Genomic DNA, 47,110 nt, shown 5'->3' with positions numbered 1-47,110 from the left:
CGGTTGACGGGAATGAATCGACTCATCACAGGCTCCGTATATCTGATCTTTTGACCCTCCTTATTTTACCAAACCGATGTCGCGGTTAGATCTACTGCGCTAAAGTCCGACAGGCTCCTAGCAAAGTTCATCTTGCCGGCACAACAAACGACCGGGATGGAAAAACCCGATTAATGCCAACGTGCATCAAATAGCTTGCTTTCATCCCCTATCCGCGGACAAAAACGGATTGGCTATATGGAAAACCGCGCAGATGGTCAATCTGGCTCATTCAGACCTAAAACCCCGCTAAGCCTTGGCCCGCAAGGGTATTCAAGTTTGAATGGCCTAATAACTTATGAGTAGTAATCAAAATCCTCTTTTTTCTCTATCTTGAAGCCCGGCTCGACATTGATTTCAATATCCTTGAGTTTGGTTTTTTCCGGGGCCGGCGTAGCGCGTACCTCCTCCATAAACGCCTTGAACCAAGGGGCATTAATCACGCCGGCCATATCGTCGTCTTGCAATATATTTTGTTCGTCGGGCAAACTACCAAATTCCCTGGCGGTTTGCAGTGCGGCCAAGCAGGCGTCGTTATCGCCGCGCAACGCATAAACGCAGGCCAGATTGTAAGCCGCGCTGCCTTTTTGAATGGCGCAGGCCTTCTCGAAAAAATCTTCCGCCAAATCGTAAAGGTCGGGCTTCGCCGCCTCGGCACTGATGCGGGCCAATTCCATAAATGCTACGCCGCCGTCTATCGCCGCCCCCAAATAGTTAGGCGAAATCAATAAGCAAAAAGAAAACTTGGAAATGGCATCTTCGTAAATTTCAATAGCGGCTTTCGGTTCTTGAGTCCGGGCTTCGTGTAACAGCCCAAATCCCCAGTGATACAGCGCTTCGGAGACGATCAAATGGTCGGCAATGACATTAGCAAAGCCTTGATACGCACCCTTGTATAGTTGCTCGGCTTTGCTGCCTTCGCTTTTACGGGCCTGGGCAACTTGCTTGATCGCCGCGTCCAGGGTGGAACGCTTTTTAAATGAACTCAATAGCGACATTGATGAATCCTCACTTCTGTTTTATAAACCGGGTTACGATAAAATAGCTGGGCATACTACAACATCCCAACCGGAAAATGTTAATGAACGACTCTCTCCCCGATCTGGAAAAAGCCAAGGTGAATTTGGAAACCTCGTCCATTCCCTGGGCCGAGTTGCAACGATTTTTCGCGGCCGGTCTGGCAATCTCGGTTGCAAAGGATCTGGATCTGGTAGAAGTGGCTTATCAGTTCTCGCGCGACAACAAGGCGCAAGTTGAGCAATGGCTGGAAGCCGGCCTAATCGGTCATGTTTCGGATCGACAGGCCGGCGAATGGATCAGTGCCAACAGTTCGGTGTGGGCTGTAGTGGTCAGGCCCTGGCTGTTAGTTCAGGCAAATACTTGCGCGCCAGCCAATAATCCACACTGACAAACCGGCCGCCGCCCAGGAAAAACAAAGCCAACAACATGACGAAATAGGTGGCGGCAAACTCTATCCCGTTATTCAGTATCACCAAGGCGCCGTTCTCGGTCAGCCATTGATAGTCGCCCTGCACTTGTAAAATTTCCTTGGCCCGCTCCAGTCGCTCTATCGCGCCTATCGTGCGATCGGTGGCAAAAATGCCGCTACCGGCCGCAATGGCCAACCAGCCGTTTTGGAGATGCGCGCTGACCGCTGCGACCACCATGATGATCATCAATGGCAAAGTGATAGGCCGGGTGGCAAAACCTAACAGTAAAAACAAGGCGCCGACGATTTCAAATAGCGCGACCAGAAACACCAACACATATGGCGCCGGCAAACCCAAGCCCCATTCAGCATTACCAAACCACTCGGCCGTGTCGGAAAAATTGGCAAATTTTTTGGTACCCGCCATCCAAAATACCGGTGCCAAATACAGCCGCAGCAACAGCGGCGCCAAAAAATCCACGCATTTAGCAGTATCGCAACTGCGTTGCGACAGTTGCATAATCCCCGGTAGTTTATCGATAACCACCGCCATTAACGCAGTAAAAGACGTATTATTCATTTTAATTCCCCTCCCCCAATTTTTTATTATGTACCCGCTTTTATGAATATCAGCAGTTCTTGCATTTTTACAGACATTCCAGCTCAGTTGCCAATAGAATTATGCCAAACCTTGTTTAGCAAGCCTACTATTCGCATCGAGCGCATCGTTTCCAAGGGTCATTGCAGCCCCGAAAACGAGTGGTACGATCAAAATCAGGACGAATGGGTAATATTGTTACAAGGCGAAGCCAGACTGACATTTGCTCAATCCGCACCTGTCGATCTAAAGCCCGGCGACTATCTGCTGATTCCAGCGCATTGCCGGCATAGGGTGGATTGGACCCATCCGGACATTGAGTCGATATGGCTGGCAATCCATATTTTTGCGGAGCCGGTTGCGGAATAAACGGAGATTCGGCGAGAGACGACTGCCGTGCCCATGACCGGGCACGACACGTCAAACGGATTAGCGGGGCTTGGCCGTTTGCGCACGCGGTTTGCGCGAATTCGGCGCTCGTTTAGCCGACTCCCCCGGCCGGCCATTGTGCGGCCGTCTGGCCGCCGGCTTGTTCGGCTGAGCCGGTTTCGGCTGCGGCTTGCTATTGGTCACCGCCAAAGACACGCTCGGATAGCCGGTATCGTCGACTCGCGGAATCTGCCTTTTCAACAGTTTTTCGATGGCAGCCAACAAGTACGCCTCTTCCGGATCAACCAGCGAAATTGCCTGGCCTTCAGCGCCGGCGCGGCCGGTACGGCCGATACGATGCACATAATCTTCCGCTACTTGCGGCAAATCGAAGTTCACCACATGCGGTAATTGATCGATGTCCAGGCCGCGCGCGGCAATGTCGGTGGCAATCAACGCGGTAATGGAACCGCTTTTAAAATCTTCAAGCGCCCTCACCCTCGCCCCCTGGCTTTTATCACCGTGCAAGGCCGCGCAACGGATGCCATCCTTGATCAACTGCTTGGCCAAGCGATCCGCTCCGTGCTTGGTGCGGACGAACACCAACACCTGCTGCCAATGGCCGTTACCTATCAGGTAGGACAGCAATTCGCGTTTATATTCGCGCTGAATGCCGTAGACCAGTTGCGAGACGGTATCGGCGGCGGCATTGCGCTTTGCGACCGAGATTTCTACAGGGTCATTGAGGATTTGCTCTGCCAGCGCGCTAATTTCCGGGGCATAGGTCGCCGAGAACAGCAGGTTCTGGCGTTTATTGGGCAGCAAAGCGATGATTCGACGAATATCGCGGATAAAACCCATATCCAGCATTCGGTCCGCTTCATCGAGTACGAAATGCTCGACCTTCGACAAATCCAGATGTTGTTGCTGAATCAAATCCAGCAAACGGCCGGGCGTGGCAACGACAATATCGGTGCCGCGCTGGATCTTCTGAATCTGCGGGTTGATACTGACGCCGCCAAAAATCGCCTCGGCAAAAAAAGGTAAATGCTTGCCATAGGTTCTGACGCTTTCATAAACCTGCATCGCCAATTCGCGGGTCGGTGTCAAAATCAATACCCGAACCGGCCGCGGCTTTTGCGGAACCGGTTGTCCTTGCAACAACTGCAGCAAAGGCAAGGTAAATCCGGCGGTTTTACCTGTGCCGGTTTGCGCGCCGGCCAGCACATCGCGGCCTTGCAAAATGACCGGAATAGCCTGCGCCTGAATCGGTGTGGGAGTTTCATAGCCTTGTTCGGCAACCGCCTTAAGAAGCTGCTCGGACAAACCCAATTCTGAAAATAACATGCAAAAACCTTATTTTATGCCCGCAATTAACGGGTGTATGAATAGAAAAGATATGGCATGATGGGCACGCCACAGTAGCAAAAACTGACTTTGCACCTACACTAAATCCTCAATAGCATTACCGCGATTCTTCAGCAGAGGCCACAACACATGAGTTTCGAAAAACGAATTCACCGTAGAGTAAAACCTAGAGGCCTGCAGGCCGGCATTATTTTCAATAGCAGAACACCCCGGGAAATTTCGCTGAATGCGGAAATTCTGGACATCAGCTATAGCGGCATCCGGGTTAAGCTTCAAGACCCCATCAGTCCCGATGTTGCCGGCAAAGTTAAAATCACCATGGTATTGCCTGAATCCGGAACGCCGTTCAGTGTACACGGCATTCTGAAACATCAACATGTCGATTCGGAATGCGGCTTACACTACGTAGACCACGTCGAAGGTTCTATCGACGATCTGATGTTTGAATGCGTGGAACTGGACGACACCACCGTGCTGATCAAAACCGCTTAATCGTCATCCCGGCACCAAACGGCACCTGCTCGCCGTAAATCGCTGTCGGCAAGTTAGCTGGTAATCACAAACCGCACCGCATCCAGCCGCAACTGAGTTTCCTGTATGCTTTCGTGCGAGAGCATGGTCATTTCCTTGAGTTGCTCTATTTCCTGCTCCTTGATGCCGGGATTGATCTTTTTCAGCCGCACAAGACGTTTGATTTCCCCGGTTAGCGTGGCTATCATCAGATTACTGCTTTCCGCTATCAACTTCTGCATTTGCGCACCCGCCAACTGCTCCGCGACTTTGATCATATCCTGAATATGCTGGCGTTGGCTGTTCAAAAACTGGCTGATTTGCGCCTTATCGAAGCTATCGCCAGTCTCGACCAAGCTGTCGTGGCTAACAACAGCCGTTAGATCCTTTTTATTTTGATCGACCAAAACGCGCAGCGGCGTGTGCGGTAAAAATCGGCCGATTTGCAATTCGGCGGGCGCGCTGCATTCCGCAACAAACAACAGTTCCAGCAGGAATTGGCCGGCTTTCAGTTGCGGGTGTTTGACCACGCTGACGGCGGCATTGCCGGTCTCGCTGGATAGCACCAAATCCATGGCCGACAACACCATAGGATGTTCGGCGGTGAGAAATTGCATGTCTTCCCTGGCTAGCGCGATGTCGCGATTGATGGTTACCGTCAAGCCGTCGTCCTGCAGCATCGGAAAATGGGCGATGCGCAAATTTTCACTGGGCCACAGAATATGGCAATCGCGCGAATGGTCTTCCACATCGACACCATAGCAATCGAACATCGCTTCCATAAACGGCCACAAACTACCGTCGCGTTCGCCGGCACTGATCTCTTCCACCAAACGCGCGGCTTCTTGCGGACGGCAAGAATTTAACTCCAACAACAAATCGCGGCCTTTATGCAATTCCTCTTCAACCTGGCTGTTCAGGGCCTTGGTGTTGGCGATCAAGGCTTCTACTGCCGCCGCATCGCGGCTGAGCAAGGCGCTGTCACGCGCATCGCCGAGCAACTTCAAGACTTGCGCGGCGCCCGAACAGTTATGCCGGAATGCATCCAATCCTTCGTCGTACCAACGGAACAGCACATGCTGCGCACTGTCGAGCAGATAAGGGATATGAATTTGAATCACATGCTTTTGGCCGATTCGATCCAGACGACCGATGCGCTGCTGCAGCAAATCCGGATTTTCCGGCAGATCGAACAAAAACAGATGGCGCACGAATTGAAAATTGCGCCCTTCACTGCCGATCTCGGAACAAATCAACACTTGCGCCCGGCTCTCTTCGTCGGCAAAAAATGCCGCTGCCCTATCCCGCTCGACGATACTCATGCCTTCATGAAACACCGCGGCGGTATGCCCGACGTGCTGCCGCAACAATTGCTCCAGCTGGATCGCGGTCTCCGCACGTTTGCAGATTAATAAGGCCTTTTCGTCGCCCAAGGCTTTCAACTGCGCAACCAGCCAATGCAGATAAGGACTGTTGGCTAAGTCCGCCGTGTCTTCACCTTGCAGCGGATAAGCATGGCGTTGCCGATCCGGAAAGCCCTGCACGGTTTGCCGAGAGTTTCTGAACAAAATCCGGCCGGTGCCATGATGATCGAGCAACAATTTGATCAACTCTTCCCGGGCATTGGCTTCGCTGTCGTTAACCTGTTGCAGCAGTTTGTCGACATTGTCCTGTTTTAATAAAACTTTCAATTGCTCCTGCTGTTCGGCATCCAGCGCTTCGCCGGAAATCAGCAAATTGGCAAGTCTGGCTACCGGCTCAAACTGGCTTTCTTCGCGCAGGAATTCTTCAAAACGGTAAAAACGATCCGGATCGAGCAAGCGCAAACGCGCAAAATGGCTTTCCTTACCCAATTGCTCGGGCGTAGCGGTCAACAGAATCAGGCCGGGGGACGCCAAGGCTAATTGCTCGACAAATAGATAATCGGCACTGGGTGCGTCTTCGCTCCATTCCAGATGATGCGCTTCGTCGACCACCACCAGATCCCAACCGGCATCCAAGGCTTGTTGCTGGCGATGCGGAGAATCGGCAAAGAAGCGCTGGCTGCACAGCACTAATTGTTCGCTGAGAAACGGGTTCTCGTCGGGACTGGCAAAGCAGCGGCTTTCGTCGAAAATGCTGAAGCGCAGATTGAAGCGGCGCAGCATCTCCACCAACCATTGATGCAACAGGCTTTCCGGTACCAAAATCAACACCCGCTTGCTTAAGCCGTTAATCAAGCGATGCTGGATGATTAAACCGGCTTCGATGGTTTTACCCAAACCCACTTCATCGGCCAGCATAATCCGAGGCAACGCGCGACTGGCGGCTTGATGGGCGATATACAGCTGATGCGGAATCAGCGAAGCCCGTGCGCCCTGCAAACCTTTGGTCGCGGCTTGTTGGTGCTGTTGCTGGCGTCGCCAGGTTTCATAGCGTAATAAAAACCAGGCTGTCGGATCGAATTGACCGGTGAACAAACGGTCTTGCGGTTTGTTAAATTGAATATGATGGTTAAGTTCCATCTCATCAATTTGTTGCAGCTGACCGTCTTCATCGACTCCGATGTAAGTCAACAAGCCATTGTGTTGTTGCACCTGTTGCACGCTAATTTTCGCGTAATCCGCCGATTCGATCACGTCGCCTTCGTTGAACTGCACCCGGGTCAACGGCGCGTTATCTCTGGCGTAAACCCGGCGGTCGCCAGTCGCTAAAAATAGCACGGTGACACGGTTAAACTCGGTGTCTATGACCATACCCAAACCGAGTTCCGATTCGGTATTACTAATCCAGCGTTGGCCGGGAATAAACTCATTCATGTTTTGATTCTTGGAAATTTGATTCGACTTTAAAAGCGCCGTGTAAAGCGGCTGGGATGATATGAAAAGCCGATTAATTCATGATTAATTGGTCGAGGAAAAAGCATCGAGAATTTCAGCAAGGCTTGAAAACATGGTTAAATTTAGCAGAACACGCCTATTTTCAATGCACTAAAACTCATCATTTTCAGGAATGCCATGGCAAAGCCCGTCACCCCCTTGTTAGCCGCCGATATTTTGATCGAACTGATCGACCACCCCCAGCGTCCTTTCGTGTTGATAGAGCGGAAATATCCGCCCTATGGCTGGGCAGTTCCCGGCGGGTTTGTCGATGTCGGCGAAACGATTGAGCACGCGGCCATCCGCGAAGCCAAGGAAGAAACCTGTCTGGATGTACAACTAACCGTACTGCTGGGCCTTTACTCCAATCCGCAACGCGACCCACGCAACCACACCGTCACCGCTGTCTACCTGGCGCAAGCGCATGGCACACCGATGGCGGCCGACGATGCTAAAAACTTTGGTTTATTCAACTTCGACAATCTGCCCAGCCTGCTGGCTTTCGATCACGCTCAGGTTATTGCGGATTACCGGCATTATAAACTGACAGGCGAGGTAACGCCTCTACGAATATAAGTCTTAGCTGATTCAGCGATGTGCAGACAAAATTTAAGACCTGATCAGCCTTTCAGACCCAACACATCCTGCATATCGAACAGGCCGCTTTGTTTGTCCGCCAACCAAGCCGCGGCTCTTACCGCGCCATTGGCGAAGGTCATACGGCTGGTGGCTTTATGGGTAATTTCCACTCGTTCACCTTCATCGGCAAACATCACGGTATGCTCACCGACTATATCGCCGGCCCGGATAGTGGAAAAGCCGATGGTTTTGCGGTCGCGAGCGCCGGTATCGCCTTCGCGGCCATAGATGGCACAGTCTTTCAAATCGCGCCCCAAGGCTGCAGCAACTACCTCGCCCATCCGCAACGCGGTACCGGATGGCGCATCGACCTTGTGGCGGTGATGTGCCTCAATTACTTCGATGTCGGTGTAATCACCCATCACCTTGGCGGTCATTTCCAGCAACTTTAAGGACAGATTGACGCCGACGCTGAAATTGGGTGCGATGACTATTGCCACATCCTGGGCAGCCTCAGCAATCGCGGCTTTTTGCGCCTCGCTATAGCCGGTCGTCCCTATCACTATTTTTTTGCCGGCCTGCCGACAGATTTCGACGTAATCCATCGACGCATCGGGCCGGGTGAAGTCGATCAATACGTCAAATTTATTAGTCAGAGCAGCCAAGTCGTCGCAGACTTTAATACCTGCCGCTGACACACCAGCCAGTTCGCCGGCATCCTTGCCCAGTGCCAAGCTATCGGGGCGGGATACCGCTACCGTCAACTCAGCATTTTCCGCCGCCAGCGCGGCTTTGAGCAAGCACAGACCCATGCGCCCGGAAGCGCCTACTACCGCGATCCGTACCATGTCTTATCCTGTTAATTTATCGAAGAAGTTTTTAACGCCATCCATCCAGCCATGCTCTTGCGGGCTGTGATGTTTGCCGCCGCCGGACAAGGATTCGCCCAACTTCTCGATCATGGCTTTTTGATCTTTGGTCAGATGTACCGGGGTTTCCAATTGCACCTTGCACAACAGATCGCCGACTGCACCGCCCCGGACCGGTTTCACACCTTTGCCGCGCAAACGGAACATGCGTCCGGTTTGGGTTTCCGGCGGGATTTTCAACATGACCTTGCCGTCCAGCGTAGGTACCTCCAGTTCGCCGCCCAAGCAGGCCATGGGGAAACTGATCGGCACTTCGCAATACAAATTGGCACCATCACGGGTAAAGATCGGATGATCCTTGACCTGCACTTGTACATATAAGTCCCCAGCCGGACCGCCGTTCGCACCGGCTTCGCCTTCGCCGGCCAAACGAATCCGATCGCCAGTATCCACGCCGGCCGGCACTTTGACGTTGAGGGTTTTGGTTTCCTGCACGCGGCCTTGACCGTAGCACTTCGGACAAGGATCTTTGATCTGCTTGCCCGTGCCGCGACAGGTGGGACAGGTTTGTTGCACAGAGAAGAAGCCTTGCTGCATCCTGACCTGGCCGTGCCCATGACAGGTATTACAGGTGACCGGGCTGCTACCTTTTTTGGCGCCGCTGCCGTTACACTCAACGCAAGCCACCAGAACCGGCACCTTGACGGTCGCTTCGGTGCCACCAACGGCTTCTTCCAGGGTTAATTCCAGGTTGTAGCGTAAATCAGCACCGCGTTGCACGCTGCTGCGTTGCTGCCGACCGCCACCGAAAATATCGCCGAACACATCACCGAAAATATCGCTAAAATTCTCCGCCCCGCTAAAGCCGCCACGACCGCCGCCCATAGACGAATCGACGCCGGCATGACCGAATTGATCGTAAGCCGCGCGTTTTTTTGGGTCGGATAAAATCTCGTATGCTTCCTTGACCAGCTTGAATTTCTTCTCCGCTTCTTCCGGATTATCCTTGTTTCTGTCGGGATGAAATTTCATCGCCATCTTGCGATAGCTCTTCTTAATCTCGGCTTCGCTGGCGTTGCGATCCAGTTCCAGCAGTTTGTAAAAATCTTCTTTTGCGGCCATTTAAATGTCTTGAGTCACTTGATTAATTTATCTATTTATTTTTACTTTCTATATTCGGCCTTTATTGGCTCGCTAAACTTTGGCGGCAATAATGCCTGTTGATCTCGCTGAAAACTCAACAACTCACTTGCTTTGAGCGACATTATTTCGGAAGGTATCAATTCAACGATGCCGGCATCGATCTCTTCTGCTCTGGTTTCCGCCAAGTCTAACCAATTATTCATAAATCTACGCTGCCGATTCAATATAAGTACCGTGTTCCAAACGATTCATATACAAATCGATCATCGGAAAACATAATTCATAATCGCCCCACACCAATTCCCCGTACTCGATACGATAATCGGAAAATTTCGCCGAATCGAGGTAAGCTCGAATATCAGGGTGCGGGGAACGCATCAAAAATCCCTTGAAGTCGATAATCTGCTCCTTGCCATCATCAAATTTTAAGCGCAAAAGATACGAATCGATCTGCTCGGCGCTACAAATATTAACAACTTGATTCATTTCAACCTCGTACAAATGCGTTCTGGTCGAATCGATTTATGCCAAACAAAATAATCGATCCATTTTTGCACAATGTCATTAACACGAGCCGTGACAATTTCGCGGAAATATTGCATCTCACGCTCGGATAACATTTCACGGCCGGAGACTGTAATATAACGAACACTATCAACTCGCCCATCTACCAGAATAATTTCGGCCTTCGCTTCCCGCCCCTGGCATTTGCCGTGAACATGAACGGGTTCGTGTTCATTGGCATAAAACATCACAATTAAACCGAAATATTCGTATAGTTTTGGCATTGCCGGTCTTGCCTGTATTTCTGCCGAATTCGGTTTATTCAATGTAGGATGGGCTGACGCCAGGAAGCCCATCGTTTGCAAAAGGTCCGCGGTGTGAGTACCCTACATGACTAATCTGACCTAAGAGGGCTTAATACGGCGCAATGCCCGTTGGTTATTGCGCCCTACCGGACTAGTCTGTCGACTCCAAAACATAACCTAACATTCCATCGGGTATATAAGGTCGTACGGCCTCGAAAACCAAGCGCTTTCCGTTGTGATAAATAGTGTATTTCCCAGGGGCTCTTACATTTGGCGAAATGACTCTCGCATCGTAATTATTCTGTTGCCAAGACTCCGGTCCACCCGGGCCAGTTATTGCAATCGGCGATTTCCTGGAAAAAATAAACTCACATTTTTCCAATCTTCCATTGATTTCAACTTCTGAATTCATTTCGTTAATATTCAGTTATATTGGTACACACATAAAGCGGAAGCTACTAAGCATTCCGCTTATGTTTACAACTTATGGCTTGACTGACAGCCATCCGCCCTACACCTTATTTCTTATCGTCCTTAACTTCTTCAAATTCCGCATCGACCACGTTGTGGTCATGCTCCGCGGCAGCTTCCGCCGCGCCTGCGGCATGACCGCCCTCAGCACCGCCTTCCGCACCTTTCTGTGCGTAAACGCGCTCCGCCAATTTGCCGGACAACTCGGTCAAGGCATGGGTTTTGGCTTCAATTGCATCTTTGTCGTCGGATTTGAGCACTGCTTGCAGGTCTTTGATCGCCGATTCGATGGCCGATTTTTCGTCGCCGGCTACTTGATCGCCCAGTTCTTTCAGCGACTTTTCGGTGGCGTGAATCATGCCTTCAGCGGAGTTACGCGCGGACACCAGTTCTTTCAGTTTGCGGTCTTCGTCCGCGTGCGCTTCGGCGTCCTTGATCATGCGTTCGACTTCGTCGTCCGACAAACCGCTGGAGGCTTTAATCACGATGGATTGTTTTTTGCCGGTAGCTTTGTCTTTCGCCGATACGTTCAAGATACCGTTGGCGTCGATGTCGAACGACACTTCGATTTGCGGAATACCGCGTGGTGCCGGCGGAATGTCCTGCAAGTCAAAACGACCCAAGGATTTATTACCGGCAGCCACTTCCCGTTCGCCTTGCAATACATGCACGGTCACCGCGGTTTGATTGTCGTCCGCAGTCGAGAAGGTTTGCGAAGCATTGGTCGGGATCGTGGTGTTTTTCTCGATCAATTTGGTCATCACGCCGCCAAGGGTTTCGATACCCAAAGACAGTGGTGTTACGTCCAACAACAATACGTCTTTAACATCGCCGCCCAATACGCCGGCTTGAATCGCCGCACCCAAGGCTACCGCTTCATCAGGGTTAACGTCTTTACGCGGCTCTTTACCGAACAGTTCTTTGACGAAGGCTTGCACTTTCGGCATGCGGGTTTGACCGCCCACCAGAATTACGTCGTTGATTTTAGAAGTCGAAATACCGGCGTCCTTAATCGCTTGCAAGCAAGGGCCTTTGGTTCTTTCGATCAACTCGTCAACCAGCGACTCCAGTTTGGCGCGGGTCAGTTTCACGTTCAAATGTTTCGGACCGGATGCGTCGGCGGTGATGTACGGCAGATTGATGTCGGTTTGCTCAGCTGAGGACAATTCAATTTTGGCTTTTTCTGCCGCTTCTTTCAGACGTTGCAACGCCAATGGATCGTTGTGCAGATCGATGCCACTGTCGCGTTTAAATTCGCCGGCCAGGAAGTCGATGATGCGCAAATCAAAGTCTTCACCGCCCAAGAAGGTATCACCGTTGGTGGCCAATACTTCGAACTGGTGCTCGCCTTCGATTTCAGCAATTTCGATGATGGAAATATCGAAGGTACCGCCGCCCAAGTCATAGACCGCGATGGTGGTGTCACCTTTGGGTTTGTCCATACCAAACGCCAGCGCAGCCGCAGTCGGCTCGTTGATGATGCGTTTGACATCCAGACCGGCGATGCGGCCGGCGTCTTTGGTCGCTTGACGTTGTGAATCGTTAAAGTAAGCCGGTACGGTGATAACCGCTTCGGTGACTTCTTCGCCCAAGAAGGCTTCTGCGTCTTTTTTCAGCTTCATCAACACCCGCGATGACACTTCGGGCGGCGCCATTTTTTTACCGTGGCATTCCACCCAAGCGTCGCCGTTGTTGGCTTCCATAATTTTGTAAGGCACCATTTTGATGTCTTTTTGTACCGCGTCTTCTTTAAAGCGGCGGCCGATCAAGCGTTTGATCGCGAACAAAGTATTCTCAGGGTTGGTAACCGCCTGACGTTTGGCGGACTGGCCGACCAATACTTCGTTGTCGCCGGTGAAGGCGATGATGGAAGGCGTGGTGCGCGCGCCTTCGCTGTTTTCGATAACCCGCGCGGTGCCGTTTTCCAGGACTGCGACGCAGGAGTTGGTGGTTCCTAAATCGATGCCGATCATTTTGCCCATTGATATTCTCCAGACTTGAATTGGTAATAAATTAAAAAGTTGTTAGCGATATGCGGTTGATCGTCTTAATTTCAAGCCTGCTCATCGATTTTTGCGCTATCGGCAGGTTTGTCCTCGGCTTTCGCCACCACCACCATGGCAGGGCGCAATAAACGGCCGTTCAACACATAGCCTTTTTGGAAGACGTTTAATACGGTATTGGGTTGGGCGGTGGCACTTGGCTGCATGACCATCGCCTGGTGCAATTCCGGATTGAATGCTTGACCGATGGGGTCGACGGTTTCGATATTAAATTTGGCAAATACCGACTCGAATTGCTTGATGGTCAATTCACTGCCTTCGCGTAGTTTCACTATCTCCGGGCTATCGCCGGTTGCCGCTTGCAGGCCTAATTCCAAACTATCCAGAACACTCAGCAGTTCTTTCGCAAATTTGGCCAGACCGTATTTGCGTTCGTCGTCCAAGTCTTTTTGCACGCGCTTTTTTAAATTTTCCATCTCGGCCATCGTGCGGATGGCTTTATCCAGATTCGCAGCAGCTTGTTGCTGGGCCTGCTCCAATTGTTCCTGCAAGGCTTCCACAGTGACTGGGGCGGCACCAGAGGCTTCGGTTGACTGTTCGTCGGCGTCGATTGGCTTGGTCTGTTCCAAAACTTCGGCGATCAAATCGCTATCCGATTGGGGTTCGTGGCTCGATTGCTGATGACTCATTACTTACTCCATGGTTCTAAATTTTTTAGTTGGCCTAACGATAGGGCCATTTATTTGGGATTCAAGGCCGCGCCCAATAATTTTGCCGTCACATCCACGAACGGAATCACTTTTTCATACGCCATTCGGGTGGGGCCGATCACGCCCAACACCCCCACCACTTCGTCATTCACCGAATAAGGCGCCGTCACCAGGCTGCAATGATCGAATGCGCTATAGCCGGACTCTTCACCGATAAAAATCTGCACGCCTTCGGCCTGTAGACACTGATCCAATAAATGAATGACGCCGCGCTTTTGGCTAAAAGCTTCGAACAACTGTTTGAGTCGTTCCATATCCGACAACTCGGAAAAGCCCATTAGATTGGTTTCGCCGCTCAACACATAGTCGTCGTTGGGTTGTTCGCTGAAGGTGAGCTGCGCCATGTTCACCGCGTCCATCATGCCTTGATTGACCTGCCGCTGATCGAGCTCCATCTCCCGCACCACCAAATCGCGAATTTTCGCCAAGCTGCGGCCGGAATAAACCGAATTCAAATAGTTGGCTGCCTGTTGTAATTCCGCAGGACTGAATTGCTTGTGGGTATGAATGATTTTATTGTGCACTTCCTGGTCGTCGGTGACGAAAATCACCAACACCCGGGTATTGGACATAGGCAGAAATTCGATGTGCCGCAAGGTGACGCTTTCTCTGCGCGGCAAAGTCACCACGCCGGCCATCCGCGTTACGTCGGACAATAATTTGGAAGCCTTATTCAACACGTCACTGGCTTTATCCGCCTCCCCTTTCAGGCCATGTTGCAGTTGATCCAATTCGCTGGATGCCAGCGGCTTGACGGTTAACAAACTGTCGACAAATAAACGATAGCCGCTCACGGTCGGGACTCTGCCGGCGGATGTGTGCGGGGAATGGATCAAACCCATCTCTTCCAGATCCGCCATCACATTGCGAATGCTGGCGGGGCTCAGCTTTAACTGCGGATCTTTAGATAACAAACGCGAACCAACAGGCTGGCCGTCCTGGATATAACGCTCAACCAAGGTTTTTAATAAATACAGCGATCTTTCGTTTAAATCTTGTCCGCCAGCCACGTCATCCCCCAAATTCCGTTAGCACTCGATATTGGTGAGTGCCAGACAGCAAAGCTATCAGTTGGGTCCGGCCTTGTCAACGGCTTGAACAGGTTATGAATAAACTAAGCGCAGCCAGCACAATCAAGGGCTGGGATTGAATATCCGAAGCCCCCGTGTCGTGGAGAACGGATCGATGGGCAGTTTGTTCCGGAATTACGATTTTTAGATGTATCTTCGATATTGCCCAACAACCGGCAATAAAAAACCCTGCAAGTCTGGGACTTGCAGGGTTCTAATTCGATCTAGCGTTTGCTTATCCGGACTGTATGGCAGGAACGCAAACGGCCAATAAACCGCAACCGCCAGTGGTCTCAAGCCCCCATTTGGGAGAAAGACAACACATAGTAGCTATAGTAGGCAACGACAAAAAACAACAATACATTCAAAAACTTTTCTACTCTACTGTACTGTTCTTGTTGATATTTTTTACCATTTTTTATTCTCATTTTGTCCTCCTGTCGCATGAGTCATCCAAAAATTCAAAACCGGTTAATTGATTGGCGGTAGCTGATTAACGGCTCATACTGTTGCCGATCCAGGCGCCGGCGGCGGCACCGATGCCGGCTCCCAACGGATCGCCTCTACTCATCTCGTAACCCGCCGCACTGCCTAACGCGCCACCTACCAAGCCCTGAGTGGAGCGTTGGTCGTATCGGTCGTAGCGCGGCGCGGGCGGCGGTGCCGGGACGTACTGCGTAACCCTCCCCGGTACATACACCCGCTCGACCTCGACGTACCGGTCATGGTGGTGATGTTTGTGATGACCTCGCCCATGCCCGTCAGCGATGGCTATTGGCGAAACCAACAAACTCATTACAACGACACTTGCCACTCTAAACATAAATCCCCTTGATCGAGAATAATTCATCTATGAGTTGATTCTAGAGAGCAATGTTTAAGTCTTGATTAGGAAAAGATTAAGAACAGATGAAGACAGCAAAGCCGGCGCTTACATTGCCAATTTTTGTGAACTGTGCACGCTAAGCGAGGACTATAAACTACCAATAGCCATTACTCCGGATACTCGCAAACCGAATATCCGGAGCAGATTGCGCCGGAGGCGACAGTCACGCACATTAAAAGCTGTAAGACACTTCCCCGTAAACGGTGCGGCCGGCTTGTTGGTAAAAAGAGGAATATTCCCGATCCAACAGATTATTCACCGAAAACGACAGATCGATATTTTTCGTCGCTTGATAAGCAATACGGGTATCGACCAGAAAATAAGGGTCGTAACTCCCTGGGACGCCGGCCCTTTGATCCAGATTTTGGTCGTTCGTATACTGCTGGCTGACATAGCGCCCAATAATGCCACCGCTCCAATGCTCATATTTGACATCCAAGCCGCCACTGAACATGGTCTCCGGCAACAACACCATCTGTTTGCCAACCGACAGCGGATTCGCCTCGTTCTTGGTAATTATCGAGTCGTTTAAGGTGTAGGTTCCCGTAAAATGCAGCCAGTCCCAATACAATTTCTGCCTTAATTTGGCCTCCACGCCTTCAACCTCCGCTTCACCCGCATTTTGCCGCTCCTGAAGCCGATTGGTTGCGCTTAATGTCGTATCTTTACGGTAAATCAAATCAGAAATGTAATGGTGAAAATACGAGGCGGCAATCGTTGTACCCTCAATCGGTGTTGCCTCTCCGCCTACTTCCCATGAATACATGGTTTCCGGTTTCAGATTCGGCCCGGCTTGCGTCAAGGTAAAAACACTGCCGCTAGCCGTTTGCGATGTCGAATACAAATCCGAGTTGGTGGGTGGACGGAATGCCCAACCGGTTGAAGCAAACAACTTGTAGCCATCCGCCGGCAACCAGGTCAAACTGAATTTGGGATTAAATTGCGACACGGAACGTTCGCTGTATGTTTGCGTCAGGTTAGTGGTGGTACCCGTGGAAGTGACAGTAGCCTTTTGTACGATGGAACCGGAAGTTGACCAGTCGTCATAACGAACGCCAAGATGAGCAATCAAGTTTTTACGCAACCAAATTTCGTCCTGAATAAAGGCGGAGTAAATACTCGACTCGCCCTTGCCATCGTAAACAGTATTCGTCACTGAGGACCAATCTTGCCAATTACTCAAGGCCAAACGTTTTTGGCCTTCCAAATTGTTGTGGTTTGCGCCAAAACCGACCGTGACAAAGTTACGTTGATCCCACAAAAACGGGAAGCGCAATGCCACATTACCGTCGATCCGTTGGCTAGGCGTGACGGTTAACTGGCCTCTGCCACCGCTTAAGGTATCGTCGAACGCCGCACTGTTTGGGCTAGGCGAATAAGTCTCGTGATCCATGTATTGAAAATCGACATTCAATTTCACGTCATGCCCAAAATCATGTTTCAGGTGCGCAAAATATCGCCGCGTATCTTCCACGGAAGGCAGGAAATGTAATAACTGCTGTTCGTAGACGGAAAGACGTTGGCCATTCAAATTCAAGTTGTTGCTTTGCGCCAGGCCGGCCACGCTGGCGACTGAATTGACAGTGGGGTTTCCGTTAGCGATTGCAATTGGCGAGCCTCCGGCAGTGGTCAAATAACTGTTAAACGTCCCTGCGCTGGTTTCGCTGCGGCTCCAGCTCATCCCGCCATCAATCTCGGTGCTATCAGTCAAATCGTAATAGAGATGCAAGGAAGCGGTGTTCTGCTCCCAAGGGCGTTCCCCTTTGTCGCCTATGATGTAGGTCGAGCCACCTTGGGTGGTTGCGGTCGGAATGGCACCGAATACCGGTGTCGAGGCGTTTCTTAACGCGGTAGCCGTGTTCGCTCTTATCGTGGCGTTCGGTATCGCGGTGGCTGATGGCGTAAAGCTCGTCGGCGAAGCCGTCACATAATCCGACACCGCCCAGTTATCACTATCCATATGGTTAAACGTCACCGAAATACCTAAACCGTTTTCAAAACGATCCCGGTAACGGCCCTTGATGCCCCATTGATCAACAGCCGCGCCACCGGCGCCAAATGACAAGCGCCCTTCGCGTTTAGTGGGTACTTTGGAGATCACATTCAGTACGCCGCCCATTGCGCCGCTACCGTACAGCGCTGAAAAGGGTCCAGGGACATATTCCACTTGCTGAGCGTCGTCCATATTCAGGATATTCCAATCAACCAGCCCTGAATTGGCATTGTTTACCGGCAGCCCATCCACTAAAAATAAAGATCGATTCGTACCGCTAATGCCATGGAATGCAGACGAGCTAACACTGGAGCCTGGGAAGCTGGTGCCATAAGCACTACCACGCAAATACACCCCCGGCACATCCTTCAAGGCGTCACCGATACGTTGGGTCAGGCGGTTTTCGGTATTTTCGGTGGTGATGACACTGACATTGGCCGGCGCCATTGATGCACTGATTTCCGAGCGCGTGGCGGTCACCACCATCGTGCCCAGCGACTCATCGTTGCTGGCCGGATTGTCGGTCTTAGCGGTTTCGGCTGGCCCCACGGCGCTTTGATCGCTATCTTCTGCCAGGATTTGATTGCTGTAAGCCAAATTGGCCAGGGCCAACAGCGTTATTACGTGTAAACGAGACAAAGTCGATTCCTCCGGTAATGCACCTTTAAAAAACGGCGCTTCATGGTCATGTTAGATTTATTTTTAATTCTTCTTACATCAAGAGCAGGCCCCTACTTGACTTTCCCCCTGAGGCGCCACGCTGTTATTCATATCGGGACTAAGTTAGCCCCCTAAATTACGTGCAGCTATCATCCCTACTAAAGCGGGAATGATGGCTGCCGAATTTCCAGGGTTACCGCCCTCGCGGTAACAAGGAGGCCAGGGTTTTTCCAGCCAAGCGCTAGGCTTTGTCTTTCCGCTGTTCCCAACTGCCGCGCAGATAACCGGCAACAAAGATCAGCAAGATCGCGAAACTCAACCACCAGCTTTGCGCCGAACTCAAGGTTTGTTGCTGTTCAGTGCTCTCGCTGGCGGCTTTTTTCTCTTCCATTTCATAGCCTTCCAAAGGCTTGGCGGCATTCGGTGCTGCTTGCGCTTGGGCCTGCGGTTGCTGAGCAGGTGGTGGCTGTTGAGATTGAGTTGGCTGCGCTGGCGGTTCAGCCGCTGCAGGTGCCGGTGGCTGGGCTTGCGCCCCCGGCGCGGCAGCCTTAGCGGCTTTGGCAGCATCCTGTTGCTCCGCGAGCTTGGTGATTTCCGGGCTGCTGCAAGTGTCCTTGTTGCAAGCCACGCCGGCTTTGGCAATCACTTCCTTGTTAACTTGTTCCAGCTTGGCTTTCACCGCCGGATCGGCTTTCCAATAGCCTTTGTTCACCGCCACCAGCATCCTATCCACCATGGCTTGATAAGCCAGCAGATTGTCGGCCTGCTCGAACTTTTTCTGGATGTCGAGCTGGTATTTGTCTTCGACGTAGGTCTCGTACATGGCTTGCCACTTCTCGGCGCCGACCGCCTCCGGCACCGTCACCTGCCAGCCCCAAAGATTTTCGGCGACCATATTGATGAAGCGTGCACCAGAGTAACCTTCCTTCAACATGGATTCGATCCATTTCGGGTTCAGGTAGCGGGCTTGCATTTCCCGGCCTTGATAACGCTCCAAGGTTTCGGTTTTAGCGGCAGTGGGATCGGACAAATCGGCGACCAGCACTTCCGGCGTCTTGCCGTTGACTTGCCGCGCCGCCATCGCGGTACCACCCAGATATTGGAAAAAGTCGTCCCCGTCCAGCGAGGCGTAAATGTTGCTGGAGCGGCTATGAATCACCGCGTCGGTGTCTTTCAAAGACAATTTGAACAAATCCACCGCCAGTGTCGCGTCTTTGCTGGCTGCTTCACCCCAATGGCCGCGACCATAGACATGGTGCATGCGATTGAAGAACACATCGGCCAGTTGCTTCTCGTCGGTCCAGGTGTTGGACAGCGGAATCGCCCGGTCCAGATTGGTGCCGTAAGCGCCGGACGGTACGCTGAACAAGCGGGCCGAGGCCATGTCCAACGCTTCCTCGGGCTTCAAGCCGCGCTTGACCAATTCGGCCTGGGTTTCCTGGATATGCCGACGCAACGGATTATCCGGTTCATCTTGTTCCTGGGCCTTGGTTTCGGCCTGGTCCAGCAATTTGATAACCGAAGCGAACAGGTCGCGGTACAAGCCGGACGGAATGATGGTGACATCGACCCGCGGCCGACCCAATTGTTCGCGGGCAATTACGTCCACACCCTGGGTGCGGCCGCGCTCGTCCCAATGCGGTTTGACGCCGAGCAGATGCATGATCTCGGCTTCCATCACGCCCTCGTGGCGCGAACTTTCCACGCCCCACAAATTGAACACCAGACGTTCCGGATAATGGCCGTGCTGCTTTTTGAAATCGGCGACCACTTGCTCGGCCAGGCGCGCGCCTTCGTTGTACACCGCTTCGCTGGGAATCCGCGACGGATCGAAACCGTACAAATCCTTACCGGTCGGCAAGGCGTCCGGGTTGCGTAACGGATCGCCGCCGCTGCCGGCCGGGATGTAGCGGCCGGCCAACGCATCCATCAGCGCGTTCATTTCGGCGTTGGCGCTGTCGGCCAGCAATTTGGCCGTAGCCTGGACTTTTTGTTTCAACGCCTCGCCTTTCAGCTTGGGATCGCGGGCGACGATGGCTTCGGCGAAACGCTGTCTGGCCGCGTCGTCCGGCGCCTTACCAAAGGTATGCAAACCCATCGGCACCTTTTTCTCGCGAATTTCCTTTAAATAATGTTCCAGTTCCTCCAGTTGTTCCTCGTCTTCGGCCCGTTCCATTTTCAGGTCTTTCAACAGTCCAGCCTTGCCGGCGATCTGGTTGATCTCGTCCAGACGAATCTTCGCCAGTTGCTCGCTTTTTTGGGCGGCGACGTTGTAGTCGTCCAGCAAACCGGCCAGTTTGGCCAGTTCCGGGTTCAAATCGGCCTTGTCCAGCGGCGGCGTCATGTGCGAAATGATGGTCGCCATAGCCCGGCGCTTGGCCTGCAAGGCTTCGCCGACGTCGTCCATGATGTAGGGATAAATCTGCGGCACGTCGGCCATCAAAATTTCGCCGGGATCGGCGGCGGTGAAACCGACTTCCTTGCCGGACAGCCATTCGTGGGTGGCATGGGTACCCAGATGGATCATCGCGTCGGCGCGGTAGCCTTTTTGCAGCCACAAGTAAAACGCCACATATTGATGGTGCGGCGGCATGGTCACGTCGTGATAGAGCTTTTTGACGTCCTGCTCCCAGCCGCGCGAGGGTTGCGGCGCCAGCAATAAATTGCCGTATTGCAGCGCTGGCAGGATCAAAAAGCGCTTGCCCTTGGCGTCAGTCCAGGCGCCGATTTTGCTGTCTTCCGGTTTGCCCCAAGACTTGAGCATGGCGGCTTTAAAGGTTTCGGGTAACCCGGCGAACCATTTTTGGTAATCTTCGATCGGCAACAACACCGCGCGGCCGCTGGCGGCGGCTTCGGCAATCGCGCCCGGTTCCCAGTTGCCCAGGTTGATACCGTGATTTTTCACGGCGGCTTTCAAGGCATCGCCATCTTTGGGCGCGTCGCCCAAGCGATAGCCTTCCTGACGCATCCGTTCCATGATCAGCAGCAGCGATTCCGGCAGCACGTTCAAATACGAGGCGCCGATGTTTTCCTTACCGGGCGGGTAGTTGTAATACAGCAGCGCGACCTTTTTGTCGGCGTTGCCGGTACTACGCAATTTCACCCACTTGTCTAAACGGTCGGCGTAGCGGGCGATGCGTTCCGGAATCGGCGTTTCCCGCACGAAATCCTGACCGGTGGTTTTATCGTGCACGCTTTCCTTGCTGGCGACCACGGTCGGGGCAATTTCGCCGGCGAATTCCGGCAAGGCCACTTGCCAAGCGCGCTCCATTACGTCCAGACCGGTGGCCGAGTCGGTCCATTGCGCCTGGCTTTGGTTGTTCAAGGCAATGCCATTCAGTACCGGTACGCCCAAACGGGTTAGTGTCGGCACGGTTTTGTCCGGACTGGCGCCAATCTTCAAGGCCAATGCGGCAATGGCTTCGATGCGGGATTTGCCATTACCGTCGACCAGCATTTTTTCCAGGGTTTTGTCGTAGGGGTAGCCGAACACCGGCAGTACGTTGTAGCCTTTGGCTTCCAGTTGTTCGGCCAGGGTTTTGACCGTATCGGTCTGGCCGGACAGGGCCGAGGAACGGTAAAACAAAATCGCGATCCAGGGCCGGTCTGCTTTGTAGCCGGCGTACGCTTTTTGGTAGCTGTCGAAATCGGCGAACAATTGCTTGCTGCGCACATCGAAGGCGCCGATCTCCGGTTGGGCTTGCGGCGGCGCAATGTCGGCCTGGACGTTTTTGAATTTAGCCAAGGCCAACCGGATCATGTTGGCGGCATTGTCGGCGCCGCCGGCCGACATATAGGCTTGCAGCGCTTTGTCCAGTTGCAGGCCGTAGTCGGCGAAATCGGCGTCGTAACTCAAACCGACCGCATACAGCTTGCCGCCGTTGGCAGCGATCTGTTTGAACACTTCGCCGCCCTCCCGCAAAATGCCGCGGCCGGTGATTTGCGCCAACACCAGATTGGACTGTTGCAGTTCGGCCTGATCGGCTTGCGCCAGTTTGGAGCTGGAATAAACCCGCAACTTGACGTCTTGCAATAGCGGATCGTTTTGCAGTTTGGCAGTGGCGGCGACGGCGGTTTGCGAATCCAGATCGCCGAGGATCAGGCTCAGATTGAGCGGCGTTTCGGCAAAAGCAACGCTTGCGGCCAGCCAGAGCAATAGAGCCGGCAACCAAATCCAATACTTATTCCGGCACATAAACCACCTTGCCGTCGTTCAACCGGTATGCGGTGCCCAAACGCTCGCCGGAACCGCTGAGTTTGCGGTCGGTGACTTTGGAGACCTTGATTTGCGAGCCTTTCTTGCTGACGATTTCCATCGTGCCGTCGGCGTTCTGCTTGGTCATCGTCACGGTCGATTCCGGATTCATCAGGTCCAGCATGTTGTAGGCCATGAACAAGGCCACCATCATGCTGACGATGAACACCACGCTGGCATCGAACAGATTGGCGACGCCGGCAATCGGATCTTCCAGCGGCTCGCTGTTGCGATGCAAACTAGAGCGTCTCAGATAGCGCATGGCCGTCCTCCTCGATTGTCAAATCCGGCGCGTCCAGAGTCCGGCTGGCAGCCAGTTCGGCCTGATGACGCATCGCGGCAAAGTCAGCGCGCAGCCATTGCTCGCGTACCAGTGCCACCAGATAAGTAATCACGCCGCAGCCCAAACCGGTGACGGTAGCGGTAAACGCGGTGACCATGCTGCTGGCCATGCTGGGGATATTGCCTTGGGCCAAGGCCGCCAGCGAAATGCCCATCGGAATCAAGGTGCCCATCAAACCCAGCGCCGGGCCGAGTTTGATCACGAAACGGATTTGGTCGAGCTTGACCAGTTGCCGATGTTCATGGGTTTGCAGCAGCAACTCCAGTTCTACGTCCAGCGGCGCGGCGTTAGCGCGTTGCTGGCGACCCAGCGTGACGGCCAGATCGAGATTGAACAGGCGCACGGTGCGTGAACCGGCTTTGCGCCGCTCCAACCATTCCTGGGCCAGCCGGCCGCAGGTATAGACCGAATAAGCGGCCAACAACGTGACAATCAGCAATACCGGCAGGTAAAGCGATGATGAGATCATGTATAGAATTTGTTCTAGCGCGTGGGTAAGTGCCACTGTTCCTCTCCTAGTTAATGCTTTTTTATAGTTATGTGTTTATTAAAATTTTATCGGGACCGCTTCGCTCTCTCCGGTTCAAGCGATTTATGACGCAGATCGACATAGTTACCGCCCACCCATTGCCAAAAGGTGGCGGCCGCTTCCGGGCTGGTGCTCAGCAATTTAACGGCGATGGCGCCATTGCTGCTGATGTCGGTGATTTGCGCGTCTATATCAATCGTGGCTTGGTTATTCACAACGCGCCTGTCGGTATCGAAACGAAAACTAACCGACTCACCGACTTTGAATAGCAAATCGTTCTTCAAGCCGCCCAAAAATTTCAGCCTATATTCCGCTACCGATTGATAAGGCAGAACGAACTCGGCATGCCATCGAAACGGCGGACACTGGATGGGACCGCTACCTTTAGGAAAATGCACGGTATAACCGTCATCGACTTTGGCCTTGACCACGCCTTTGGTGTAAATTTCACGGCAGTTGGTTAAAACCGCGTCGCCCGGTTCAAAGTGATATTTGCCTGCGGCCAATGCTGGCGACTGGATCAGAACCAGCAGCCATCCCAGATAAAAAAACCTTGTCCTTTTCATGTCGTATTCCTTTTGTTATTGGAGAACGGTGCGCTCCAGCAACCAAAAAACCCCCATCAAACTGACCGCAATCGAACCGGCTTTCAAAAACTTCTCGGCTGTCTCTATCTTATTATTCAGCCACCAGATCATCGGCAACACGATAGCTGCGACGGCGATTTGCCCGGTTTCTATACCCAAGTTGAACGACAATAAAGGCAACAAGATCCCGGTATCGCCGGAAGAAATATCCATTTCCTGTAACACCCCGGCAAACCCGAAACCGTGGATCAAACCAAATCCGAAAGTCAGCCAATGCCGCCCTTTGGGATGGTCGCCGCGGATGATGTTTTCCACACCCACGTAGATAATCGTCGCGGCAATAAACGGCTCGACGAAACTACTCGGCAGTTCAATCAGATTAAGTCCGGCGCAAGCCAGCGTAATGGAATGGGCGACGGTAAAGAACGTGATGATTTTCAAGGCCGGCCAAAAGCTGTGAGTGACCGCTAATAGCGCGAACAAAAACAGCAAATGATCGTAACCGGTGAGGATGTGCTCGATACCCAGCTTAAAAAAATCGCCGAACGCCGCAAACGGAGCTTGGGGGGACTCCGCGACCGCGGCGTTGGCGATTGGTAAACTGATTTGATCGTCGTGTTTGCCCAGCATTTTTTCGCTGAGCGCTTTGCCGTTAGCGTCCCTGACCGTCAAATACTGCTGATGGCCGTCGGGCAGCAAAGCCAAAAACTTCGACTGCACCAACAAAGCGGTTTGCACAGCTCCCGCATAGTGCAGTTCCACCCGCGCATTATTTTGATCGTCGAAACTGACCTGTCCTGGTTCGCTGGGCAGAGCATCATGGCTATCGATATTCACGCGCAGTTGCTCGGCCAATAGTTTGGCAATAGCCGGCTTGGCCGCTTCGCGCTCGGCTTCGGTCACCTCCGCGTCCAAATCGGCATCCATCGGCGTAAAGGCTTCGATGTCTTGTAAGGCAAAGGTCACCTTGGCATCGAGTTGCGCGGGTTTGATCGTTACATCCAGCGAACTTAGACCGGGTGGATGCGCATAAACCCCAGCGGATTGCAGCGTTAACAACACTGCAATCAAGCTGATAGCCCAGTGGGTTGAAGCAAATTTCATCAGGCTATCCTTAAAAATTGACCGTGATGGTGCCACGCACCATACGTGGCTCGACCGGATGTTTCATCAAGCCAGCGCCGGAGACACCGTTTGGATAGTTATATTCATAGTTGTAGGCAATATCGTTGCTTTGCGAACCCAGAATATTGAAGATGTCGACCTCGAATTTGTATTGCTTTTGCTTATAGCCCGCGCCCAAGTTGGCGATGTTGGTATCGCCGGCCCAAACCGCGCCGGATTCATCCAGCGGCACGCTGCCGAAGTGCCGAAAACGCAAGGTGCCGAACAGGCCGTTGGGGGCTTCGATCAGGGCACCGGCACTAATGACCCGGCCCACGGAATTGGGGATGTACTTATTGGTCGCACCATCCGGGGCTTTGTTGAATTGTGCCGTGGTCAACGCATAGTCGGCATCCAGCGTCAGCCATTCGGTGGGTTTGTAGTAGTTGGTAAACTCGATACCGTAGCGTTGCGATTTACCATTCACTTCGGTCGTTCCGGCATCGCCGACGAACACCAGCTCCTCACTGGATTGCAACCACCACAAGGCAAAGGTGCTGTTCAAGCCGGGAATGATATTGGTACGCGCGCCCACTTCGCCGCCGCGCGACCAGGCGGCCGGACGTATGCGCGGACTAACCGTATTGCCATCGGGGTCAAACTCGGTGCCGGTGACCGGATGCACTTGCAGCGTGGTGCCGCGCGCATCGTTGGAGTGATAGCCGTAACCGATATTCGCGAAGTATTCGGTGTTGTACCAGGGGCCGACCACCAGACTCAGTTTCGGACTGATCATGGCTTTGCCGCGACTGCCGGAGTTGGCGGCGTTGGTCTCGGCCGTGCCACTGCCGCTGGCCAGCACTTCGACGTCATTATTAATAAAATCGCCGCGCAAACCGGCGATAGTGCGGACTTTATCGTGCCAATGGGTAGTATTTTTGAAATAAGTACCCACGGTGGTCACACCAACATTGCTCTTGCTGACGGTATTGACGATCTGCCGGGCTGTGGTTTCGTATAGACCCAAGTCCATGATCTGGTCGTTGCGAAATTGGAGACCAATGCTGTTGTCCATTTCAAACCCGAACAGCTTGTTATAGCGGGTGTGTTCGAAATGACCGCCAGTTTGCACGCGGCGCTCGGTTTGCAAAATCTGGTCACCGCCGTCGCCGCGGGTAAAACCGCTGAAGTTGGAAAACAAATTCAAATCGGTATAGACCGCATAGATATTAGCGTCGTTTTTCCAGTTGCCGCCCTGGTTCCAGAAGCTGGCCGAAGCGCTATAACGATTGCTCTCGCCGCCGTCAGTCGGGTCCATGCTGCCGTACAGACCGATGGCACCGCTATCAATGGCCGCCTGCGGAATCTGGTTGGTGGCGGTCCAGCTATTGGTGTAAGCCTTGCCGTTAATCGCCATGCCCCAATCCCCGCGATCCAGCGTGTAACGCAACTGGCCGTTGAATTTTTTCGAATCTTCCGGCACTTCCCAGACGCCGTTGTAGAGATTGAATTCGCCGGCATACAGCAAATCGCCATCGCCGAGCTTGTTGGAATTGGCCACCAGCGTTCGGTAGTAATCAAACGAACCGGCGGTGAATTTGGCAATGCCTTTATCCAACTTGTCCATACTGAACATTTTGGCGTAACCGGCCGCCGAAAAGTCCCCCACTTCCGCGTAATACGGGCCCTTGCCGTATTCCACTTTTTTCACCAACTCGGGAATGATGCTGTTGATGTCCATATAACCTTGGCCGTGGGCGTGGGTAGTCATGTTCATCGGGATGCCGTCGACATAAGTCGTGAAATCGGTACCGTGATCCAGGTTAAAGCCGCGCAGGAAGTATTGGTTGGCCTTGCCGGAGCCGCTATGCTGGGTGGCGATGGCGCCGGGTACCACTTCGACCAACTCGCCATTACGCGAGAACGGCCGGTACTCAAATTGCTTCTGGCTGACTTCGCCTTGCGAGGCCGACGGTGCAATGCCGATCAGGTTTTTGCCGCGGCCGTCTTCTTCCACTTGCACCGCTTCCAGTTCTTCGGACTTTTCCGCCTTTTTCGCGGTTTTGGCTTTCTTTGTGCTCTGTTGCGAGGTCTCTTGCGCCGTTTGTTCGACAGATTCAGCGTCGGCATTAGGTGCGGCGTTCAGATCCGCACAGGCCAGACCTAAAATAATTTCCAGGCCGATGACCAGGTGCTTCTTTTTGAAATAGGTATTGCAGGATTTCATCTCAGCTCCGGGAGGTATTTAGTAAAGGCGATGGGTGACGCGGAGCGCCGGCAGGGTGTTGCATAAGGTCTTCCTCGATGTAAGTTATTGTTTTAGTTGTTATTGTTTTGGGGGTATTGCCTGGACCGAAATCGGTCGAATTTTCTAAACCGCGCGCCATGAGCCGTTGAACGCCGACAGCGCGAGAATGAAACGGGAGGAATAAACGTGCCGCGCAAAGCGCTGGCTTGGGGAGCAAAAACTGCTTGCTGGAAACCGCAGCCGCTAAAGCGTTCGGCAGTAACTCGTTAAATGATTGGGTAGTAAAATCGCCGAGGAGAGTGCTGGCGAAAGTCGGTTGAAGACGGGGCGCTTCAACTGTGGAAACCGGGGACTTGCGAAGAGTGAGAGTGGTGTTTAGAACAAAGACATTCGGATAGGCAGGCGGCGATGTGCGACCGACGCCACTGCTGCGCAATTGCGTACCCGGCGTATGATTAATGTCTGGAAACAATTGCCTGAAGTGTAAGTTGCCCAGTGCTGCCAGACCATCGAAATCGACGATAGCCTTGAATAGCACCGACAGATTCTGCAGATAAGCGCTCAATGAAGCACTAAGCCCGAGGGTTTGACCGTCCGTAGCGCAAGCCTTTGTCGCCGAATATCCGGCCGGACTACCCAATGCTTGACCGCCCGAAACCGCATCATCCAGCCCCATCGCAGCTACTTGCCGCTCACAAACAGACCGCTCGGCCAACGCTTCGGTATTGAATAAGTCCGTCCAGTTGTTCAACGCTGTTGAACTGGTATTCTGATTTAGCGTTGTAATGTTGCCGGTGTCGCTGACCATGGTGTCAGCGGCTCTGGCCATCGCCGATTGCGAGAATAACAAAGTCAGCAAACAGGTAGCGGTCAATACCACCAATTTAGCTACCAATATCCCGGCACCGTGCAGCAACAGCGTCGCCAGCATAAAGCCCAGTGTGTAAGACAACAAACTAGCCGATGTGGAAATTTCCTGGCCGTGGGCAAAGCCGTGGAAAAACGCGAAAAAGGCGACGATAAAGACGTTGAGCTTGGCGCTGAAACGAATCTTGCGGGTAATCAGCACGGCAAATACCGCGCAGGACAATAGGATGATGCCTTCGACGCTCGGAATCGTCAGCCCTGCCGCGCCGGCCAATCCGCCCAAGCTCATCACGCCGACAAAAGCCAACGGCAACATCCAGATCGCTTGACCGCGTAATTGCGCGGCCCAGATCCCCACCGCCAACATGGTCAGCAGGTGATCCCAGCCCCCCAAGGGATGACTAAAGCCATTATTCCAACCGATATTATCCAAACCGCCAGAAATATTGAGCAACGGAAACATCAACCCAAACGCCAAAGCCAGGCACGACGCGAGCCATAAACGGCTGCGGGCTGACTCTGTTAGCTTGGTTTGAAACTGAAATTGCATGAGATTTATCTGGGTTTATCGGTCTTAAAGCTCGATCTATGCGCCATGTAGGACAAAACGGAAAACCATCATACGATAGAAGTCACATTTTTTAAAATTATGAAGATTTAACAAAATATCTTATTATCTTCGCCAATAAACTGCTCGTGCCGCTAACTTGGGCCTTCAAGTACGCGGATGAAAGTGGCTGTGAGCATGATCGTGGTGACCATGCTGGTGATGCGACATTGCCATTTTCACCGGCACCAAATTTAGCGATGCGTGGCGCACACCGGTTTCGGCGGACATTTTGTCTGCCAGCGACCGGATTCGTTGAGTCATGCCGCGCAGGAACAAAGTTTCCATGCAGTCGTCGTGATCGAGATGCACATGCATGGACGACACGACCAGGTCGTGGGCGTCGTGTTGCAGGCTGGTTAGGCGTTCGGCTAAATTGCGTTCGTGATGATTGTAGACATAGGACAGCGTGGCGATGCTGTAGATGGCCTCATCCTTGCTGAGACGCTTGGTTTCGATTTCCTTGCGCAATAAATCGCGTACGGCTTCGGAACGATTGGAGTAGCCGCGCGCTGCAATCCATTGATCGAATTCGGCGGCCAAATCGTCGTTGAGAGAGATGGTAAAACGTTCCAAAGTCGGCTCCTGTCGTTATTGTTATGGGATCGCCGATTATAACGCAAAGCCCTGATTCGCTGGCGTTTACGCCGATATAGATACCCGCCGCACTGCCGGCGCGATTAAAACAACAAGAGGCATTTTTCATGTCCACCGGACATTACATACACGACAACTTCAGCAAACTCGTCATTCGCAGCCAAGTCGGTATTGCCTTAACACTGCTGTTGATATTAACGGCGTCAGACTTTTGGTATCCGAGCGAGTATAGCCTGAAGGCCGGCGTGCATGGCGTGAGCGCTATCCTCGCTGTCGTGGTCGGCACCTATCTTACCCATCGCGCCATTCCGTTGATAAAAGGCATGCAAGTCAGACTTGAATCGTTGCGCCATTGGCTGCTGGCCGCCACCCTGCTAAATCTGGCCGGCGCGATTAGCGGCAACTGGATTTATATGCGCTACCGCGGTCAAGACGGCCCGCGCGACTGGATACTGGCTCATGTGCCAGCAATTCATAACGTGCTGATGGAATTCAAGGAATTCGTCTCGCTGTTCCCATTTCCGCTGATGCTATTGGCAACCGCGACACTGTACTACTACGGCCTATCGATCCAAATGCGCCGCGACCTGACCCGCTTCGTCGGCATCACAATCCTGGTGTCATGGAGTTTTCTGATGATCGGCTTCGTGGTTGGCTTGGTACTGGCCAAACTGCGCTTTGTTTGACGGGGACCCGCGTGGTACATAATCAAAACCAAACTGATTCCAATAACCAGCCCCTCTATTCCGGGCCGGTGGTAGCGGCCAGCCTGGCCCTATTATTGGCATTTTTGACCTTGATGGTCAGCCACCATATTTCGCGATTGTCGCCCGGCCTGGACAAGTTAGTGCATAGCTTCGGCTACTGGATTCCAGGTTCGCAAGGCAAGGGGCCGGACGGCAGCATAGGCTCGTATACGGGCAAGGAAACCCTGGCTATCGGCGTCTGGTTATCGAGTTGGTTGGCATTTCATTTGCTCTGGCGCAAACAGGATTTGGATCTGACGACCTGGACCCGAGTTTTCGTCATTAGTCTGGCGGCGATAACCTTGGGCTTCTTTCACCCCTTATCCGACCCGCTGGTACTGTTCATCGCCGGCTTCTTCGGCCTGCCCTAAGGAAACTCCATGCGTAAGCTTTTAAATCCATTCATCCCGGTGTTGCTGGCATTGGCCAGCCCAATTAGCCTTGCCGAAGGCGTGCTGTTAAAGTCCGACCCCAAAAATAACGCCGAAGTGACCGGTTTCGACGGCACGGTGAAATTCTGGTTCAGTGGTAACGTCGGCGAGCGTTCACCTTCGGTCGTGGTTGTCGATGCGCAAGGCAAGCGGGTCGACAACGGCGATGCCCGCCTAGTCCTCGGCGAACGCCATCGGCTAACCGCCACCACCCAAACATTGCCGCCCGGCGCTTACGCCACCCGCTACCGGGTGATTACCGAAGACGGGCTAATCGTCAGCGGGGTTTCCAAATTTTCCATCGTCGCCGAATCGGCGCCCGGGGAGGCCAAACCATGATTCGTATTAGCCGACTTTCCGCTGCTTTATTGTTGTTCGCGACCGGCTTGCAACTGGCTATGGCATCGGTGCCGCTGGGCGGTAACCGCAAAGGCGCCAACGGCAGCTACGATCTGTACGGTTGCATGCTGACCAATGACTATTACGTGGTCAATTTTGCCGCCTACCAGATCGATCCTAATCGTGCCAAGGACGACAAATCCGTACCTCAGGCCGAATGCGTCGATCTGCCGCGCGTCGGCAAAACCCAGATTGCTATCGATTTGCTGGATCTGGATGTACGCAAGAAGCCGGTGGCATTGAAAATATTACGCGAAGACGGCCAATCCATCGCCGAATTACCCATGGCCGTGGTTAAGCAAGGCGTATTGACGACGACAGTGGATTTTAAAACGCCGGGTAAATACCAAGCTGTGCTGTTCGTCGAGGACAACGACTTGCATACGCCACCGGAGATCAGCGCGCTACACATGCCGCTGACCGTTGGCTTGCTTGTGGAACCAACGGCCACTAGCGGCAATAGCCTATGGATTGTGGTGGGGTTGCTGGGCGGATTGATAGCGCTGGCGGCCTATTTCGTGCCGCGCTGGCTAAAGCCCAATCCAGCTCATACACCGCGTTAACCCCGATTTCGTCGCTCCGGCCACAACGGGCCTGCCTGCCGTAACCACATGCTACGGGCCGAACGAAAAGATACCGGCGCGCCACCGTATGTCGCGGCCACCGGTAGTCAATAGCCTGCTTTCACTCTGTCTTGCAAAGGAACCCCCCTATGACATCGATCCGATTTAAATCAACCATACTGGCCGCTTGAGTATTATCGCTAACCGCCTGTGCCTCCCACCACCACCACGAAACGCAAGCCGACGCCGGTTTCGTGCCAGGCCTGGGTGAAATCATGGCGCAAACCGCCACCCGCCACGCCAAATTATGGTTTGCCGGTCAGGCCGAAAACTGGGCACTGGCGGCTTATGAAATCGACGAACTGCACGAAGGCATGGAAGATGCCGGTAAGTACCACCCCACGCATAAGCAGATCAAACAAGCGATTCCGGAATTGATCGCCCAATATGTCGACCAGCCACTCACAGCGCTGGAACAAGCGATAAACGCCAAAAACAAAGCTGAGTTTATTGCCAATTACGATAAGCTCACCGCTGGTTGCAACGCCTGCCACCAAGCCACCGAATTTGGCTTTAACGTGGTTCAACGCCCCAGTTTCAACCCCTTTGCCAACCAGGCTTTCTAACCAACAGTAAGAGCCAACTTCTGCCGTCATCGAAGTTGGCGCAATCGAATAACAGTGGGAGGTATCGGCGTTTTTGACGTTTATTTTCGTGCCTATCCCGTGCAAAACGACCCGTTATTTCTTGATCGCGCTATTTTTTCCGGCCTCTTAAATTGTCCACGCCGGCCCAGTCGGCAGCGACTTCCGGTATTTTTCTTCCGCGCAAAAAAAGGGCAGCCTAAGCTGCCCAAACTGCATACATGAAGTATTTGTGTTGTCAAAATGCCATTACTGGAATTTTGTCAGACCGGCAAAGCCTTCTCTGGCTTCTTTAAGTTCTTGTTCTGCCGCAGCAAAATCCGACTTTTTAGCCAATTCTCTGGCTTTTTTCAATTTCAAAACTACTTTGTCGCGTTCGAATTCGAATTTATAGTTGGCGCTAAGTTCGCTGGCGCTTTGTGACGCTTCCTTGATCAACGTGGCTATTTTTGTCGAATCAGCGGACGGAATCGCATCCAAAGCGGCTTGCATATGCGCATCCACTTCTTTCAACACCTCTGGCACGGTTTTGTGGACTTCCTTTGCGTATGTCACGCTGGAAAAGCCCAGAATCGAAACCAGCAGAGTTGATGCGATAAAAATTTTCTTAAATGTCATGTGTTTCCTCTTAGTTAAAATGAAATGTAACGGGTAAAGCAAATTGTCCTGATCTGAGATTAAACGCTACTGAGCGGGCGACTCCTGTGGTTGAAATTATTTTCGAGTGCTTGGCGTGGCTATTTATTGGGTCATCCGGCCGGCCAGCTTAGCCAGTGACATCAAGATACCCAGGTTTACGGCAACCCCGATTGCCAATAGACTTGAAGTCGCCAAAGCGAAGCCCGCCGTATAGCCCAGCGCTTCAACATCCAGCCAAATATCCAAAGCATGCACATAACCGTGAAACACCGCGACGCCTGTAATCAGCAGTAACGAAAAAACCCAATGCAATTTGCGTCCCGACGCCAACAGCAAACCCAAAACCAGCACGCTCGCATACATCAGCGTTTCAGCGTGGGCAATCTGCAACGGGATCAGGGTCAAACCGCCGCCCAGCAACAACATGCACAAGAACAATAACACCTGCCAAACAAACGATTTGCCGCTACCTGTCCGGCAAATCCACATGCCTACCGCGAGCATCGTCAAGATGTGATCGGAACTGGAAAAAGGATGGAGCAAACCGCTGCCAAAACCGACCGATTCTTCGGCCCAATGCAACGGGTGCGCCTGCACAGCTGACACAGACGCCAGCATTACAACTAAAAACCGTCGTAATAATTGTTGCGTCATGCTTCTGTCTCCGATAGCGGCAAGGTTGAGGAATTTTTATAGAAACGCCGCCATCGTAGCAGAAATAAGACGAATTAAAAATATTTCATAACCAAATTAAAATAAAAAACCCTGCCTCTCAAAACTCGTACTTAAACCCTGCCTGCACCAGACGCGGCATGCCGGACTGAATACCGCGCACCCGGTCGGTGATGTAGGTGTTGTCCAGCAGGTTTTTCAGCGACACGAACAGGGTCAAGTCCTTGCGCACCTTGTACGAGCTGGCGAAGTTGACCACCACGTAGTCGTTGATCTTGCCGTAGCTGCCGCCCAAAGCCGCGCTGCTGGTCGGGCCGTTGGGGTGATCGGCGCCGCTGTCCAGATTCAGAAAATCGGCGTATTGCTCGCTGACGAAGGCCGCTTCCAAGTGAGCATCGAAACCCATCGCATGCGAGTAGCCCAAGGTCGCGGTCAACAGGCTTTCCGGCGCATACGGCGCGCGCTTGCCGGGCGCGGAACCGAATACATTGCCGCCGGGGCAACTCGCCGGATAGGCGCCGCTGGACAGCGGCACGCAACGGAAGGCTTCGGTGGTCTCGGCGGTCGGCAACCACATGTAGGCAATCTGCGCATACGGGTTGTGAGTCCAGTTGAACACATCGCCGAAGTCGGCCCGCGCCATCAGTTCGATACCTTCGTACAAGGCCTTGCCTTGCGCGACCGGCACCGTGCCGCCGCCGACCGTGCCCAGTACGGTTAACGAATCGAAGTCGTTGTGGAAATAGGTCAGCTCGGTTTTGACGCCCCGCACCGGTCTGGCCCGGACGCCGAACTCGGTGTTCCAACTGATCTCCGCGCCGACTTCCGCCGAGCCGCCGGTATCGTTGTAAACCGCGTCCTCCACTCGGGGCGGCGCGAAACCGCGGTGAATGCCGAAAAACAGCTCGGCGCTATCGATGGGTGCATAAGTCATCGCGAACGACGGCAGGATTTCGGTCAGGCTGCTTTGGCCTTGCGCCCCGTTCAGCAGATTCTTGCGCTGATAACTGACCGATTCGACGCGCACGCCCGGCGTGAAGGTCCAATCGTTCCAGATGAATTTGTTCTGCACAAAACCGGAATAGGCATCGGCAAAGCGTTCGTTATTCTCGGTCAGTTGGCCGTAACTGCCGCCGTTGGGGTTACTCGCATCGCGTGCATCCGCCGTACTGCCGCGAATCATGCGCCGATACTGATTCTCGAAATGCGCCCGGAAACCCGCCTCCAACCGGCTTTCGATGCCGAACAGGTCGTGCTTGGCGTGCAAGGTCGGCGCCACGCCCCAGGTTTCGTAGTTGCGCAAACGGCCGGAGTTGTAATTACACAAATCCATATCGACCGGAATGCCGTTCTCCCGATCCTGCACATAAGTGGGGATGCCTCGGCTTACGCACTGGTTCTCGGTCGGAAATTCGTTTTGCTGCCGCCACCAGTTTCGCTCGTACGCCGACCAGTAAAAACTGGTTTCCAGCGTTACGTCGTTAGTAAAGCTGTGCTCGTAGGTGGCCGAGGTGGACCAGCGGTCGTTGGTAAAATTGGCGTTTTTGTCCGGATTGTAACGTGCGCCCAGTTTGCGGTATTCGGCATCGGTCAAACCGAAGGCCGCGCCTTGTTCGTCCTGGTGGTAGAAATCGCCGCGCAGAGTCAGGCGGTTGCGGGCGTCGAAATCGATAATGCTTTTTAAGTTGGCGTCGTCGACCACGGCAAAGGTATTGTCGCGGTTTTCCATGCCTTCCTTGTGGATGTAATCGACTACACCGCCGATGGCATCCAGGCCCTGGACGTTCTTGGCCATGCCACCGTAACGGGCGTGGCCGTTCAGGTAATCGCGGTTGCCACCGGTAAAGCTGACGAAACCGCCCGGCGTGGTCGGCACCTTGGGCGTCAAATAATTGATCGCACCGTTGATGGTCTGCGGGCCGAATTGAGTCAAATCGGCGCCCTTGTAAATCTCGATGCCGTCGTAGCGCTCGATCGGCGGATGGTAGTAGATGTCGTTGTCGCCGTAGGGCGCGAAGTTGAACGGGATGCCATCTTCCAGAAACAACACCTTGGTGGAGCGGAACGGGTTTTGGCCGCGAAAGGCGATATTCGGCCGCAGGCCAAAGCCTTCCTCGTCGCGCACATACACGCCGGGCGCCTTGCGCAAGGCTTCGTTGACGGTGAACACTTGATCGCGCTCCAACGTGTCTTTACTGATCACCGCGGTGGAACCGGAGAAGGTCGCGGCTTTCTCGACGCTTTCTTCGACTTCGACGCTAGTCAGCGTGTCGACGGCATTCTCGGCTGAAGGCGAATGGGCCTCGGGTTCGGCCGCCGCCACGCTCCCGGCCATCACACCCGCTAGCAAAGCCGGCAATAATCCATGTTGTTTGGGCATATGATTCACTTCGGATTGAATATTGATTAACAACGCATCCAAGCCCCGGCAGGCCGAAACTGAATACCGGGGCGCAATGTAACCAAGCCAACTGAATCGAAACTGAAAATCCCGGCGCTTTAAATCCGGTTTTAGCGATGCAACGGCAAACTCACCGTTACCAAAAAGCCGCCCAGAACCTTACTGCGGCCAAAATATATTGCGCCATGGTAGGTGTTGACGATGTCCGACACGATACCAAGACCCAGGCCATGGCCCTGCACCGACTCATCCAGGCGCCGGCCGCGTTGAGTCAGGTAGGCCAGATCTTCGTTTTGGCAACCGGGGCCGTCGTCGGCGACCCGAATCACCACCCCGCCTTCCAGCGCCAATTCGACATCAATCCGCTGCTTCGCCCATTTGCAGGCGTTATCCAGCAGGTTGCCTAGGACTTCCATCAAGTCCTCCCGGTCGAAATGCAGCAGTTGCTTGGGTGCGGTGACTTGAATGTCCAGCGGCTTGTCGGCGTAAATGGCGCGCAGGGTCTTTTTCAGGGCGATGATTTCGTTATGCGGGTTGAAAGCCGGCGCCGCCTGCTGGTCGCCGGCGATCCGCGCCCGTTTTAACTCGCGTTCGATGCAATGGCGGATGGCCTGGCTTTGCTCATCCAGGCGCGAACGCAGGTCCGGCCGGCCATCGAAATGCGGGTCTTCGCCGGTTCTTAGCAATAGCGCCATCGGCGATTTCAGCGCGTGCGCCAGATTGCCCATCGCGGTGCGCGATTGTTGCAAGCGGCGCGCCACCAATTCCAGCAAATGGTTGATTTCCTCGACCAGCGGTTGGACTTCGGCCGGCACCTCGCTGCCGATATGCTGCCTGCCGCCGCCGGCCACCTGCTCCAGTTCGGCGCGTACCGTGGCCAGCGGACTTAACGCGCGCTGGATGTCCCAGCGCAGCAAGCCGATGGCGCTGAACAATATCAGCAAGGTCAAACCCAAATAAGCCACGCGAATGGCGGTGATGTCGTGGTCGACCGCCGACAGGTCTTCGGCCACGCTGATGTTGATACGATGGCCGAAACGGACCGCGCCCAAGGTCAAGACCAACAGCGGCGTTTTCTCGGGCCCGGCCGCATGGTACAGCATCGATTGTTCCGGCCCGACGGCCTCGACCGCTAACGGAAAATCCAGCAAAGACGGCGACGGGTAGGCCTGGGCATCGACCTTGACTAAGTAATAGTGGCCGGATAGCCGGCGGTTGTAGACCGAACTGATATGGAAACTATTGAAAGCGACTTGGTCGGCGTCGCTGTAGGCCAGAGATTCCAGCAACGAATAGCCGTCGTCGGCCAGACGGTTGGCCATTTGCTTTTCGGCGGCGCTGCGGATGATCCAGTCGGCAGCGATCCAGTGCAGAATGAATATCGCCCCCAGCACCGCGATCAGGCCGCGGCCCAAGCGCTTGCGTAAGGACATCAAGGCTTGAGACCGAACAGATAGCCTTGGCCGCGCCGAGTATGAATCAAATCGGTGCCGACGATCTTGCGCAGACGTTTGACATAGACTTCCAGGACGTTGCTGTCGGGCTCGGCCGATTCGCTGTAGACGTGTTCGCCCAGCTGCGCCTTACTCAACACCTTGCCGACATTCAGCATGAAGTAGCGCAATAGCCTGAATTCGATAGCCGTCAGCGGTTGAGCTTCGCCGCCGTCAACCAGGGCGGTTTGTTCGTCTTCGTCCAGTTCGACGCCGAACAGCTTTAGTTTGGCTTGGTTGAAATGGTGCACCCGCTTCAACACCGCCTGCAAGCGGGCCAGCAATTCTTGGGGGTGGAAGGGCTTGCAGACATAGTCGTCGGCGCCGGCCTTGAAGCCGTCGACTTTTTCGTACCAGGCATCGCGGGCGGTCAAGACAATCACCGGCATGTGGTTGCCGGCGTCGCGCCAGCATTTCAGTACTTCCAGGCCGGCCAGCTTGGGCAAGCCCAAGTCGAGAATCGCAGCATCGTAGGGCTCGGTGGCACCCAGGAACTCGCCCTGCGCACCGTCGGTTGCGGTATCGACGACGTAGCCGGCGCCGCGCAAATCAGCCGCCAGCGGCAAAGCAAAGGCCGGATCGTCCTCGACCAGTAGCAGACGCATAAATGCGCGAGTTACATCGCGTGCATTTTGTAGTCGACGCGGGGGTAATCCTTTTTGTCGCGCGGATCGGCGCTATCGGCGGTTTCTTGAGCGTTGCGTTGTTGCGCAGACTTAGCAATCATCTGCTCCCAATTCTCGTAACGGGCATATTCCTTGTCGCCGGCCGCTTTACGCTTCGTAAAATTTTCCTTGCCCAGATCGATCAACTCTTTTGATGTCTTACCGTCAATGAGTTGCAAGAACTCATCGTTATTCTTGATTTGCTCGCGCAATAACCAATAGGAAACCTCAAACGGCATACGTTCGGCTTCCGGTAAATGTTCTTTGATGTAAAAAACCGACTTCTGCGCAGTCTGTAAACTCCGGGCATTGATCTGATTCGCCTTGCTGCAAGCACCCATCAAACATACAAGCGATGCAATTAACACAATAGCCAAAACTCTCACATTTCCTCCTAATGACTACGCTGTAGCCCGTTCTCGTTATCACGGATAAAAAATAAAGGACTCACTTTCGGACAAACCTAATCGGCCGTGAATTGTAGCATTATTAAGATAATTATTTTTTTAGTCTTACATCGAGTGAAAATAGCGGGGGTTAAGGCGGGATTTCTGTCGGAACTGCCCAGTCGGGCTTTACGGGATTGCCAACGACAAGCCCGCAGGATAGGTAAGCATGACGCTCAAGGGTCAGAAAATCATAGGCAACTTTGCGAAAAACCCGCTCGGCGTTTGCCTATCTCAACAATAGCTTTTCGCCATCCGGCTTAATGGCACCACTTTAATCTTGCCGGCATGTCCAGCCGAACCGAATGCTTCATAACGCGCCTGGCAAAGCGTCTGCATGGCGTCTCTGGCGGCTTGGTAAATCTTGCGGGCATCCAATTCCGCGGCATGTTCCGGTTGGGCGACAAAGCAGCGAATCGCGCCGGTGGACGCCATGCGCAAGTCGGTATCGATATTGACCTTGCGCACCCCGTATTTAATGCCTTCCACAATTTCCGCCACCGGCACACCATAGGTTTCTGCAATATCGCCGCCGTATGCGTTGATGACTTGCAGCCAGTCTTGCGGCACCGAACTGGAGCCGTGCATCACAAAATGCATATTCGGCAGACGCTGTTGCAAGGTTTTTAAGCGGCTGATCACCAGCACCTCACCTGTCGGCGGCTTGCTGAATTTATACGCGCCATGACTGGTGCCTATGGCCACCGCCAAGGCATCGATTTGGGTTTGTTCGACAAATTCCAGCGCCTCGTCGGGATCGGTCAGCAAGCGGCTGTGATCCGCATCCTGCTGATTTTCCAGCGAACCCAGGCAACCAATTTCCCCTTCCACCGACACGCCGCAGGCATGCGCCATGTTCACCACGCGGCGGGTCACCTCGACGTTATAGGCAAAAGACGCCGGCGTCTTCATGTCCTCCAGTAAAGAGCCATCCATCATCACCGAACTAAATCCCGATTGAATAGCTTGCGCGCAAATGTCCGGCGATGGCGCGTGATCGCGGTGCATCACCACCGGAATATGCGGATATTGCTCGACGGCGGCCAAGATCAAATGCCGCAGAAACACCTCGCCTGCATAGCGATTAGCCCCAGCCGAACCTTGCATGATCACCGGGCTGTCACAGGCATCCGCCGCCTGCATGATGGCCTGCACTTGCTCCATGTTGCTGATGTTGAAAGCCGGCACGGCAAAGCTGTGTTCGGCGGCATAATCCAAAAGTTGTCGTAATGATATTAAAGCCACGCTTGGCTCTCCTTGGCGTTGTTTTATTAAGTTTTATCGGCTGATACGCCGGCCCGGACAAGTAGTTCTTGGACTCAGAAGCTCTCCGCGTCGCGGCGAATCAGCCGCTTGTTTAAAGCCTGCCGGCTGATGCCCAGCAAACCCGCGGCGACACCTTGATTGCCTTGGGCGCGCTGTAAAGCCTCGCTGATCAGCGACTCCTCGGCTTCCTTCAGAGTCGGCAAGCGCTCCGGAAAACTGCCGGACGAGGCCGACATCCCGTCCATGACACTAGCATCGCCGGGCGTCGGCATTTGATCGGCAATGGCCTCCTTGAAACTCTGCAAGGACAGCACCGCGCCCTGGCTACGGGCGACCGCATCGAAGGCCATGCCTTCCAGCTCGCGGATATTGCCGGGGAACGGGTAATTATGCAACCACTGAAACAACGCCGGCGGTACGCTGGGTGCGGGCTTGCCCAGGCTGTCGGCGGCCTTCTCCACAAAATGCAGCGTCAGTTGCGGCAAGTCTTCCCGGCGTTCACGGAGCGGCGGCAGTTGGATATGATGGGTCCGCAAGCGAAAGTATAAATCCTTGCGAAAGGTGCCGAGTTCAACTTGCCGTCTGACGTCGCAATGGGTCGCCACAATGATGCGCGCCCTGCTCTGCCGGGGCCGATCCGCACCTATCGGATAAAACGAACCATCCTGCAATAAACGCAACAACTTGACTTGCGAAGCGATACTGAGGTCGCCGATTTCATCCAGAAACAACGTGCCATCGCCGGCACTGGCCAACAAACCGTCACGAGCGCGCTCGGCGCCGGTGAACGAGCCTTTGGCATGGCCGAACAGCGTATCGGAAAACAGCGTGTCGTCCAGGCCGGCGACGTTGACCGCCACCAAATCACCCGCGCGCCCGGACAGCCGATGCAAGGCGCGGGCAATCAGCTCCTTGCCCGCCCCGGTTTCGCCGGTAATCAACACCGGCTGCGGGGAGGCGGCGATGGCTTCGATATAGCGGAAGATGGCAAACATGGCCGGGCTTTGCGTGACGATCTCGGCAAACGCGCTGGGTTCATGCGGGCTGTTGGTGAGCATCCGTTCTTTCAGCGACAAAAATTCCGCGCGCAGCACCCGGCTTTCCACCGCCCGCCGCACCGCTGCCACCAGACAGCTTTGCTCCACCGGCTTGAGTAAATAATCGCTGGCGCCGCTGCGCATGCACTCTACAGCAATCTGCAAATCGTTGGTGGCGGTCATCATGATCACCGGAATTTCCGGATACTCGGCGGCGATCTGCTCCAATAAAGCCTTGCCGGACAGATAAGGCATGGTTAAATCCAGCACTATTACGCCGATGGGCCGGCTTGCCAGCAATGGCAATACCACCCGGCTGTCGTCCAGCGTCAGCACCTCGGCAAAGCCGGCACTACGCAATACCAGACTAGCGCTGTGCAGCAATTGCGCTTCGTCGTCCACCAACAAAATAGGCAGCTTGCCCAGGTCTTTACATTGCATGATTGTCTGCCATCGCCGGCCCCAGATTGACCTGAAAAATAACCCGTGCGCAGGTGCCTTGCCCCGGCGCGGATGAAAAACTTAAGCTACCACCCTGGGCGCGCAGCAATGAAGCGCTGATCGCCAAACCCAAACCGGTGCCGCCATTAGCCTGTTTCGTGGTAAAGAACGGGTCGCAGAGTTGCTCGATATGTTCGGCGGCGATACCGACACCTTCGTCTCGAACTTCCACACTTAACTGCCGGCCGTCATTCATTAGCTTGGTGGTAACGCTGACGGATTTCTCCGGATCCGGGAGTGCTTCCAGGGCATTGATCAATAGATTAACCAGCACCTGTTCCACTTGCTGCGGATTGCCGCGCAGCTCAGGCAAGCCCTCGGCCAAATCGGTTTTGAAGTGCCGGGTTTTTTGGTCTAGCAAATGCTTCAGTAAACCCGCCGCCCGCTCCACCACCTCGTTAATTGCAAAAGATACCGGAGCCTCGCTGCTGGGCGGGCGGGCATAGTTTTTCAATTCGGCAACTATGCGTTCGATGCGTTTGGCGCCATCCCTGACATCGCGGATCAACACCGCCGCACTATTGCGCATTTCGCTGTAAGGCAAGCCGCCCAAGGAAAACTCGCCGGCCGCTTGATAATGCTCTTCCAACACCTCCAGCGCATCGCTCCAAATATCGGCGAGCAAGCCGGAATTAAACAGAATCAGTTGATTGGGGTTATTGATTTCATGCGCGACGCCGGACACCAAAGTACCCAAGGCAGTCATTTTGTTGGCCTGAATCAGTTGCAACTCTTGCTGGCGAGCCACCTGTTCCAGTTGCTTGCGCACGCTAATGTCGCGGATGATCGCGGTCAAATAGCGCTCGGCGCCGCGCGTCCAACTGGATAGCGACAACTCAACTGGAAACACGCTGTTGTTCCGCCTTAACGCTTTCAATTCCCGCATTGGGCTACTAAGTCGATTTGCGCCTTGTACTTCCTGGATTTGTGCAAAAAAATCAGGCGCCGGGTTTGCCAGCAACTGCTGAAACGGCTGACCCAGCACCTGGTCTGCCGGAAAGCCAAACATCAGCTGTGCGCCCTGGTTCCAGGACACGATATTGCCTTGCATGTCCACGGAGACAATCGCTTCATGCGCCGAGTCGGTGATGGCGCGCAGCCGGGCTTCGCTTTCCCGCAACCAGGATTCGGCTTGCAAGCGCTCGTTGGTTTCTTGTTGCAAATTGGCGTGGGCCTTTCGTAACGCCAGCGTATTCGCCCTGAGCAGGACAAATTGATACAGCAAATACGCCAGCAGGACGACCGCGACTAAATACAACGCCAAACGATAGGCTTCGGCTTGTTGCTCCACGCTGCCGCTGTACTGGCGCAGGGCTTGTTGCAAATCATCGACTCGGCTGACGATAGGCTGAGCGATGATCTGCCGCAGCAGCGTATCCACCTTCGGCGACACCTCGATAATCAGCCGGCCGTGGGCGATCAGCACCCGATAGTCATCCGACTGCGCGGCCAATCCGGCCAGCCGATCAAGCTCCTGCTGAATTTCCACGGCCAATTCCGGCTGCGGGCTGTCCATGAAACTAAACATCAAGCGCCATAAATTGCCCAGCTTGACGGCATCACCGGGCTTCGCAGCAGCGCGCAAGGTTTTACCGATTTCGTCGAAGGACATCACCGAATTACGCAACAAGGCATTATCGGATTTTAAGTATTCGATCTGCCCCAAGCGTTCCTGCACGGTTGCGGTTAGCTGGTCCGCTAAATTGCCCAGCGATTGCTCCGCCGCCTCCACCGCTTGCAATTCGGTTTGCAAACTCTGCGACAAACGCAGCAACTCCTGGCCAGCTTGGGTCAGTGCATCGTAGTTGGCCAGCAGGCCGGCGCGGGCCAGCAAAATATCGCGCATCAGTTCCGCATCGCGTAGTTCGATGATGCGCAGCGTGGTTTGCAGGCGGTTACGCCGTTCCAGTTCCGGGCTGGCGCTTTGTAGCCAGAGATAGGTCAAGGCCAGTAACAGACCGGCGACGATCAGCCTGGGCCGCCAGGAAATCGCGATCATGGCTTGGCTGCTTGGCTAGCAACCAAAGCCTTGCCGGCGTATTCCCCGGTCAATGTCTTTAGAAATTTAACGATAGCATCGCGCTGCTTCGCCGCCAGCCGCTTGCCCAATTGATGCTCGGCCATCGTATCCACCGCCGCTTCCAGCGTGGCGGCGCGGCCGTCGTGAAAATAGGGCGCGGTCACAGCGACATTACGCAAGCTTGGCACCCGAAACACGCCGCGGTCTCTGTCGTTGCCGGTGACGCTGTAGCGGCCCTCGTCCACTGGCTCTTGCGGCCCTTGCGGTGCACCGAATACCCCGAACTTCTGAAATAGATTGCCGCCGATATTGACGCCCTGATGGCAGGCCACGCAGCCCAAGGCCTTGAACAAATGAAAGCCTTCCTGTTCGTCAGCGTCAAGCGCCGCGGTTTCACCACTTAGAAAACGGTCGAAGCGGGCATTGGGCGTGACTAAACTGCGCTCAAAATGGCTCAAGGCGTCGACCACATTGGCTTTGGTCAATCCGTCCGGGTAGATTCGGCTAAACGCATCGACATAATCCGGCACCGCGCGCAAACGCTCGATCAACTCCGGCCATTTGGCGTTCATGATTTTCGGGTTCAGCATGACTTTTTCGGTGTGGGCCTCCAGCGTGGTGACTACCCCATCCCAATTAAAAAAGTAGTTGAACGACACATTGAACAAACTGGGAGTATTGCGCAGCCGCGACACCCCGTCCGCCGCTGCGGCGCGGACCTTGCCATCCATGCCGCCGCTGTCCAGCGGATGACAACTGGCGCAAGAGCGCTGGCCTTGGTCGGAGAGTTTGGGATCGTGAAATAAGCGTTGGCCCAACACCACGCGCGGGGCATCTAAAGCCACCGTGAGCGGCAAGGGCGCCAGCGGTTCCGGGGTTTGCGCCCGCGCGGCCATCGTTAAGGCCATCCCCATGCCAGCCGCTAAAAAAAGCCCAAACATACTTTTTTGCGTCATGTTTACGTGTGTCAAAGCGTGGTTTACGAATCCGGTCTTCATTCTATCCTCGATTGAAATCGCGGTAAGCCTAAATTTCACGCTGGATCAACGGCTTTTTGCTGCGGCCATCGCGCTACATTTAAGCCTTCCGTTAACCCACCCTGAGACAAAAGTTGCTGAATAAGCCACTCTGTCAACCGCCCTCCGCCGCTGATTGACCGGCATCGCAGCGCTTTCCAGCACCTTTGCTGCAACTTTCGTCGCACCCACCCGCCGGCACAAACAAGGAAAAACCAAATCCTAACTAAATGATTTTAAACATATATTTATAAAAAACTTTCTTGGCACGCTACTTGCATTGTTAGAGACAGAAGCTGCCAGCAGTTTCTTTATCCGAGACCAATTCTCAGCACTTTAACCCTTTTAGGAGTACCGACATGCAAAGCAAATTAATCCCTCTTTTGGCCGTTTCCACCTTATTCGCCGCCAACGCCGACGCCGCAGCCTTCTCGTTCAGCACCGGCGGCCCGGATTACCGAATCGCCACTGGCGCGCAAGCCGGCGGCACCAGCCGGGAAATAGAATCAGCGGACGACTTTGTGTTAACGCAACATACCCAGCTAAACCAAGCCACGTTCACCGGTTTGCTCGCCAACGGCGCCACCCTGAGTGACATCGCCAATGTGAATGTGGAAATCTACCGGGTATTTGGTAAGGATTCCGTAAATCCGCCCTCCGGCCGCGTCCCCACCCGCGTCAACTCGCCTTCGGATGTGGCGTTTTTGGGCCGCGAGTCGGCTGACAACTCCTTGAGCTACAGCGTCACATTACTAAACAGCAACGCCTTGGCCGGCAACTCGGTAATCAACGGCATTCATCCGCTGCCCAACCAAACCACCGGCGGCGAAGGCGCCGTTTCCGGGCAGGAAGTCAGATTTGACATTAATTTTAACAACGCCATCTCCTTGGCGGCCGACCATTACTTTTTCGTGCCGCAGGTGGAATTGAAAAACGGCAATTTCCTCTGGTTGTCGGCTGCTAAACCGATAGTCGGTGGCAGCGGCCCGTTCACGCCGGATTTGCAATCCTGGATACGCGACGGCAACCTGGACCCGGATTGGCTGAGAATCGGCACCGACATCGTCGGCGGCACCACCTTTAACCAAGCCTTCTCGGTATCCGGCGTTGCCGCGGTACCGCTGCCGGCAGCCACCTGGCTGTTTCTAAGCGGCATCCTGGGCGTCATGGGCTTGGGTAAACGCAAAACAGCCGGCGCGTAACTCTTCCCTCCTACCTGCCATGCCGTTAGCATGCAAAATGTTGGCGGCATGGGCTTTTTCTCTAGGAAACTAACTCAGCCTTTATTTGCTGTGCACCACGTAAAAAAGCCGGCACGGGGTCGGCTCTTCTAAGCTTAAGCGCTTACTGCGCGAAAAAGCCGATTTCAGCGGGTGGCAACGGCTGCGGGTTTAAACTGACCGTGGATAGCTTGCTGACCGCGCCACTAAACAAGTCGGGCAGCGGACCGGGTTTTGGCCCTTTCCAAAAACCGGGGTAAGGCGTTCCGCACCAACCGCCGGCTACCTGTTGCAGTTCTTCCGCATTCAGAACCCTAAAATTTTGATTTATTTGCGTGTTCATTTGACTGGCTCCTTTGAAATATCAATAAATCCCACCGAAAAAAGGTGGTTCCAAACCGCGACTTGAACCGATCCGTGTTTAAACGAAGCGTTCATCCACCTACCGTTTTGGGCACACCCATTCAAATCGCTGATGCTCTTGGCCAGCGCCTCCCTTTGCCGGCCGGAGCCAAAAAGCAATGCCTATTGCAATCTGACCGGCGGCGACCATTGATCGGTCGGGTCGCAAACCCTTGCTATTTGCCGGCATAAGCACTTTACAAGCCGCCAGCCCTTACATCTGTGGCAAATTACCGGCAGCCGGACGCAATAATCCACAGCATCAGCAATGACGCGCCTTTAGGTTTTGTTGGGGAATACGGCATGGTTCATGAGCAGCGCGCCGGGTGTCTTGTACACCGGCCACATCGGCTCCGCCCAGCACAGGCCGGCTCAGCGGACGATATAGCGACGGCCCATGGGTATAAACGCTCTGAAAAATGATTGAAGGCGGCTTTGCTGTTCAAGCTTTGAGCAAAACATCATGACATCATGGCCCGCTCAACCATCCCATCCGCCAGCTTTTGCTGTAATTGATTAGCGGCGGCGAGGCGGGACTTTAGTTGGTCGCAGAGGGCCATCAGTTCTTCGACTTTGGCGACGATGCGGTGTTGTTCGGAAACACTCAATAGCGGAATTATTAGCGAAGAAATATGCCCTTGGTTTACCGTCTTCTGCCCTGCTGTGGTAACGAATAAATCTTTTATTCGATCTCGAACTAACTGCGATGATCCAAACAAGACGAAGAAACTTAGGGACTAAGATATTTTGTGAAACTCTCATGCGAATAAAGTGATCTCAATAAATACCATCATATTTCTGCTCACACACAATAAATCCACCTACCAAATCAGCACTTCCGTTTACCCGTACTACCAGAATGTCACCCTTAGGATTCCGCCAAAAATAACTTCCTGAAATTAGTTGGTTTGAGGAATAGCCCGATAGTTCCAGCGCGGTAGATGTTCGTCGAAAACGATCCGCATGTTTTCAATGAAATCTGCAGCGC

At 53.8% G+C, this 47,110-nt stretch carries 45 protein-coding genes; 10 read left to right on the top strand and 35 right to left on the bottom strand.

The window, feature by feature from the left end; translation table 11 throughout:
• Window positions 1–335: 335 nt before the first annotated feature.
• The gene (locus QLH52_RS23095) at window positions 336–1,037 is read right to left on the bottom strand and encodes a TPR end-of-group domain-containing protein (protein WP_205451005.1); all 702 of its coding nucleotides are present in this window, start codon (window positions 1,035–1,037) and stop codon (window positions 336–338) included.
• Window positions 1,038–1,120: 83 nt separating this feature from the next.
• On the opposite strand from QLH52_RS23095, the gene QLH52_RS23090 reads away from it, so the two are divergent.
• Complete coding sequence (locus tag QLH52_RS23090; protein ID WP_319963111.1) at window positions 1,121–1,447, top strand: DUF2288 domain-containing protein; 327 nt, start codon at window positions 1,121–1,123, stop codon at window positions 1,445–1,447.
• Here QLH52_RS23090 and QLH52_RS23085 read toward each other — a convergent pair.
• A complete protein-coding gene (locus QLH52_RS23085) occupies window positions 1,389–2,048 on the bottom strand; it encodes an HvfX family Cu-binding RiPP maturation protein (RefSeq protein ID WP_319963110.1) in 660 nt (219 codons plus the stop codon). The two genes, QLH52_RS23090 and QLH52_RS23085, sit on opposite strands and share 59 nt — an antisense overlap.
• Window positions 2,049–2,090: 42 nt before the next feature.
• On the opposite strand from QLH52_RS23085, the gene QLH52_RS23080 reads away from it, so the two are divergent.
• Window positions 2,091–2,435, top strand: coding sequence for a cupin domain-containing protein (locus QLH52_RS23080; RefSeq protein ID WP_319963109.1), 345 nt, complete (start codon window positions 2,091–2,093; stop codon window positions 2,433–2,435).
• Between the two features lie 60 nt (window positions 2,436–2,495).
• On the opposite strand, the gene QLH52_RS23075 is transcribed toward QLH52_RS23080, so the two are convergent.
• The gene (locus QLH52_RS23075) at window positions 2,496–3,782 is read right to left on the bottom strand and encodes a DEAD/DEAH box helicase (protein ID WP_319963108.1); all 1,287 of its coding nucleotides are present in this window, start codon (window positions 3,780–3,782) and stop codon (window positions 2,496–2,498) included.
• Window positions 3,783–3,932: 150 nt separating this feature from the next.
• Between QLH52_RS23075 and QLH52_RS23070 the strand changes: the two genes are divergently transcribed.
• Window positions 3,933–4,295: a PilZ domain-containing protein gene (locus tag QLH52_RS23070; protein WP_033155569.1), complete on the top strand. Its 363-nt coding sequence runs from the start codon at window positions 3,933–3,935 to the stop codon at window positions 4,293–4,295.
• A gap of 53 nt (window positions 4,296–4,348) precedes the next feature.
• Here QLH52_RS23070 and rapA read toward each other — a convergent pair whose 3' ends face one another.
• Complete coding sequence (gene rapA, locus QLH52_RS23065; RefSeq protein ID WP_319963107.1) at window positions 4,349–7,111, bottom strand: RNA polymerase-associated protein RapA; 2,763 nt, start codon at window positions 7,109–7,111, stop codon at window positions 4,349–4,351.
• 198 nt (window positions 7,112–7,309) lie between these two features.
• Here rapA and QLH52_RS23060 point away from each other — a divergent pair, with 198 nt between their 5' ends.
• Window positions 7,310–7,747: an NUDIX hydrolase gene (locus QLH52_RS23060; protein ID WP_319963106.1), complete on the top strand. Its 438-nt coding sequence runs from the start codon at window positions 7,310–7,312 to the stop codon at window positions 7,745–7,747.
• Window positions 7,748–7,791: 44 nt separating this feature from the next.
• On the opposite strand, the gene dapB is transcribed toward QLH52_RS23060, so the two are convergent.
• From dapB to nikR, 19 genes are all read right to left on the bottom strand, one after another.
• On the bottom strand, window positions 7,792–8,598 hold the full coding sequence (gene dapB, locus QLH52_RS23055) for a 4-hydroxy-tetrahydrodipicolinate reductase (protein ID WP_319963105.1): 807 nt from the start codon (window positions 8,596–8,598) through the stop codon (window positions 7,792–7,794).
• Window positions 8,599–8,601: 3 nt separating this feature from the next.
• Window positions 8,602–9,741, bottom strand: coding sequence for a molecular chaperone DnaJ (gene dnaJ / locus QLH52_RS23050; protein ID WP_033155573.1), 1,140 nt, complete (start codon window positions 9,739–9,741; stop codon window positions 8,602–8,604).
• A 41-nt stretch (window positions 9,742–9,782) separates the two neighbouring features.
• On the bottom strand, window positions 9,783–9,965 hold the full coding sequence (locus QLH52_RS23045) for a hypothetical protein (protein ID WP_205451009.1): 183 nt from the start codon (window positions 9,963–9,965) through the stop codon (window positions 9,783–9,785).
• A gap of 4 nt (window positions 9,966–9,969) precedes the next feature.
• Window positions 9,970–10,248 (bottom strand): DUF2442 domain-containing protein, encoded by a 279-nt coding sequence (locus tag QLH52_RS23040; RefSeq protein WP_319963104.1) that lies wholly within the window; start codon window positions 10,246–10,248, stop codon window positions 9,970–9,972.
• Window positions 10,245–10,622 carry a DUF4160 domain-containing protein gene (locus QLH52_RS23035; protein WP_319963112.1) on the bottom strand — a complete coding sequence of 126 codons (378 nt, stop codon included), beginning with the start codon at window positions 10,620–10,622 and terminating at the stop codon, window positions 10,245–10,247. Before QLH52_RS23035 ends, QLH52_RS23040 begins: the two co-directional genes overlap by 4 nt.
• A gap of 467 nt (window positions 10,623–11,089) precedes the next feature.
• The gene (gene dnaK, locus QLH52_RS23030; protein ID WP_319963103.1) at window positions 11,090–13,024 is read right to left on the bottom strand and encodes a molecular chaperone DnaK; all 1,935 of its coding nucleotides are present in this window, start codon (window positions 13,022–13,024) and stop codon (window positions 11,090–11,092) included.
• A gap of 71 nt (window positions 13,025–13,095) precedes the next feature.
• On the bottom strand, window positions 13,096–13,734 hold the full coding sequence (grpE, locus tag QLH52_RS23025; protein ID WP_319963102.1) for a nucleotide exchange factor GrpE: 639 nt from the start codon (window positions 13,732–13,734) through the stop codon (window positions 13,096–13,098).
• 50 nt (window positions 13,735–13,784) lie between these two features.
• Window positions 13,785–14,825 (bottom strand): heat-inducible transcriptional repressor HrcA, encoded by a 1,041-nt coding sequence (hrcA, locus tag QLH52_RS23020; RefSeq protein WP_033155579.1) that lies wholly within the window; start codon window positions 14,823–14,825, stop codon window positions 13,785–13,787.
• Between the two features lie 353 nt (window positions 14,826–15,178).
• Window positions 15,179–15,313: a hypothetical protein gene (locus QLH52_RS23015; RefSeq protein ID WP_275899126.1), complete on the bottom strand. Its 135-nt coding sequence runs from the start codon at window positions 15,311–15,313 to the stop codon at window positions 15,179–15,181.
• Window positions 15,314–15,378: 65 nt separating this feature from the next.
• Window positions 15,379–15,681: a glycine zipper 2TM domain-containing protein gene (locus QLH52_RS23010; protein ID WP_319963101.1), complete on the bottom strand. Its 303-nt coding sequence runs from the start codon at window positions 15,679–15,681 to the stop codon at window positions 15,379–15,381.
• A 262-nt stretch (window positions 15,682–15,943) separates the two neighbouring features.
• Window positions 15,944–18,403 carry a TonB-dependent receptor gene (locus QLH52_RS23005; RefSeq protein ID WP_319963100.1) on the bottom strand — a complete coding sequence of 820 codons (2,460 nt, stop codon included), beginning with the start codon at window positions 18,401–18,403 and terminating at the stop codon, window positions 15,944–15,946.
• Window positions 18,404–18,665: 262 nt separating this feature from the next.
• Window positions 18,666–22,619 (bottom strand): cobaltochelatase subunit CobN, encoded by a 3,954-nt coding sequence (locus QLH52_RS23000; RefSeq protein ID WP_319963099.1) that lies wholly within the window; start codon window positions 22,617–22,619, stop codon window positions 18,666–18,668.
• Complete coding sequence (locus tag QLH52_RS22995) at window positions 22,606–22,941, bottom strand: DUF2149 domain-containing protein (protein ID WP_319963098.1); 336 nt, start codon at window positions 22,939–22,941, stop codon at window positions 22,606–22,608. Before QLH52_RS22995 ends, QLH52_RS23000 begins: the two co-directional genes overlap by 14 nt.
• The gene (locus QLH52_RS22990; RefSeq protein WP_319963097.1) at window positions 22,919–23,527 is read right to left on the bottom strand and encodes a MotA/TolQ/ExbB proton channel family protein; all 609 of its coding nucleotides are present in this window, start codon (window positions 23,525–23,527) and stop codon (window positions 22,919–22,921) included. Before QLH52_RS22990 ends, QLH52_RS22995 begins: the two co-directional genes overlap by 23 nt.
• A 50-nt stretch (window positions 23,528–23,577) precedes the next feature.
• Complete coding sequence (locus QLH52_RS22985; protein WP_319963096.1) at window positions 23,578–24,117, bottom strand: hypothetical protein; 540 nt, start codon at window positions 24,115–24,117, stop codon at window positions 23,578–23,580.
• A 15-nt stretch (window positions 24,118–24,132) separates the two neighbouring features.
• Entirely contained in the window at window positions 24,133–25,242 is a 1,110-nt protein-coding gene (locus QLH52_RS22980; protein ID WP_319963095.1) for a HupE/UreJ family protein, read from the bottom strand.
• Between the two features lie 10 nt (window positions 25,243–25,252).
• Entirely contained in the window at window positions 25,253–27,469 is a 2,217-nt protein-coding gene (locus tag QLH52_RS22975; protein ID WP_319963094.1) for a TonB-dependent receptor, read from the bottom strand.
• Window position 27,470: 1 nt separating this feature from the next.
• On the bottom strand, window positions 27,471–28,907 hold the full coding sequence (locus QLH52_RS22970) for a HupE/UreJ family protein (protein WP_319963093.1): 1,437 nt from the start codon (window positions 28,905–28,907) through the stop codon (window positions 27,471–27,473).
• A gap of 165 nt (window positions 28,908–29,072) precedes the next feature.
• The gene (nikR, locus tag QLH52_RS22965) at window positions 29,073–29,540 is read right to left on the bottom strand and encodes a nickel-responsive transcriptional regulator NikR (protein ID WP_171696129.1); all 468 of its coding nucleotides are present in this window, start codon (window positions 29,538–29,540) and stop codon (window positions 29,073–29,075) included.
• Window positions 29,541–29,668: 128 nt separating this feature from the next.
• Here nikR and QLH52_RS22960 point away from each other — a divergent pair, with 128 nt between their 5' ends.
• The 5 genes from QLH52_RS22960 (at window position 29,669) to QLH52_RS22940 (ending at window position 32,326) form a co-directional block, all read left to right on the top strand.
• The gene (locus QLH52_RS22960) at window positions 29,669–30,247 is read left to right on the top strand and encodes a hypothetical protein (RefSeq protein ID WP_319963092.1); all 579 of its coding nucleotides are present in this window, start codon (window positions 29,669–29,671) and stop codon (window positions 30,245–30,247) included.
• Window positions 30,248–30,258: 11 nt separating this feature from the next.
• A complete protein-coding gene (locus QLH52_RS22955; RefSeq protein WP_319963091.1) occupies window positions 30,259–30,678 on the top strand; it encodes a hypothetical protein in 420 nt (139 codons plus the stop codon).
• Window positions 30,679–30,687: 9 nt separating this feature from the next.
• Entirely contained in the window at window positions 30,688–31,077 is a 390-nt protein-coding gene (locus tag QLH52_RS22950) for a copper resistance CopC family protein (protein WP_171696132.1), read from the top strand.
• Window positions 31,074–31,700 carry a hypothetical protein gene (locus QLH52_RS22945; RefSeq protein WP_319963090.1) on the top strand — a complete coding sequence of 209 codons (627 nt, stop codon included), beginning with the start codon at window positions 31,074–31,076 and terminating at the stop codon, window positions 31,698–31,700. The genes QLH52_RS22950 and QLH52_RS22945 overlap by 4 nt, the downstream gene beginning before the upstream one ends.
• Before the next feature lie 275 nt (window positions 31,701–31,975).
• Window positions 31,976–32,326: a hypothetical protein gene (locus tag QLH52_RS22940; RefSeq protein ID WP_319963089.1), complete on the top strand. Its 351-nt coding sequence runs from the start codon at window positions 31,976–31,978 to the stop codon at window positions 32,324–32,326.
• A 267-nt stretch (window positions 32,327–32,593) separates the two neighbouring features.
• Here QLH52_RS22940 and QLH52_RS22935 read toward each other — a convergent pair whose 3' ends face one another.
• From QLH52_RS22935 to QLH52_RS22890, 10 genes are all read right to left on the bottom strand, one after another.
• Window positions 32,594–32,962, bottom strand: a complete 369-nt coding sequence (locus tag QLH52_RS22935) for a hypothetical protein (protein ID WP_319963088.1) — start codon at window positions 32,960–32,962, stop codon at window positions 32,594–32,596.
• A 123-nt stretch (window positions 32,963–33,085) separates the two neighbouring features.
• Entirely contained in the window at window positions 33,086–33,637 is a 552-nt protein-coding gene (locus tag QLH52_RS22930) for a HupE/UreJ family protein (protein ID WP_319963087.1), read from the bottom strand.
• Between the two features lie 118 nt (window positions 33,638–33,755).
• Window positions 33,756–36,035 carry a TonB-dependent receptor family protein gene (locus QLH52_RS22925; protein WP_319963086.1) on the bottom strand — a complete coding sequence of 760 codons (2,280 nt, stop codon included), beginning with the start codon at window positions 36,033–36,035 and terminating at the stop codon, window positions 33,756–33,758.
• A 131-nt stretch (window positions 36,036–36,166) separates the two neighbouring features.
• Entirely contained in the window at window positions 36,167–37,489 is a 1,323-nt protein-coding gene (locus QLH52_RS22920) for a sensor histidine kinase (RefSeq protein ID WP_319963085.1), read from the bottom strand.
• Window positions 37,489–38,154 (bottom strand): response regulator transcription factor, encoded by a 666-nt coding sequence (locus tag QLH52_RS22915; protein WP_319963084.1) that lies wholly within the window; start codon window positions 38,152–38,154, stop codon window positions 37,489–37,491. The genes QLH52_RS22920 and QLH52_RS22915 overlap by 1 nt, the downstream gene beginning before the upstream one ends.
• 11 nt (window positions 38,155–38,165) lie before the next feature.
• Window positions 38,166–38,555: a hypothetical protein gene (locus QLH52_RS22910; RefSeq protein WP_051669741.1), complete on the bottom strand. Its 390-nt coding sequence runs from the start codon at window positions 38,553–38,555 to the stop codon at window positions 38,166–38,168.
• A gap of 339 nt (window positions 38,556–38,894) precedes the next feature.
• Complete coding sequence (gene fba, locus QLH52_RS22905; RefSeq protein ID WP_319963083.1) at window positions 38,895–39,905, bottom strand: class II fructose-bisphosphate aldolase; 1,011 nt, start codon at window positions 39,903–39,905, stop codon at window positions 38,895–38,897.
• A gap of 74 nt (window positions 39,906–39,979) precedes the next feature.
• Complete coding sequence (locus QLH52_RS22900) at window positions 39,980–41,404, bottom strand: sigma-54-dependent transcriptional regulator (RefSeq protein ID WP_319963082.1); 1,425 nt, start codon at window positions 41,402–41,404, stop codon at window positions 39,980–39,982.
• Complete coding sequence (locus QLH52_RS22895) at window positions 41,394–43,463, bottom strand: DAHL domain-containing protein (protein WP_319963081.1); 2,070 nt, start codon at window positions 43,461–43,463, stop codon at window positions 41,394–41,396. The genes QLH52_RS22900 and QLH52_RS22895 overlap by 11 nt, the downstream gene beginning before the upstream one ends.
• Window positions 43,460–44,425: a cytochrome-c peroxidase gene (locus tag QLH52_RS22890; protein WP_319963080.1), complete on the bottom strand. Its 966-nt coding sequence runs from the start codon at window positions 44,423–44,425 to the stop codon at window positions 43,460–43,462. The genes QLH52_RS22895 and QLH52_RS22890 overlap by 4 nt, the downstream gene beginning before the upstream one ends.
• Before the next feature lie 434 nt (window positions 44,426–44,859).
• Between QLH52_RS22890 and QLH52_RS22885 the strand changes: the two genes are divergently transcribed.
• Window positions 44,860–45,702, top strand: a complete 843-nt coding sequence (locus QLH52_RS22885; protein WP_319963079.1) for a PEP-CTERM sorting domain-containing protein — start codon at window positions 44,860–44,862, stop codon at window positions 45,700–45,702.
• Between the two features lie 142 nt (window positions 45,703–45,844).
• On the opposite strand, the gene QLH52_RS22880 is transcribed toward QLH52_RS22885, so the two are convergent.
• Window positions 45,845–46,063, bottom strand: a complete 219-nt coding sequence (locus QLH52_RS22880) for a hypothetical protein (RefSeq protein WP_319963078.1) — start codon at window positions 46,061–46,063, stop codon at window positions 45,845–45,847.
• Between the two features lie 520 nt (window positions 46,064–46,583).
• Entirely contained in the window at window positions 46,584–46,730 is a 147-nt protein-coding gene (locus tag QLH52_RS22875; protein ID WP_319963077.1) for a restriction endonuclease subunit S domain-containing protein, read from the bottom strand.
• Window positions 46,731–47,110: the final 380 nt, after the last annotated feature.

Origin of the sequence: Methylomonas defluvii, from assembly GCF_033949435.1 — a bacterium.
Classification (GTDB): Bacteria; Pseudomonadota; Gammaproteobacteria; order Methylococcales; family Methylomonadaceae; genus Methylomonas; species Methylomonas defluvii.
This window is presented reverse-complemented; position numbering and strand designations above follow the sequence as displayed.

Bases quoted from the DNA above. Each gene is read 5' to 3' on its own strand.
- QLH52_RS23095 (WP_205451005.1), bottom strand. From the start codon at position 1,037: ATGTCGCTATTGAGTTCATTTAAAAAGCGTTCCACCCTGGACGCGGCG.
- QLH52_RS23090 (WP_319963111.1), top strand. From the start codon at position 1,121: ATGAACGACTCTCTCCCCGATCTGGAAAAAGCCAAGGTGAATTTGGAA.
- QLH52_RS23085 (WP_319963110.1), bottom strand. From the start codon at position 2,048: ATGAATAATACGTCTTTTACTGCGTTAATGGCGGTGGTTATCGATAAA.
- QLH52_RS23080 (WP_319963109.1), top strand. From the start codon at position 2,091: ATGAATATCAGCAGTTCTTGCATTTTTACAGACATTCCAGCTCAGTTG.
- QLH52_RS23075 (WP_319963108.1), bottom strand. From the start codon at position 3,782: ATGTTATTTTCAGAATTGGGTTTGTCCGAGCAGCTTCTTAAGGCGGTT.
- QLH52_RS23070 (WP_033155569.1), top strand. From the start codon at position 3,933: ATGAGTTTCGAAAAACGAATTCACCGTAGAGTAAAACCTAGAGGCCTG.
- rapA (WP_319963107.1), bottom strand. From the start codon at position 7,111: ATGAATGAGTTTATTCCCGGCCAACGCTGGATTAGTAATACCGAATCG.
- QLH52_RS23060 (WP_319963106.1), top strand. From the start codon at position 7,310: ATGGCAAAGCCCGTCACCCCCTTGTTAGCCGCCGATATTTTGATCGAA.
- dapB (WP_319963105.1), bottom strand. From the start codon at position 8,598: ATGGTACGGATCGCGGTAGTAGGCGCTTCCGGGCGCATGGGTCTGTGC.
- dnaJ (WP_033155573.1), bottom strand. From the start codon at position 9,741: ATGGCCGCAAAAGAAGATTTTTACAAACTGCTGGAACTGGATCGCAAC.
- QLH52_RS23045 (WP_205451009.1), bottom strand. From the start codon at position 9,965: ATGAATAATTGGTTAGACTTGGCGGAAACCAGAGCAGAAGAGATCGAT.
- QLH52_RS23040 (WP_319963104.1), bottom strand. From the start codon at position 10,248: ATGAATCAAGTTGTTAATATTTGTAGCGCCGAGCAGATCGATTCGTAT.
- QLH52_RS23035 (WP_319963112.1), bottom strand. From the start codon at position 10,622: ATGGGCTTCCTGGCGTCAGCCCATCCTACATTGAATAAACCGAATTCG.
- dnaK (WP_319963103.1), bottom strand. From the start codon at position 13,024: ATGGGCAAAATGATCGGCATCGATTTAGGAACCACCAACTCCTGCGTC.
- grpE (WP_319963102.1), bottom strand. From the start codon at position 13,734: ATGAGTCATCAGCAATCGAGCCACGAACCCCAATCGGATAGCGATTTG.
- QLH52_RS23015 (WP_275899126.1), bottom strand. From the start codon at position 15,313: ATGAGAATAAAAAATGGTAAAAAATATCAACAAGAACAGTACAGTAGA.
- QLH52_RS23010 (WP_319963101.1), bottom strand. From the start codon at position 15,681: ATGAGTTTGTTGGTTTCGCCAATAGCCATCGCTGACGGGCATGGGCGA.
- QLH52_RS23000 (WP_319963099.1), bottom strand. From the start codon at position 22,619: ATGTGCCGGAATAAGTATTGGATTTGGTTGCCGGCTCTATTGCTCTGG.
- QLH52_RS22995 (WP_319963098.1), bottom strand. From the start codon at position 22,941: ATGCGCTATCTGAGACGCTCTAGTTTGCATCGCAACAGCGAGCCGCTG.
- QLH52_RS22985 (WP_319963096.1), bottom strand. From the start codon at position 24,117: ATGAAAAGGACAAGGTTTTTTTATCTGGGATGGCTGCTGGTTCTGATC.
- QLH52_RS22980 (WP_319963095.1), bottom strand. From the start codon at position 25,242: ATGAAATTTGCTTCAACCCACTGGGCTATCAGCTTGATTGCAGTGTTG.
- QLH52_RS22975 (WP_319963094.1), bottom strand. From the start codon at position 27,469: ATGAAATCCTGCAATACCTATTTCAAAAAGAAGCACCTGGTCATCGGC.
- QLH52_RS22970 (WP_319963093.1), bottom strand. From the start codon at position 28,907: ATGCAATTTCAGTTTCAAACCAAGCTAACAGAGTCAGCCCGCAGCCGT.
- QLH52_RS22960 (WP_319963092.1), top strand. From the start codon at position 29,669: ATGTCCACCGGACATTACATACACGACAACTTCAGCAAACTCGTCATT.
- QLH52_RS22950 (WP_171696132.1), top strand. From the start codon at position 30,688: ATGCGTAAGCTTTTAAATCCATTCATCCCGGTGTTGCTGGCATTGGCC.
- QLH52_RS22945 (WP_319963090.1), top strand. From the start codon at position 31,074: ATGATTCGTATTAGCCGACTTTCCGCTGCTTTATTGTTGTTCGCGACC.
- QLH52_RS22940 (WP_319963089.1), top strand. From the start codon at position 31,976: ATGGCGCAAACCGCCACCCGCCACGCCAAATTATGGTTTGCCGGTCAG.
- QLH52_RS22935 (WP_319963088.1), bottom strand. From the start codon at position 32,962: ATGACATTTAAGAAAATTTTTATCGCATCAACTCTGCTGGTTTCGATT.
- QLH52_RS22930 (WP_319963087.1), bottom strand. From the start codon at position 33,637: ATGACGCAACAATTATTACGACGGTTTTTAGTTGTAATGCTGGCGTCT.
- QLH52_RS22925 (WP_319963086.1), bottom strand. From the start codon at position 36,035: ATGCCCAAACAACATGGATTATTGCCGGCTTTGCTAGCGGGTGTGATG.
- QLH52_RS22920 (WP_319963085.1), bottom strand. From the start codon at position 37,489: ATGTCCTTACGCAAGCGCTTGGGCCGCGGCCTGATCGCGGTGCTGGGG.
- QLH52_RS22915 (WP_319963084.1), bottom strand. From the start codon at position 38,154: ATGCGTCTGCTACTGGTCGAGGACGATCCGGCCTTTGCTTTGCCGCTG.
- QLH52_RS22910 (WP_051669741.1), bottom strand. From the start codon at position 38,555: ATGGGTGCTTGCAGCAAGGCGAATCAGATCAATGCCCGGAGTTTACAG.
- QLH52_RS22900 (WP_319963082.1), bottom strand. From the start codon at position 41,404: ATGCAATGTAAAGACCTGGGCAAGCTGCCTATTTTGTTGGTGGACGAC.
- QLH52_RS22895 (WP_319963081.1), bottom strand. From the start codon at position 43,463: ATGATCGCGATTTCCTGGCGGCCCAGGCTGATCGTCGCCGGTCTGTTA.
- QLH52_RS22890 (WP_319963080.1), bottom strand. From the start codon at position 44,425: ATGTTTGGGCTTTTTTTAGCGGCTGGCATGGGGATGGCCTTAACGATG.
- QLH52_RS22885 (WP_319963079.1), top strand. From the start codon at position 44,860: ATGCAAAGCAAATTAATCCCTCTTTTGGCCGTTTCCACCTTATTCGCC.
- QLH52_RS22880 (WP_319963078.1), bottom strand. From the start codon at position 46,063: ATGAACACGCAAATAAATCAAAATTTTAGGGTTCTGAATGCGGAAGAA.